Origin of the sequence: Pseudorhodoplanes sinuspersici (assembly GCF_002119765.1) — a bacterium.
GTDB classification, from domain to species: Bacteria; Pseudomonadota; Alphaproteobacteria; order Rhizobiales; family Xanthobacteraceae; genus Pseudorhodoplanes; species Pseudorhodoplanes sinuspersici.
Window position 1 is genome coordinate 5,663,087 of the sequence record NZ_CP021112.1, and the last position, 57,671, is coordinate 5,720,757.

Annotated in this window: 51 protein-coding genes (3 of these 51 only partly in view); 15 read left to right on the forward strand and 36 right to left on the reverse strand. The window is 59.7% G+C overall.

Going from position 1 to position 57,671, the window contains the following annotated elements:
* Position 1, reverse strand: partial view of a UDP-N-acetyl-D-mannosamine dehydrogenase gene (gene wecC, locus CAK95_RS27480; protein WP_086090856.1) — a 1-nt sliver only. Its footprint begins 1,256 nt before the window's first position; only 1 of the gene's 1,257 nt is visible here; its start codon straddles the left edge of the window (only 1 of its three bases is visible, at position 1); its stop codon lies beyond the left edge, outside the window.
* On the reverse strand, positions 1–1,145 hold the 5' portion of the coding sequence (gene wecB, locus CAK95_RS27485) for a non-hydrolyzing UDP-N-acetylglucosamine 2-epimerase (RefSeq protein ID WP_086090857.1). It extends 10 nt beyond the left edge of the window; only the first 1,145 of its 1,155 coding nucleotides appear in the window; it begins with the start codon at positions 1,143–1,145; its stop codon lies beyond the left edge, outside the window. Before wecB ends, wecC begins: the two co-directional genes overlap by 11 nt.
* Positions 1,142–1,921, reverse strand: coding sequence for a WecB/TagA/CpsF family glycosyltransferase (locus CAK95_RS27490; protein WP_086090858.1), 780 nt, complete (start codon positions 1,919–1,921; stop codon positions 1,142–1,144). Before CAK95_RS27490 ends, wecB begins: the two co-directional genes overlap by 4 nt.
* A 113-nt stretch (positions 1,922–2,034) precedes the next feature.
* Positions 2,035–2,577 carry an acyltransferase gene (locus CAK95_RS30255; RefSeq protein WP_280949838.1) on the reverse strand — a complete coding sequence of 181 codons (543 nt, stop codon included), beginning with the start codon at positions 2,575–2,577 and terminating at the stop codon, positions 2,035–2,037.
* Between the two features lie 13 nt (positions 2,578–2,590).
* Entirely contained in the window at positions 2,591–4,147 is a 1,557-nt protein-coding gene (locus tag CAK95_RS27500) for an undecaprenyl-phosphate glucose phosphotransferase (RefSeq protein WP_157699769.1), read from the reverse strand.
* On the reverse strand, positions 4,140–6,455 hold the full coding sequence (locus tag CAK95_RS27505) for a GumC family protein (protein WP_086090861.1): 2,316 nt from the start codon (positions 6,453–6,455) through the stop codon (positions 4,140–4,142). Before CAK95_RS27505 ends, CAK95_RS27500 begins: the two co-directional genes overlap by 8 nt.
* Positions 6,436–7,692 (reverse strand): outer membrane beta-barrel protein, encoded by a 1,257-nt coding sequence (locus CAK95_RS27510; RefSeq protein ID WP_086090862.1) that lies wholly within the window; start codon positions 7,690–7,692, stop codon positions 6,436–6,438. Before CAK95_RS27510 ends, CAK95_RS27505 begins: the two co-directional genes overlap by 20 nt.
* Before the next feature lie 316 nt (positions 7,693–8,008).
* Positions 8,009–8,491 carry a polysaccharide biosynthesis/export family protein gene (locus CAK95_RS27515; RefSeq protein ID WP_183044191.1) on the reverse strand — a complete coding sequence of 161 codons (483 nt, stop codon included), beginning with the start codon at positions 8,489–8,491 and terminating at the stop codon, positions 8,009–8,011.
* 760 nt (positions 8,492–9,251) lie between these two features.
* Positions 9,252–11,609, reverse strand: coding sequence for a xanthine dehydrogenase family protein molybdopterin-binding subunit (locus CAK95_RS27520; protein WP_086090864.1), 2,358 nt, complete (start codon positions 11,607–11,609; stop codon positions 9,252–9,254).
* A complete protein-coding gene (locus CAK95_RS27525) occupies positions 11,606–12,100 on the reverse strand; it encodes a (2Fe-2S)-binding protein (protein ID WP_086090865.1) in 495 nt (164 codons plus the stop codon). The genes CAK95_RS27520 and CAK95_RS27525 overlap by 4 nt, the downstream gene beginning before the upstream one ends.
* Positions 12,093–12,959, reverse strand: coding sequence for an FAD binding domain-containing protein (locus tag CAK95_RS27530; RefSeq protein ID WP_086090866.1), 867 nt, complete (start codon positions 12,957–12,959; stop codon positions 12,093–12,095). The genes CAK95_RS27525 and CAK95_RS27530 overlap by 8 nt, the downstream gene beginning before the upstream one ends.
* Before the next feature lie 15 nt (positions 12,960–12,974).
* The gene (locus CAK95_RS27535) at positions 12,975–14,282 is read right to left on the reverse strand and encodes a TRAP transporter large permease (protein WP_086090867.1); all 1,308 of its coding nucleotides are present in this window, start codon (positions 14,280–14,282) and stop codon (positions 12,975–12,977) included.
* Positions 14,279–14,821 (reverse strand): TRAP transporter small permease, encoded by a 543-nt coding sequence (locus tag CAK95_RS27540; protein WP_086090868.1) that lies wholly within the window; start codon positions 14,819–14,821, stop codon positions 14,279–14,281. The genes CAK95_RS27535 and CAK95_RS27540 overlap by 4 nt, the downstream gene beginning before the upstream one ends.
* A gap of 36 nt (positions 14,822–14,857) precedes the next feature.
* A complete protein-coding gene (gene dctP / locus CAK95_RS27545) occupies positions 14,858–15,856 on the reverse strand; it encodes a TRAP transporter substrate-binding protein DctP (protein WP_157699770.1) in 999 nt (332 codons plus the stop codon).
* Between the two features lie 448 nt (positions 15,857–16,304).
* Between dctP and CAK95_RS27550 the strand changes: the two genes are divergently transcribed.
* From CAK95_RS27550 to CAK95_RS27570, 5 genes are all read left to right on the forward strand, one after another.
* Positions 16,305–16,694, forward strand: coding sequence for a VOC family protein (locus CAK95_RS27550; RefSeq protein ID WP_157699771.1), 390 nt, complete (start codon positions 16,305–16,307; stop codon positions 16,692–16,694).
* Positions 16,695–16,703: 9 nt separating this feature from the next.
* A complete protein-coding gene (locus tag CAK95_RS27555) occupies positions 16,704–17,864 on the forward strand; it encodes an enolase C-terminal domain-like protein (RefSeq protein WP_086090871.1) in 1,161 nt (386 codons plus the stop codon).
* A 119-nt stretch (positions 17,865–17,983) separates the two neighbouring features.
* A complete protein-coding gene (locus CAK95_RS27560; protein ID WP_086090872.1) occupies positions 17,984–19,333 on the forward strand; it encodes an aromatic ring-hydroxylating oxygenase subunit alpha in 1,350 nt (449 codons plus the stop codon).
* A complete protein-coding gene (locus tag CAK95_RS27565; RefSeq protein WP_086090873.1) occupies positions 19,333–19,818 on the forward strand; it encodes an aromatic-ring-hydroxylating dioxygenase subunit beta in 486 nt (161 codons plus the stop codon). The genes CAK95_RS27560 and CAK95_RS27565 overlap by 1 nt, the downstream gene beginning before the upstream one ends.
* Before the next feature lie 31 nt (positions 19,819–19,849).
* A complete protein-coding gene (locus CAK95_RS27570; protein WP_086090874.1) occupies positions 19,850–20,434 on the forward strand; it encodes a TetR/AcrR family transcriptional regulator in 585 nt (194 codons plus the stop codon).
* On the opposite strand, the gene CAK95_RS27575 is transcribed toward CAK95_RS27570, so the two are convergent.
* The 8 genes from CAK95_RS27575 to CAK95_RS27610 form a co-directional block, all read right to left on the reverse strand.
* Complete coding sequence (locus CAK95_RS27575) at positions 20,431–20,880, reverse strand: PTS sugar transporter subunit IIA (RefSeq protein ID WP_086090875.1); 450 nt, start codon at positions 20,878–20,880, stop codon at positions 20,431–20,433. The genes CAK95_RS27570 and CAK95_RS27575 overlap by 4 nt on opposite strands.
* A 7-nt stretch (positions 20,881–20,887) precedes the next feature.
* Complete coding sequence (locus tag CAK95_RS27580; protein WP_086090876.1) at positions 20,888–21,577, reverse strand: response regulator; 690 nt, start codon at positions 21,575–21,577, stop codon at positions 20,888–20,890.
* Positions 21,574–24,294, reverse strand: coding sequence for a sensor histidine kinase (locus CAK95_RS27585; protein ID WP_086090877.1), 2,721 nt, complete (start codon positions 24,292–24,294; stop codon positions 21,574–21,576). The genes CAK95_RS27580 and CAK95_RS27585 overlap by 4 nt, the downstream gene beginning before the upstream one ends.
* Before the next feature lie 35 nt (positions 24,295–24,329).
* On the reverse strand, positions 24,330–24,932 hold the full coding sequence (locus tag CAK95_RS27590) for a K(+)-transporting ATPase subunit C (protein WP_086090878.1): 603 nt from the start codon (positions 24,930–24,932) through the stop codon (positions 24,330–24,332).
* Between the two features lie 27 nt (positions 24,933–24,959).
* On the reverse strand, positions 24,960–27,065 hold the full coding sequence (kdpB, locus tag CAK95_RS27595; protein WP_086090879.1) for a potassium-transporting ATPase subunit KdpB: 2,106 nt from the start codon (positions 27,063–27,065) through the stop codon (positions 24,960–24,962).
* Between the two features lie 24 nt (positions 27,066–27,089).
* Positions 27,090–28,793: a potassium-transporting ATPase subunit KdpA gene (gene kdpA / locus CAK95_RS27600; protein WP_086090880.1), complete on the reverse strand. Its 1,704-nt coding sequence runs from the start codon at positions 28,791–28,793 to the stop codon at positions 27,090–27,092.
* A 116-nt stretch (positions 28,794–28,909) separates the two neighbouring features.
* Entirely contained in the window at positions 28,910–28,999 is a 90-nt protein-coding gene (locus tag CAK95_RS27605) for a K(+)-transporting ATPase subunit F (protein WP_120265377.1), read from the reverse strand.
* 918 nt (positions 29,000–29,917) lie between these two features.
* Positions 29,918–30,871 (reverse strand): Bug family tripartite tricarboxylate transporter substrate binding protein, encoded by a 954-nt coding sequence (locus CAK95_RS27610; protein WP_157699772.1) that lies wholly within the window; start codon positions 30,869–30,871, stop codon positions 29,918–29,920.
* 259 nt (positions 30,872–31,130) lie between these two features.
* Between CAK95_RS27610 and CAK95_RS27615 the strand changes: the two genes are divergently transcribed.
* Complete coding sequence (locus CAK95_RS27615; RefSeq protein WP_086090883.1) at positions 31,131–32,318, forward strand: FAD-dependent monooxygenase; 1,188 nt, start codon at positions 31,131–31,133, stop codon at positions 32,316–32,318.
* Positions 32,319–32,393: 75 nt separating this feature from the next.
* Here the strand turns inward: CAK95_RS27615 and CAK95_RS27620 are convergent, their stop codons facing one another.
* Positions 32,394–33,149, reverse strand: a complete 756-nt coding sequence (locus CAK95_RS27620; protein WP_086090884.1) for an SDR family NAD(P)-dependent oxidoreductase — start codon at positions 33,147–33,149, stop codon at positions 32,394–32,396.
* 132 nt (positions 33,150–33,281) lie between these two features.
* Between CAK95_RS27620 and CAK95_RS27625 the strand changes: the two genes are divergently transcribed.
* Positions 33,282–34,169, forward strand: a complete 888-nt coding sequence (locus tag CAK95_RS27625) for an AraC family transcriptional regulator (RefSeq protein WP_086090885.1) — start codon at positions 33,282–33,284, stop codon at positions 34,167–34,169.
* Between the two features lie 139 nt (positions 34,170–34,308).
* Positions 34,309–34,695, forward strand: a complete 387-nt coding sequence (locus CAK95_RS27630; protein ID WP_086090886.1) for an ester cyclase — start codon at positions 34,309–34,311, stop codon at positions 34,693–34,695.
* A gap of 78 nt (positions 34,696–34,773) precedes the next feature.
* On the opposite strand, the gene CAK95_RS27635 is transcribed toward CAK95_RS27630, so the two are convergent.
* The 4 genes from CAK95_RS27635 to CAK95_RS27650 form a co-directional block, all read right to left on the reverse strand.
* Complete coding sequence (locus tag CAK95_RS27635) at positions 34,774–36,036, reverse strand: amidohydrolase family protein (protein WP_086091697.1); 1,263 nt, start codon at positions 36,034–36,036, stop codon at positions 34,774–34,776.
* Between the two features lie 25 nt (positions 36,037–36,061).
* Positions 36,062–38,548 carry a branched-chain amino acid ABC transporter ATP-binding protein/permease gene (locus tag CAK95_RS27640; RefSeq protein WP_086090887.1) on the reverse strand — a complete coding sequence of 829 codons (2,487 nt, stop codon included), beginning with the start codon at positions 38,546–38,548 and terminating at the stop codon, positions 36,062–36,064.
* A 4-nt stretch (positions 38,549–38,552) separates the two neighbouring features.
* Positions 38,553–39,425, reverse strand: a complete 873-nt coding sequence (locus CAK95_RS27645) for a branched-chain amino acid ABC transporter permease (RefSeq protein WP_425349654.1) — start codon at positions 39,423–39,425, stop codon at positions 38,553–38,555.
* 110 nt (positions 39,426–39,535) lie between these two features.
* A complete protein-coding gene (locus tag CAK95_RS27650; protein ID WP_086090888.1) occupies positions 39,536–40,720 on the reverse strand; it encodes an ABC transporter substrate-binding protein in 1,185 nt (394 codons plus the stop codon).
* Positions 40,721–40,992: 272 nt separating this feature from the next.
* Between CAK95_RS27650 and CAK95_RS27655 the strand changes: the two genes are divergently transcribed.
* On the forward strand, positions 40,993–41,424 hold the full coding sequence (locus CAK95_RS27655; RefSeq protein ID WP_086090889.1) for a nuclear transport factor 2-like protein: 432 nt from the start codon (positions 40,993–40,995) through the stop codon (positions 41,422–41,424).
* Positions 41,425–41,426: 2 nt separating this feature from the next.
* Here the strand turns inward: CAK95_RS27655 and CAK95_RS27660 are convergent, their stop codons facing one another.
* From CAK95_RS27660 to CAK95_RS27675, 4 genes are all read right to left on the reverse strand, one after another.
* Positions 41,427–42,173 (reverse strand): GntR family transcriptional regulator, encoded by a 747-nt coding sequence (locus CAK95_RS27660; protein ID WP_425349717.1) that lies wholly within the window; start codon positions 42,171–42,173, stop codon positions 41,427–41,429.
* A gap of 82 nt (positions 42,174–42,255) precedes the next feature.
* Positions 42,256–45,474 carry an efflux RND transporter permease subunit gene (locus CAK95_RS27665; RefSeq protein WP_086090891.1) on the reverse strand — a complete coding sequence of 1,073 codons (3,219 nt, stop codon included), beginning with the start codon at positions 45,472–45,474 and terminating at the stop codon, positions 42,256–42,258.
* 45 nt (positions 45,475–45,519) lie between these two features.
* The gene (locus CAK95_RS27670; protein ID WP_086090892.1) at positions 45,520–46,713 is read right to left on the reverse strand and encodes an efflux RND transporter periplasmic adaptor subunit; all 1,194 of its coding nucleotides are present in this window, start codon (positions 46,711–46,713) and stop codon (positions 45,520–45,522) included.
* An 18-nt stretch (positions 46,714–46,731) separates the two neighbouring features.
* Positions 46,732–47,571: an alpha/beta hydrolase gene (locus tag CAK95_RS27675; protein ID WP_245303545.1), complete on the reverse strand. Its 840-nt coding sequence runs from the start codon at positions 47,569–47,571 to the stop codon at positions 46,732–46,734.
* A gap of 156 nt (positions 47,572–47,727) precedes the next feature.
* Between CAK95_RS27675 and CAK95_RS27680 the strand changes: the two genes are divergently transcribed.
* Positions 47,728–48,672 carry a LysR family transcriptional regulator gene (locus tag CAK95_RS27680; RefSeq protein ID WP_183044192.1) on the forward strand — a complete coding sequence of 315 codons (945 nt, stop codon included), beginning with the start codon at positions 47,728–47,730 and terminating at the stop codon, positions 48,670–48,672.
* A 30-nt stretch (positions 48,673–48,702) separates the two neighbouring features.
* Here the strand turns inward: CAK95_RS27680 and CAK95_RS27685 are convergent, their stop codons facing one another.
* The 4 genes from CAK95_RS27685 to CAK95_RS27700 all read right to left on the reverse strand — a co-directional run bounded on the left by CAK95_RS27685 (position 48,703) and on the right by CAK95_RS27700 (position 52,740).
* On the reverse strand, positions 48,703–49,905 hold the full coding sequence (locus CAK95_RS27685; protein WP_086090895.1) for an FAD-dependent oxidoreductase: 1,203 nt from the start codon (positions 49,903–49,905) through the stop codon (positions 48,703–48,705).
* An 11-nt stretch (positions 49,906–49,916) separates the two neighbouring features.
* Entirely contained in the window at positions 49,917–50,891 is a 975-nt protein-coding gene (locus tag CAK95_RS27690) for a Bug family tripartite tricarboxylate transporter substrate binding protein (protein WP_157699773.1), read from the reverse strand.
* 69 nt (positions 50,892–50,960) lie between these two features.
* Positions 50,961–52,157 carry an amidohydrolase family protein gene (locus tag CAK95_RS27695; RefSeq protein ID WP_086090897.1) on the reverse strand — a complete coding sequence of 399 codons (1,197 nt, stop codon included), beginning with the start codon at positions 52,155–52,157 and terminating at the stop codon, positions 50,961–50,963.
* A 7-nt stretch (positions 52,158–52,164) separates the two neighbouring features.
* On the reverse strand, positions 52,165–52,740 hold the full coding sequence (locus CAK95_RS27700) for an amino acid synthesis family protein (RefSeq protein WP_086090898.1): 576 nt from the start codon (positions 52,738–52,740) through the stop codon (positions 52,165–52,167).
* Between the two features lie 93 nt (positions 52,741–52,833).
* Here CAK95_RS27700 and CAK95_RS27705 point away from each other — a divergent pair, with 93 nt between their 5' ends.
* Together CAK95_RS27705 and CAK95_RS27710 are read left to right on the forward strand one after the other, a co-directional pair.
* On the forward strand, positions 52,834–53,502 hold the full coding sequence (locus tag CAK95_RS27705) for a DUF4286 family protein (RefSeq protein ID WP_147413582.1): 669 nt from the start codon (positions 52,834–52,836) through the stop codon (positions 53,500–53,502).
* Positions 53,503–53,506: 4 nt separating this feature from the next.
* Complete coding sequence (locus tag CAK95_RS27710; RefSeq protein WP_086090900.1) at positions 53,507–54,163, forward strand: GntR family transcriptional regulator; 657 nt, start codon at positions 53,507–53,509, stop codon at positions 54,161–54,163.
* 15 nt (positions 54,164–54,178) lie between these two features.
* On the opposite strand, the gene CAK95_RS27715 is transcribed toward CAK95_RS27710, so the two are convergent.
* A complete protein-coding gene (locus CAK95_RS27715; RefSeq protein WP_086090901.1) occupies positions 54,179–54,592 on the reverse strand; it encodes a DUF3830 family protein in 414 nt (137 codons plus the stop codon).
* A 456-nt stretch (positions 54,593–55,048) separates the two neighbouring features.
* Here CAK95_RS27715 and atzD point away from each other — a divergent pair, with 456 nt between their 5' ends.
* The 3 genes from atzD to CAK95_RS27730 form a co-directional block, all read left to right on the forward strand.
* A complete protein-coding gene (atzD, locus tag CAK95_RS27720; protein WP_086091699.1) occupies positions 55,049–56,137 on the forward strand; it encodes a cyanuric acid amidohydrolase in 1,089 nt (362 codons plus the stop codon).
* A 103-nt stretch (positions 56,138–56,240) separates the two neighbouring features.
* Positions 56,241–57,062, forward strand: a complete 822-nt coding sequence (locus CAK95_RS27725) for a DUF3891 family protein (protein WP_147413584.1) — start codon at positions 56,241–56,243, stop codon at positions 57,060–57,062.
* 243 nt (positions 57,063–57,305) lie between these two features.
* Positions 57,306–57,671: the 5' portion of an alpha/beta fold hydrolase gene (locus CAK95_RS27730; protein ID WP_086090903.1), read on the forward strand. Its footprint extends 495 nt past the window's final position; the window shows 366 of its 861 coding nt (coding positions 1–366); it begins with the start codon at positions 57,306–57,308; the stop codon falls past the right edge of the window.

Here is a 57,671-nt window from a genome sequence, read left to right on the forward strand (position 1 = left end):
TATTTCAGCTCCTTGCGATTCGCGGGCAGGACCTCGTTGGAAAGAACGTCGATGATGCGCTCGCTCGCACGACCATCGCCGAATGGATTATGAGCGCGGCTCATCCGCAGATAATGCTGCCGATCCTGCAACAGCCGGAGCGCTTCTCCGGCGATCAATGATGGATCGGTCCCGACAAGCAGAGCCGTTCCGGCCTCCACACCTTCGGGACGCTCTGTCGTATCGCGCATGACCAGCACCGGCTTGCCTAACGCCGGCGCTTCCTCCTGAACGCCGCCAGAATCCGTCAGCACCAGATGACACCGAGACAACAGACGGACAAACGGAACGTAATCCTGCGGTGGCAAGAGCCGGATACGCGGGTGGTTGCCAAGCATTGCCCGCATCGGCCCCATCACATTCGGATTGGGATGCACCGGGAAGACGGCGACAACATCTTCACGCTCCACGATTTTCAGCAGCGCAGCAGCGATCCGCTCCATGCCGCCATCGAAATTTTCTCGACGATGCGCCGTAACCAGGATGAGGTGCCGCTTGTCGTCTTCGTCAGGCAATTGGTCGTCGACGTAACTTGGGAGGGCCGGCTGTTCCTCAATCCGCTGCTTTGTCTGCAGAAGCGCATCGATCACTGTGTTGCCCGTGACGAATATCCGATCGCGGGGGACATTCTCGCGTATCAGGGACTCCGCGGCTCGTTCGGTCGGCGCGAAATGCAGCGATGCGATCGAACCGACCACTTTGCGGTTCACCTCCTCCGGCCAGGGCGAATAGATGTCGCCGGACCTCAATCCCGCCTCGACGTGATCAACCGGGATCTTGCGATAGAATGCAGACAAAGCAGCGGCCATCGCTGTCGTCGTGTCGCCCTGCACCATGACGCGATCAGGGGCGACATCGGACAGGACCTCGTCGAAGCCGCGAATGATCCGCGAGGTCATTTCCGGCAGAGACTGGTTCGGCCGCATGATGTCGAGGTCGAGGTCGGGCTCGATGTCCGCGATATCGAGCACCTGATCGAGCATCTCCCGATGCTGTGCCGTCACACAGACCGTGACGTTGAAATCCCGTTCACGCTTGAGAGCATGGATCACCGGGAATAGTTTGATGGCTTCGGGCCGCGTCCCGAAGGTCACAAGAATATTCATGCCTTGCCCTCACGTTGTTCGCTCATTCCGGCGCGCCGGCCCAATGCCCGCGCGATAACTTCTTTCCCGAGCAGCCCGGCGAATTGCGCGTTGGTGCTTGCGTATCGCCACCACATTCGCCGGGGCTCCTGATAGGTCCGGTACAGCCATTCAAGACCGGTCTTCTGAAAGATTTCCGGCGCTCGCTTCACGTGTCCCGCAAGGACATCGATGCCGCCGCCGACGCCCATGATGAAAGGCACTTGCAGGACATCGCGATACTTGTGCAGGAACCTTTCCTTCTGCGGCGTCGGCATGCCGATAAAAAGGCAATGAGGCGACGCGAACCGGATGTCCTCGACAACGCTCTCTTCCTCTTCCGGCGTGAAATAGCCATCGCGATATCCGGCGAAAGACAGACCGGGCCAGCGATAGAGAGAGTTGACGATTGCGCGTTCGAGAACTTTTTTTCGCGCACCCAGCAGATAGGGCCGGAAATCATGTGCGGCGCAGACTTCCAATAGCCGTTCCATGAGATCGACGCCCGGCACGCGGTGCGGAACAGATATTCCCAACGCACGCGCACCCCAGACGATGCCCATGCCGTCGATACCGATGATGTGGCTCTCCACCACGTCCCGACGCAACTCGGGATCGTGCCGTGCACGTACAAGCTTTGCGACGTTCACAGCCACATGCTGTGTCGGTTTGCGCATCAGCATGGCGTCCACAGCCGTCGATACGGTCTCATCGAACGTCAGCAGATCGATAGGGATCCCCAAAAAATCTGCTCTCATCGGTTTGCCTCCTGCATTCAACCTTCCTTTCGGCATAGCTCCGCCATCGTCACAAACGCCTGTCTGCGACTGTCACGCCCCGCCTGTTCAGATCCCAGAAGTGATGTTGCGATCTACGGATCGCGTATGTTGTTCCGGGACATCGTCTCCCAATCCCAAAGACACCCGAACCGATACGTCTTGATCCCCGTTCGTACGACGCGAGCTGGATTTCCTGCGACGATTGTCCCGGCAGGGACATCTCGCGTTACAACGCTGCCCGCACCGACGATCGATCCATCGCCAACCGTCACACCTGGCATCAGGATGCTGTGCGCACCGATAAAGCACCGCTTCCCAATTCGGGTGTCGGCATAAAGGCCTCTCGTCATGTCATGCGTGAGAATGACCGCACCAAAAGCGACGTAGCTTTCCGGTCCGATATGCACGCCGGATGGATGAGTCCGATCGAATTCAACGCGCAAGGAGAAGTGCGCGGTCGGATCGATATTCATCCGCCAGATTTTTACGAGATAGCGCCGCCTCGTCTCTATGAGCCGGCGGCGGATGGCGAGCCAGACGGCACGCAGTATGCCGCGCTTCGGTTCGCGCGCGGCAACCGGCACGTAGACGGACCAATCCTTCTCTTCGGTGCCTGGAGGGCTTCTGTCCTGCAAGATATGAGCCTGTTCAGTACGCATTGCGATATGATCTCGGCGAGAGAATGGTGGTCAGCATGATCTTGATATCGAACATGACCGACCAGTGATCGATATAGAAGAGATCGTATTCGACACGCCGGATCATCTTGTCGACGGTGTCGGTTTCGCCGCGCAGACCGTTCACTTGCGCCCAACCGGTGATACCCGGTTTGACCTTGTGCCGGCTCGCATAAAGTCTGATCCGCTCCTCATACTCGTTGTCATGCGCGACGGCATGCGGCCGGGGGCCCACCAATGACATGTCGCCGGCCAAGACATTCAGCAATTGAGGAACTTCATCGAGGTTGGTACGCCGGAGAAAACGACCGACAGATGTCACCCTGCTGTCGTTGCGCTCCGCCTGGCGGATAACGTCGCCGTCGTCCATCGTGGTCATGGTCCGGAATTTGAAAACGCGAAACTCGCGCTGGTTGAATCCGTTTCGGCGCTGCCGGAATAGAACGGGCCCGTCCGAATCCAATTTGATACAGACCCCGATCAGCAACAAAATTGGCGCCGCCAATACGAGCAAGGTGCCGGCCATAGCGATATCGAACGCCCGCTTAAGGCAGCGGTCTTTCAACGTCAGCGGAGCACGGGCAAGCCGCAGGGTATGTACGCGTCCGACCCGATTGAGGACGAGATCACGAATCCAGACCCAGCTCTGATCCGGCGCGAGATGAACTGTGGCGGGGATCGTCGACAGACCCTCCACGAACTCGCGAATATGCGCATGATCCTGCCAGGGCAGCGCGATGACAATGTCTTCGACCGGCATATGCCGTGCGATGGCTTTGACCCGCTGCAGCGCAACGCGCTTGCCATGCGCATCATTTGGGTCCAGCGCGATGATATCGACGACCTCCGTCCCTGCACTGTCGCGATTCAAGGATGCCTGAACATCATTCAGGATTTCCTTGCGGCCGATCATGATCACCTTGCGGCCACGAATGATGCCGCGCTGCAAGCCGCTCTCGACAAATCGCGACAGCAACAGACGAAGGACGACGGCCGCAGCAATGCCGACCGCATATTGCGAAACAATAGCGCCACGGGAATAGAAGTCGGTCGCCTGGATCATAAAGAGAGCGACGACAAAGACAGAAAAGGCGATGTTCCATCGCCCGAATACCAGCCGCAACTGCTCCTTCGCATTCCTCAAACTCTTGGTTGAATAGTCCCGGGCGAGTCCGCATTGCACAACGAACAAAGCGACCATCCCGATCGTTGCCGAAAAATAGAATGCAGGCGACGGCAATGCATCGAAAACGAAATAGTGGTAAATGGCGCCAGCTTCGAAAGTGATTGCCGTCAGAACGATAAAATCCACGATGGCTGCGATAATGGGAATTGTCCGCGCATTGAGCGCGAAAAATCGATCCCATGCGAGATACGGGGCCTTCGAGTCGCTCGTTGCCGCAGCTCTCCAGAAGTCACGCGCCGAAAGACGTCGCGACCAGTCAAGCGACCCTGGAAAGTCAACAACCTCGCAATCGTCTGGACAAGCAACGGCCTTGCTCGCCTGGATAGTCGGCCGACTATTCATGCGTTTGACGCTCCATCTGGCTGTTAACTTCGGCAAAGGTCCGTTTTGGATCGCCGTAATAGCGCTCGAAATCGTCGACAACGCCATTCAGAACCACGCCCGCGACTTTCTCGGTGAGATCGGGATTCTCACGAAACACCGTAGTGACCGCATCCCGGCTAGTCCGCTCAGACGCCACGACCATTACTACCGCATCGGCTCGATCGAGCAGGATCCGTGCATCGGCGACGGGCAACAGTGGCGACGCATCAATCACAACGAGATCGAACACATCGCGCGCATGATCGATGAGCTGGGTCATGCGGTATGACGACAGCAGAGCAATAGATTTCGCACCGGGAACGCCTTGCCGACCGGCAATGGCATAGAGATTTGTCGGCGCATCCTGCTTGACGACCGATGCCAGATCGGCGTGGCCTGACAGAAAATCATTCAGTCCGCCTTCCCCTGGCAGATGCATTGCCTTGGCCAGCGCCGGACGGCGCAGATCGCCATCGACCAGCAAGACTTCCTCGCCGGTTTGCGCGGCTGTTCTCGCAAGATTCAACGCGACCGTTGACTTTCCTTCGCCGGGGAGAGCGGAGGTGATCAGCACAACACCCATGCGACGTTGAAGCCCCTGCTGCTTGAGGCTGAGATAGAGCGTCCGCACACTTTCGGAGAAGGATGAGTCTGGCTGATTCAATGCAAAGTCTGCGAGCAAGCGATCGAATACCTCCTCGCCATTATTCGGGACACTGCGCACACCGATTTCTGGCTGACGCGGCTTCCGTCCAGGGAGCATTAAATTCCGTGAACCGGGCCGGAGCTCAACCAAAGGAATGGATGCCAGAGATTGAAGCCCGATTTCACGTTCCAGATCGGCCGAGCGGCGGAAGCCGCGTCCGAAGGCATCGCGCCCCAGGGCCAACGCCATTCCAAGTCCGAGACTACCGAACAATCCCAGTCCGATAATCAGGCCCTTGCGGGGATATGACGTGCTGGATGGCACGCGGGCCGGCGATACGACGCGGGAATCCGCAATCTGCAGGCTGAGCTCTGACGTTTGCTTCGCACGAGCCAGAAAGGACTGAAACAGATCGCGATTGGCCTGCACCTCGCGCTCCAGTTCACGCAACCGCACGCCGGCCTGATTATATTGCGCGGCCTTGTCCTTTAGCTCTTCAAGACTGATTTCAAGCGACTCCTGACGGGCCTTCGCCATTTCGAACTCTGTCTTGGCGCTGGTGACGATGCGGTTGATCTCGGCGGTGATCTGCCGCTCAAGGTCGGCGACCTGGGCTCGCCCCGTGGAAACAATGGGATGTTGCGGACCATAGCGCGCTTCACGCTCGGCCTGCTGCCGCGCCGCGTCGGCATATTGCCCGCGCAAGTTTGAAACGACGGACGATTGCAACACGTCAGGCGACGCGGCAGCCGATCGCAGCCGCTCCGGCGTTACCTGTTTCAGTTGTTCGTACTTGGACTGCGCCGAGGCGGCCTTGGCTCTTGCATCGATCAGTTGGTCATTCAACTGACTGAGCTGCCGGTTGGACAGGTTCTCACCGGCCCCTCCGTCGAACAAACCGGCCTCAGCCTTATACGTCTCGAGCGCCTTTTCCGATGCGGATACCCGCACCCGCATTTCATCGACGCGCTCGTTCAACCAGCGGCTGGCGGTCGAGGTCGCCTCCGATTTCGCGGCAATCTGCTCGGCAAGATAAAGCTCGACGAAAGCGTTGGCGATCTCGGCGGATTTCTGAGCATCGCGCGACCATGCGTTCAGCTCGATGACATATGTCAGCCCCCGCCGTTTGGCGCTTGTTGCCTTCTGCAGCTTGTCGACAACGCCGGAAAGCGGATCGCCCGATGATTCACCGCTCGATAGCAGGCGAATGGGCAGCAAGATAACGGACTTGATGGCCGATAGAATTCCCCCGGACGAGCCGAACTCGTCGTCATCCTTTAGATTGAGCTTCTCCGCGACCTTCCGCACCAGTGCGTCCGACTGAATCAGCTCCACTTCGCTTTCGATTGCACCGTTATCCGTGCCTGGCCGGCCAACGACCTCGGCGTCCTGCAAAATCTTGGTCTGGCGGGGATCGACCAGAACAGCGGATGTCGCCTGGTATTGTGGCGTGATGCTGAATACCGCGGCGGTCGCTATCGCAGTACCGGACAGGGCAACTGCCACAATCATCCGGGCATTGCGTTTCAGGCAACGCAGAATATCGACGATTGCGTCGGTCTCCGCCTCGCGACGACCGCGCGGATCGGCGTGCGCGCCGGGCACCAGTGGATTTCGCAGTTCAATACTGCGCTGTAACATTGAACATCACCACATGTTTGTCGAATGAATAGGTCGGGATTGTCGACTCGCGGCTGACGAAGTCGTAGCGACCGCCGATGCTCAGATGCCTGTTCAGTGTGTAGTCGATGCCGGCCGACCAGCGTGTGACGTCATCCTTGCGCGGCGAGTCCTGGAAATCCTCCTGCTTGAAGGAGCCTCCCGCCTTGACGATCACATTGCGCAGCAGCTCGTATTCGATTTGACCGCCGAACAGCGTGTCGAGCCGCGGCCCGAAGCCCGGCGTGATCGTCTCGGCCACGGCACGCTCGGCATTCGCCCGTACCGTAATCAGCGCCGTCGCCAGCCAGAGCAGTTCACCCTTGAGCGACAGGCCGTCCACCGGCAGGATCAAGGGGTTCTCGTAAGTCTGCGACATGTATCCGGCTTCCACGCTGCCGGAGATGAGCGGCGTCAGCGCGAATTCGACGCCGCCGCGCGCCTCGTATCCGTCTGAATTTCTGTTCTGGGTACCTGTGGCCGCATATTCACGCCAATTCCCTCTCAAGCGTGCAAACGCGCGATACCCGGGCGAGAATTCGTAGAACGGCTTGATGTAAGTTGAGACGATTGTCCCGTCGCGCTGCGTCTGATCGAGCACGGCGCCGCCGAAGGTATCGACATCTTCATATGTCAGATTGCGAACGCCGGCGTTCAACGCCACACCAAAGCGGCCCCAGGTCTTTGTGAGCGTCGCCTCGCCGCGCAGATCATTGTAAGGAACCGGCTTCGCAGCATTCTGCGGCTGCGACGAATCTCCGCGCTCCTCATGCCGGCGGGCGGCCTCAAAGGCGGTATCGAATTGCAGATCGGGTGCGATGTCCCAGTTGGTAGTAATACGCCCCCGCGCATCGACACGGTTTTCACTGTCGAATTTCCGAAAGCGGTAAATGTCGGCGCCGAGGTCAATCTGATACGAAAAGCGTGACGGATTGAGCTCCGCTCCTGGCGTTCCCCTGCCGTACTTGACCGTTAGTTGTGGCGACAGCACAAAGTAGATGTCGGACTGCGCATTTGTTGGCGTGGCGAAAACGTTTGAATCAAAGCGCATCCCGGCAAGGAGGCGCGGATAAAAGAACACGCCGCCGACGCGGTAACCAATGGGCTCATAGCCGGGGTGAACCCGCTCTCCCACCGGAATCCGCGACATCTCATAGTCCGGCAATGCCTCATCGGCAAAACCGGCCGTGCTGGTTACTGCAGTCCCGAAAAGCAACATCCACCCGATCCGCAAGCAGGAAACTCCACCTCAGCATCCATCCCGCGCCGCATGTGATTGCGACGAGGTTCACTCTCAGCCTTGCGCTTTCCCCGGTCGTGATGCCGCTATTGCGTTCTTTTGTCTTTTTATCCGCCCGCGATGTTTCGCAGGCAGCCGCCATCGTTCGCGGCCCTGCCGCGTTCTACATTTCATTTTTCATCGGATTCCGCTCGCGGTTCAGAGCTTTGCGAACCGATTGCGGATTTCGAAGCGGCAGATCAGCGCGCTTCGTCTGTGGCTTTACGCTTGCTACTCATGGAAGTCCCCAGGTTGTTCAAAAGTAGCGTTCAGGAACACGAATATTGTCGCCCGGCATCACAGGCACCGGGCGCTCATCAGGATTGATGCTGCTCTCCCCGCCAGCTTCGGCACGCCGCACATAAAGAAGTCGTGTGTTGGCACGATATGTATAACCCCCAGCCATCGCCACTGCGTCTTGCATCGAAAGACCCGGTCGATATGCAAACTGTCCCGCATTACGCACTTCGCCGATCACGTTGAACGGACGGTAGTTCACAACCTCCACCGACACTTTTGGATTCTTCACGAAACGTCCCCGCAGCGTCTTTGTCAGTTCGGCCTTGAACTCAGGCACGGATTTTCCAGAAGCGGAAACCTCTCCCGCCAGTGGAAACGCGACATTGCCGGATTCGTTCACTGGGAACTCACCCGTGAGATCAGCTTCGTTGAACACTGTGACTTTTACCCTGTCCCCGGGAGACAGCCGGTAATCGGATGACAGACTGGCGCTCGCCATCGCATCGGCTCCGACGATGCTACCTCTCGGGCCATCGCATCCAGCCAAAACTAGACTCGCCAATCCGATTACGCTCAAAAACTGTCCTCGCTTCATTGTCGCATTCAATGTTGTCGCCGAAACTCTCTGCGAAAGCGGACGGGGATGATGATTGTCGGACTTGCGTACGATGGTGATGATTCCAAATAGATGTGCGCGTTCTTGTTCGCGGCTGCAGCGAACTTTCGATTCTAATTTGTCGAAGGTTTGACGCGACCGTGCTTTTTATCCGGCACGAAGGAACTTTCTGCGCGCGATAAGTAACACTCTACTAAAGCGATGCGCTTATGCGTTGCTCAGTAACTTGTCTCGCGCATTCGTCGAATTTTTTGACGTACAGATGTCAATCGCAACGCAGAACGAAATTCATTCGAAATGCACGCGAGGTAACACTGCACGATCACAACAGCAGTGTTTTACCATGCTGCGATCATTGCGACTGTGATCGCATCATCCGGATCGTGATCGCGCACATCGACATCCGTCGGCTTGTTTACGCATGACGAAGGTAATATCGCAGTTGAAACTTCCAGATGGTGTTACCAACATCAACCGCGACGATTTGAATTCAGAAAAGCGCAGTCGACCATGATGAACAGCTATGCTCGATCAGAGGCTGGCGTGATGTTTCGCGTCCAGCGGTACTCTGTCAGGGGAGATGGAAGGACCACTTGTTACATCAAAGCGATGGCTGGCCTTGCCACCGAAGCGATACGTCCACCTAGGATTTCGCCTGATCAATACAATCCAGCACATGTTCGGGCGTGATCGGCTGCTGCGTTACAACGGCGCCGAATGGCGACAGCGCATCATTCACGGCGGTCCAGATTGCAGCAGCGGCCGCAACGGCCCCTGCTTCCCCCACCCCGCGCGCCCCGAGCGTTGTCGCGCTGATCGGCGTCTCGACATGGGCGACGTGAATGTCCGGCATCTCGCTCGCCATGGGGACGAGATAGTCGGCAAGGGTTCCATTCTCGAGCTGCGCGTCTTCATTATAGATGCATTGCTCGTAAAGCGCGGCGCCGATGCCCTGTACGACGCCGCCGCGAATCTGTTCGTCGACCAGAAGCGGATTGATCACCGTGCCGCAATCGTCAACCACCCAGAATCCGAGAATCCTGATCGCGCCGAGCCCCGCATCCACTTCAACATGCGCAGCCTGGATGCCGTTTGACACAAAATAAGGAAGATCGCGCGGTGCGTATGTCTCAGCGAATTCCAGCGGCGGTAAATCGTCGAGCGGAAGCGTGTGTGACTGATAATGCGCCCTCGCCGCGACATCGGCGATCGAGAGTTGCGGCATACCAGCGGCGTTGACGATCTTGCCGGCCTCGATCCGCAATTCGTGCGGCTGCGCTTGCAAGATGGAGCCTGCAATCGCGAGAATGCTGCCCCTCAGCTTCCTTGCGGCACGCAGTGCCGCCTCGCCGCCAAGCGCCGTTCCGCGCGATGCCCAGGCACCGCCACCAAACGGCGCGGACGTCGTATCGCCACAGACAATCTCGACAGCACCGATATCGACGCCCAGCGTCTCCCCGACAATCTGCCGTAACGCCGTCATCGTGCCCTGGCCCTGATCGGTAATGCTGGTGGCACAGCGGATACCGCCAGACGCTTCCAGCGACAGTCGGCAGCTTTCATGGGCCGATACGCGCACCTGCTGCGATCCGTAGAGCGCTGGCCCAACGCCGGTCTGTTCGATAAAGGCCGCGAGGCCGATGCCGCGATAGATCCCCTGTTGTCTTAACTCCGCCTGATCGCGGCGCAGCGCCTCATAATCCATCAACTCCAGCAGCTTGTCGTGGCATCGATCAAGCGACAATTGGCTCAACACAGTTCCGGCGGCACTGCGTGTGTTCTTCTCGTCGGAAGCTGCGTAGTTGCGACGGCGGATATCGGCTGGGTCGATATCGAGCTTGCGCGCGGCAAGATCGAGCAACTGCTCCGTGACCGTTGTGGCAATCGGCTGCCCGACCGCTCGTAACACCCCACTCGGCACCTTGTTCTGAAAATAGCTCCGCAATGTCCCGTTGAAAATTGGCAGCCGGTAAGCCGCTGCCGACATATGCACGGCCTGCAATCCTTCACCCAGACTGCCGCGCGGATAGGATGAATAAGCGCCCATGCCGGATAAAACCGCGACATCCATGGCGAGGAGATGGCCGTCGCCATCCACCGCGAGCCGGCTTTTCACCCGCGCTTCGCGTGCATGCACATCGCTGACGAAGGATTCCAGCCGGTCGGCGACAAACTTCACCGGTCGTCCGAGCAAAATCGCAATCGCCGCGACAGCCATCTCATCCGGATAAGCCGAAAGCTTCATGCCGAAGGCGCCGCCGACATCGGGCGTAATGACATGAACGTCGCTAAATGACAGACCGAACTGCGCCGCGAAGATTTCGCGCATCTGGTTCGGCACCTGGTGCGAGTGCTGCACCGTCAGCTTGCGTGTTCGCGCATCGAAATCGGCAATGATCGCCCGCGGCTCCAGCGTCACGCCTGTCTGCCGGCCGAAGCTGAATTCGTGCTCGACGACGACGTGAGCCTGTTCAAACGCCGTACCCGGATCGCCGGCCTTGAAGACATGGTCGAGACCGAGATTGCCAGCCAGTTGCGTACTGACTTTCGCGGCGTCTGTTGCCGCCGCGGCATCGATCGAGCCGATGGCCGGAAGCTCTGCCCACGCAACACCGATCAATTCAATTGCGTCTTCAGCCTGCGCCCGGCTCTCCGCGACCACAGCCACGACGGCCTCGCCTTGCCAGGTCGCTTCGCCGCGCGCGAGCGGAAATTGCTCCGGCGATATGTGTGATGGCAGCATCGCCAGCTTGGTCTGCCAGGGCGTGCAAATGGCCGCAAGATCGTCCGCCGTCACGACAGCAATGACACCCGGGCTCGCCTTCGCGACCGATACGTCGATTGACGCGATCCGCGCATGGGCATGCGGACTGCGCAGAAACGCCACTTGGCCGACACCGCCAATGGCAATATCGTCCGTATAGCGACCGTTGCCCGCAACGAACCTCCGCGCTTCAGGACGCGGCAAGCGCGCGCCGATCATGCCACGCGTTTCTGTCATGACGCGGCCTCGACGCGCCGCGCCATCACCGCTTCGATGGCATCGACAATGGCATGGTAACCGGTGCAACGGCAGAAATTTCCCGACAGCGCCTCGCGAATATTCTCGCGTGACAAGCTCGGCCCATTCAACATCTCGGCTGCCGTCGCGAGAATGCCGGGCGTGCAATACCCGCATTGCAACGCATTGCGGGCGACGAACTCCTGTTGCAGGTCGGCAATGATGCCGCTTTGCGTCAATCCCTCGATGGTCTCGACATGGGTGCCGTCGGCCTGGACGGCCAGCATCAGACAGCTCCTGACCGATCTGCCGTCGATCGTCACATTGCAGGCGCCGCAGACGCCGTGTTCACAACCGATATGCGTCCCGGTCTTACCCATCACCTCGCGGATGAAATCGCCGAGATGCATGCGCGCGGAGACCGCCGCGGAAACAGTCTCGCCATTCAAGATGAAAGCAATCTCGTGCAATTCGCCGGCAGGGTCAGACATGCAGTGCCTCACGAAACGCGATGAAGCCACGTCGCATTAACTCAGCCGCCTGCCGCCTTTTGGTTTCGGGTCGTCCCTGATGATTGTCGATCGGGTCCATGTCGTCCGCAATCGCTTGGACCATATCGCGCAGGGTATCGTCGGACGTATCTGCGGCAATTGTCATCCCGGCTGCCGTTTCGCTGAGCAGCGGCGATGGCTCAGAGCCGAAAATCACCACTTCGATGGCATCGATGCGGCCTTCCACCTTTCGAGCCTTCACCCCGATGCCAACGACGGCAAAGTCGCCATGTCGCCGGCTCAGCTCATTGAAATGAAATATCTCTGCCGCTTCGGCGCGTGGAAAGCTGACGCCGGTGATGATCTCGTTGTCGTTCCGTGATGTTGTATAAAGCCCTTCGAAAAAATCACGGGCCGCGACGTCCCTCTTCCCACCCCTGCTTTCGAGATGGATCATGGCGTTCAGCAGCACTGCGACAGCCGGAGCCTCAGCCGACGGATCGGCCAGCGCGAGACTGCCGCATGTTGTGCCGCGATTGCGCACGGCCATGTGTGCCACATGCGTCATCGCCGATGCCAGCAGAGGCACTTTGCCCGCGATCAGAGGAGATGCCAGCACTTGATAATGCCGCGCCAATGCGCCGAGACGGATCGCCTGCTCCGTTTCAACTACTCCCTCAAGCGATGCGATCCGATTGATATCGACCAGCATGGCCGGCGACGACAACCGCATCGCCAGGGTCGGCATCAGGCTTTGACCGCCAGCCAGCACTTGCGCATCACCGATGTTGTCATCGAGCAGCGCCAAGGCTTCGTCGAGGCTTTCAGGACGGCGATAGAGGAAATTCGGGGCCTTCATAGCGATGATCGTACGCTAATCGGGAACAAAGGTGGTCACGATCTGCGGGAAGATAAAGATCAGCACCATCATCAGCACCGTCAGCCACACATAGGGAATGGCGGCACGATAGATCGTGCCGATGGTGATGTGCGGCGGCGCCACCCCCTTGAGCACGAACAGCAACAGCCCGAATGGCGGCGTCAGCAGCCCGATCTGCATGCACAGCAGATAGAGAATGCCGAACCACACGAGATCGACGCCCATCGTCCGCAGCAGCGGCATATAGAACGGCAGCGTGATCATCATGATGCTGGTCTGGTCGATGAAGAAGCCCAGTAGCACCAGGATCGCCAGCATGCCGATCATGACGACATTCGGCGTCAGTCCCGCCCCTTCGATCAACGCGACCAGGCCGGCGGTGGCGCCGGAAAAGCTGAGCAACTGGGCGAACGTCGTCGCGCCGACGATAATGAACAGCAGCGCTCCGGAAATGGAGAGCGTCCCGATAAAGGACTTCCAGAGATTTTGCGGCGTCAGGCTGCGATAGCAGAGCGCGAGAATAATGGTAGCGAACGCGCCCAGCGCACTCGATTCTGTTGGCGTCGCCCAGCCTTCGGTCATGCTGAAAACAACGATGCCAAAGATCAGAATCAGCGGCGCGACGGTAACAATGAGATTAAGCCAGGGCCGCTCGATTTTAATGCCTTCATCGTCTGATACCGGCGCGAGTGACGGATTGAGCCAGCACCGCAGCATCACATAGGCGATAAAGAAAACGGCCAGGATCAATCCCGGCACGATGCCGCCGACCAGAAGGCCGGTGATGGAAATGCCGGCGAGACTGCCGAGCAGCACCGCCAAACCGGATGGCGGAATCAGGATATCGACGCCACCGATCGCCAGCGTCGGGCCCATCGCTGTTTTCGGGTCATAGCCCCGCGCCAGCATCTGCGGCAGCAGCAGCGAGCCGAGCATTGCCGTGGTTGCGATGGTCGATCCGGAGATCGCTGAAAAGATCGTGCCCGCCACCAGCGTCACCACTGCCAGACGGCCGGGCACGCGGCGAATGACGGCGTCGACCGCATCCACCGACTTCATCGCAAGCCCTGTGTGAAACAGCACCTCGCCCATCAGGACGAAGAGCGGGATCGGCACCAGCGAAAATTGCGCAACGGAAATCTGCTCGTTGCGCACCATCTGCTCAAGCCCCGGAATGCCTCCGAAAATCAGATACGAGCCGGCGATATTAATGATGAAGAACACGAAGGCGACCGGAAGCGCCGCCAGCAGCAGCAGCACCTTGGCGGTGAACATGGCCGCCAGTATCGAGACCCAGCTCATGGCAGCTCATCCGGCCGGATGCCCGGCACCTGTTCGTGCGGCAGCGGTACGTCGCTGTCCGGAAGCCTCATCAATGTGACCAACATCTCCAGAGCCTGCAGGAACATTGCCAGAGACGACAGCGGAATGATCCAGTCCAGCCACCATTGCGGAAAGATCAGATCCTTGAAGATCAGTGTGCCTTCGTGAAAGCTGCGGACCATCAGGATCGTCGCAATGACGCCGGTAATGAGCGAAATCACCATGATGGCGATCATCACGCCGCACTCGATGTATCGGGCATTGGCGGGATCGATCCGCGCGATGACCAGATCGACCCGGATATGCTCGTTGGTTTTCAGGAGATAAGGCGCAACGAAGAAGGTCGAGATGAACAGCGCATACTCCGTCAGCTCGATCAGACCAATGATCGAAGGAAACCCGAATATCCGCAGGATGACTTCGGCGCAGATGCCGAGCATCATCGCCGCGACCAGCAAGACCGCCAGCACACAAAGCGCGCGCACCAAGAGGCTGTTCAGCCAGAAAATGGCGCGCATGCTAGAGCTTCGTCTCGATTGTGAGGTCGCGCACTGTTACTTCTTGATCAACAGCGATTGCAGCTTGGCGATCGAGTCAGGGCTGAGCTTCTTCAGGTCGTCCCAGTAGAGTTGAACCGCAACCTTCTTGAATTCCGGTCCAAAATTGACCGTCTTGATGCCTTGCTTCTCCTGCGCATCCAGCGTCGCCTTGGTGTTTTCAGCGGTGTAGGTCAGTGTATCCGCCTCGAACCAGGCCACGGCATCGTCGATTACCTTGCGCTGGGCCGGCGACAGCTTGTCGTAGGATGCCTTGTTCATCAGGATATTGACGACGACGTTGTAGAAGCCGGGATCGACACGCACCTTGGTCAGCTTGTCCCAGCCAAAATCGTTGATGCCCCACAGCGGCCACCCGTAGCCCTGCACGACGCCGCGTTCGAGCGCCGTGAACACTTCCGGCGCAGCGATGTTCACGCTGGCAATGTTATATTGTTTGAAGATCGCATTGTAGTTCGGCTGCCCGCGCAGGCGCAGGCCTTTCAGATCGTCGGGTTTGGCAACCGTGGCGTCCTTGGTCAGATAAAGATGAAACGGCACACCCATGCCGTAAGTCGTGAGATAAACCGCATTCATGCGGTCATTGGCGATCTTGTTGAGCATGGCATAAGCACCGGACGCCCGCTGCTCGGCGACAGTCATATCGGAGAGGATCTGCGCATCGCCCTCCACCATGTTGCTCTTGTAATAAGCGGGCGGGATCGAAGCGATGTCGAGCACGCCGGACTTCACGGCATCGGCCTGGTTGTTGGCCGGCACGGCTTCCGGACCGCCGACAATGCGGATCTGCAATACGCCCTTGCCGGTTTCGTTCACGCGATCGACGAAGCGCTTGAAAGGAATGCCATAGGTTGTTGTCGGCGGCACGAAAACGGCTGCCTTCAATGTCACTTCCTGCGCCTGAATCGGCATAGGCGCGGCGAAAAGCAGAGCGGCACTTGCAAGACCTGCACTCAGCCAACGTGTCTCGACGCGGAAACCGCCCATCGCACGCATGATCATCCTCCCAGATTAGGATCATTACATAACCGAAACTTGTTCGCTTATGTGAATAGGGTCAAGCCAGATAATGATGCGTACACTGATTTCATTCTGTGCAATGCGAAGAAAAGACCGGAGGACCACAGGCCATCACGTTTCGACCAATCACCAAAGTCAGCCCGCTCTTCGAGAATTGAAATTTTCCTTATAGAACAGAGCCTTGTGAGAGCTGAAACATTCACCCCAAACGGATCGGGCGCGCTCGTCACCGCGAACGCGATCGCATCTCACGACCCAACATCGCTTATCTTTGTTGCAACGCAGCGCATTTCGCATCCAAAACCGAAGCATATTCATCTTGATCGGCTAGATGTATTTGCAGTTTAGCGGTAGCGGCCGGAATACGTTTCAATTAGTCTCCGGCATCAACAATCGTCGTTCTCGCAACGCGGAGGAGGCCATCATGGGCAAAATTCGTCATATCGCCATTCAAGTTCCCGATCTCGAAAAGGCCGCCGCATTCTACGAAGGCGTGTTCGAACTCAAACGAGTCAGCCAGGTCGAGAGCCCGATCGGCAATGCCGTTTCGCTGTCGGATGGGATTATGAATCTGACCTTGCTGCATTTCCCGGAAGGCACCAAAGGCGCCAAAGGCGGACCGGATTGGGCGGGCCTGCATCACATCGGCTTTGTCGTCGATGACGAATCGAAGACCGCCGACAAGATCAAGGAATTCGGCGGCGAATTCTTTATGCAACTGCCGAGTTTCCCCGGCGTCGACGCCGAGAAGAAGTTCAAGGACAATAACGGCATCGTATTCGATGTCGCCGAGCATGATTGGCGGCAGGCTTGACACTGAACGATGCGCATTGTTGCGGTCAAGGAGCGGACGATCCGGCTGACGGCAGCGAGCCGCAACTCCAGTATCAGCTTCGACGGCATGACGGCGAGTGCCCTCGCCGTTCATACGGATGCATACAGGGATAGCAAACCGCTGGTCGGTTATGCCTTCGATTCCATTGGCCGCTACGCGCATGGCGGCCTGTTGCGGGAACGGTTCATCCCGCGCCTCCTTGACGCCGATGCCGGCGATTATTGCGACGACAGCGGGAGCATCGATCCGGCCAAAGCCTGGTCGGTGATGATGCGCAACGAAAAGGCCGGCGGGCACGGCGAAAGACCCGGCGCAGTGGGCCTTTTGGACGCTGCCTTGTGGGACATCGCGGCCAAGCAGGCCGGCCTGCCGCTATGGGCCCATCTCGCCTCCGTTGATAACCAACCGGCAAATAACACGATCGATATCTACGCCAGCGGTGGCCATTATCGGGCTGAAAAAGATATCGAGATGCTGCGCGACGATATCCGCCGTTCGATCGGGCGTGGGCATACGCGTTTCAAGATCAAGATCGGCGGAGTCACCCCGGATGAAGACCTGCGGCGAATCGAAGCCGTGTTGTCCCTGCTCGAACCCGGCATGACTTTGGCCGTCGATGGTAACGGGACATTCTCCCTCGATACCGCCGTGACGTATGCCGAGAAACTGTCTGACTATCCGATTGCCTGGCTGGAAGAGCCGGTCCATCCACTGGATTACGACCTTCACCGGCAGCTCGCCGGGAGTTGCGCCATTCCGCTCGCCACCGGCGAAAACATCTTTTCGGCAGACGACACACGCAATCTTCTGCGTCACGGCGGCCTGCGCCCGGAACGCGACATTCTGCAATTCGACGTCTCGCTCAGCTATGGCATCGTCGAATACCGAAAAATTCTGGAGATGATGGCTGCCCATAGCTGGCAACGGAAGAATTGCGCGCCCCATGCCGGCCATCTGCTCGCATTCAACGTTGTGGCCGGTCTCGGCCTTGGCCTTGGTGAAACGGCGATGGATGAAAGCGGTCTGTTCGGCCGGCTGACAGCCGCTCTACCGGTGACAAACGGCCGGGCCACGCTGCCCGATGCTCCCGGTACCGGACTGGAAACATCCCCTGTCTTCCGTGAGATCTTCTCCGAATTGCTGCGATGACCAATATTTCAACAGTATTCGGTAGCCGAATTTCAAAATCGATTATAATTCGGCTTTGACGCTAACTGAAACCGTTATAATAAGAGGTCGTCGGCCGATGTCAGCGATAGGACCGTGACATGAGCAACGCGATCAGCGCACCACAGCCCATCGAGATGCCAATCGGCGCGGATGATATCCGCGCTTTGATCCGGCCGGACCATGTGCATCGGCGCGCTTATGCCGATCCACAGATCTTCGCGATGGAACAAGAGCGCATTTTCGGCCGCCTCTGGATTTATGTGGCGCATGAAAGCCAGCTCAAGCAGCCTGGTGACTTCATCCGCACGCGCCTCTCGAAATACGAAGTGCTGGTAACCCGCCATAACGATGGACAGATCTACGTCCTGCATAACCGCTGCCCGCATCGCGGCGCGCGGCTATGCATGGTCGATGGCGGCACGAGCCGTACTTTTAGCTGTCCTTATCACGCCTGGGTTTTCCGTCCGGACGGATCGCTCTCCTCCGTTCCTCACCCCAAGAGCTATCCGGCAAATTTCAGCATCACCGATCCGCAGAACCATATGCAGCGGATCGCCAATGTGCAGAGCTATCGCGGCTTCGTCTTCGCCAACCTGTCCGACAATCCGCCGCCGTTGCTTGAACACCTCGGCCCGATGACGGACGTCATCGACAATCTCGTCGATCGCGCTCCTGATGGAGAGGTCGAAATCGCGGATTCGAGCTTCTCGCTGGAATATAGCGGCAATTGGAAGCTGCATCTGGAAAACGCCGCCGACATCTTCCATCCGACTTTTGTGCACTCGTCTTCAGTCATTCCGGCACGCAAGGCGCCAGCCAATGCGTCGATCCTCGATCAGGATCAGACCCGGGAAATGCTGCTCGCCAACGGCTTCGGCTTCAAGGAATGGGAAGGCATCCAGCTCAGCGGCCTGGATAGTGGCCACACCTATATGACGAGCTTCTACAATCAGGGTGTGCTCGCCAACCAGAACGAGGACCCGGTATCGGCGAAATATCGCGCCCTGCTGGCGGAGAAGATCGGCGTCGAACGGGCCAACAGCGTGCTCGGCATGACCCGCTTCAACAACATCATCTATCCAAACCTCATCATCAACGCGCAATACCAGCAAATGCGCGTGACCATACCGCTATCGGTGGACCGCACACTCGTGCGCATCCATTGCTTCCGCCTGAAAGGCGCGCCGGACGAAATGTTCCATCGCGCCGTCCGCTTCCTCACCACCATCGGCTCACCGGCCTCGATGATCTTCTCCGACGACGTGGAGATGCTGGAGCGCTGCCAGCGGGGTCTTGCGACCGAGACGGGCCCGTGGATCGATTTCTCGCGCGGCCTCGACAACGACCAGACCGATGCCGATGGCAGCGTATCCGGTGCCGCCAGCGAAATGCCGATGCGCGTGCAGTTCAAGGCCTGGCTCAAACACATGACGGCCGAGGCTGCCTGATGCTTCCCTACGAGACCCTTCGCGAGATCGAGCTTTTCATTCTGAAGGAAGCCAGGCTTCTGGACGAGGGCCAGTTCGAGGCTTGGCTCGATCTTTATGCGCCGCAGGGCATCTACTGGATGCCGAGCAAGCCGGGACAGACCGACCCCTTGAATGTCGCCTCGATCATCTACGAAGATCATGCGATCCTCGCGATCCGCGTGCAGCGGCTCCTGGAAGCGCGGGCGCTGGTACTGACCCCTATGCCACGGACGGTGCATCTGGTCAGCAATATTGAAGTCCTCAAAGGCGATGCGACATCGACGGATTTCGAGGTGGGAGCCGCCTTCCTTTGCACAGAATTGCAAGGCGAACGTCAGCGCATTTACGCCGGGCGACAAATCCACCATATTGCGCGTGAGGACGACTCATTTCGCATCCGCCGGAAGCATGTTGCATTGACCAATTGCGACGGCGTCCATGCGCCAATGACAATCCCGATTTAAGGCAGACAAATCGTGCAGGGCGGCAAGAGGCGTGGTTCAGGTCAAGAAGGAAACGGTCCGCAACGCCATTCTTGATTCGGCACGCGATCTGTTTTCCGAACGCGGTTACCACCGGACGACCCTGCAGGACATCGCTCAGCTCGCCGGTACCGGCGTCAGCAGCCTTTATTCGTATTTTCCGTCCAAGCTGCACCTGCTTTATGCGGTCATCGAGCCGTGGGAAAAGGAATGCTTCGAGCAGCTGGAAGCCCGCGTGCGGACGATCAAGAAACCGCGCGAAAAATTGCGAGTGATCCTGCTCGGGATCTGGCGCGACATTCCGATGGACAATATCGGCCTCGCCAACAGCCACATCGAAGCGCTGGCCTCGGCCGATCCGGCCGAGAAAAAGCCTTCGCCGCTTCTGGCCTGGACCGAGGCCCGCCTGATGACGATGATCGAAGGCGCCCTGCCGAAGGATCAAGGAGGGCGTGGCCGTTATGACCTTCTGCCGCATCTCTTCATGATGGCCTATGACGGCTTCGTCATTAATCGCCGCCTCAACGATCTGCGCGACATCGAGAAACTGGTCGATGCGATGTGCGATATTCTGATGGGGCCGGAGAATGAATCCTAGCTTTGGCTGGACGCAATCTCGGACAACTCCGATGACGTCGTCGCTTCCCGCATTTTCCGGACGACAGGTGCCGACCTCAGCGTCCTCGAAACCGCCGCCAGGACACCCAGCTGATCGCCTTCGGGCGTCTTCGGCAAGAGCAACATGAAGACGATATCGACCGGCTTGCCATCCATCGAATCGAAATCGATCGATCGATTCAGCTTCATCAGCACCCCGTAAGGTTTTTGTACAAAGTCGACCCGCGCGTGCGGAATCGCCACGCCGCCACCGGTGCCGGTCGACCCGAGATCTTCTCTGGCGCGCAACGCTGTCTGGATAGGATTCGCCGGAATGCCGAGCGCGGCCGACGCGCGCTCCGCGAGTTGCCGTAACGCCTGATTCTTGTCTGCGCATACCGCATCGACAATGACATCGGTCGGCGAAAGAAAGTCAGCTATTTTCATTCTCGCCTCAATCTGGAGCCCGCAACCGATAGCCGACCCCGGTTTCCGTCAGGATGTATTGAGGCCGCTCGGGATCGATCTCCACCTTCTGCCTGAGCTGACGTACATAGACCCGCAGATATTGCGCATCCGTCAGATCGTCCCATAACTCGTTCAACAGAAACTTGTGCGTCAGCACCTTTCCCGCGTGCTGAACCAGGATGCGCAAAAGATCATATTCCTTCGGTGACAGTTTCACATCCTGATCGCCGAGCTTCACGATCCGCCGCACGAGATCAACCGAGAGCTCTCCGACACGAAAGACCGGACGCTCGCCCTGCACCTGCAATTGATGACGGAGCGCGGCCCGCATGCGCGCCAGCAATTCCTCCATCCCGAATGGCTTGGTGATATAATCGTCGGCGCCAAGATCGAGCGCCCGAACCTTGCCGGCTTCATCGCCGCGGCTCGACAAGACAACGATCGGTACCGCCTCGGCCCGGGAGCGAAGATTGGCCAGCAGTTGGTGGCCGTCAATATCCGGCAATCCAAGATCGAGGATGATCAGGTCAGGATGTTCGCCGAGCATTTCGAGGGCACTTTTCCCATTCGACGCCTCCAACACCTGGTAGCCCTGCGTGCTCAGACCCATGCGCAAGAGTTTACGGATCGGCGGCTCGTCATCGATCACAAGCACTTTGAGGGGAGCTGCAGTCATGCGGCAGAACTGATCTGTTGCGGTGCCGGGATCGGCAGCCTGATCGTGAATATCGCGCCCGATCGGTCGGTTCGGTTGGCTGCGGTGATCGTACCCTTCATCGCCTCCACAAACCCGCGCGAAATGGCGAGCCCCAATCCCGTACCCGCGCGGACATGATCGCCCTTCTGCGCGCGATAAAATTTGTCGAAGATCTGCTCGAGGTCCGCGGGGGCAATGCCGGGTCCCTCGTCGAGGATCTGCAGATAGATGGATTGGCTATCGCACCAGCTTTGAACGCGAACGGTCGTACCGGGATCGGCATATTTCGCGGCATTATCGAGAAGATTGAACAGCACCTGCTCGAACAACACCGCATCGACCTCGATCATTGGCATGTCCGGCGCAAGATCGAGTTCGACGCGTAGGCCGGACAGGATCTTGCTGGCCCTTTGCAACGCAGATCCCACGATCTCGCCAAGATCGTGCCGTGCCGAATTTGGGACGACCGCACCCGATTCAAGCTTCGTCATATCGAGCAGATTGGCAATGAAGCGGTTGAGGCGTTCGGATTCGTCGATAATTGTCGTCAGGAGGTCGGCCTTTTCGGCCTCGCCAAGCTTGCCCGATAGGTCGCGAAGTGTCCCGGCCGACCCGATCACGGCCGCCAGCGGCGTCTTCAAATCGTGTGAGATTGACGTCAGCAAGGCCGAGCGGAGCCGGTCCGCTTCTATCGTCCGCTTCGCGCGGTCCATATCCTCGACGAGATAGACGCGCTCGATGGCCAGCGCGCCCTGATCGATCAGCGCATCCAGCAGCCGTCGCTCGTCGGTCGTCAGCATCGGGCCGGGCTTGTCGCTGTCGATACCAACGACACCGATCGCGCCGCGGCCGGTCCGCATCGGCAAAAACAGGCGCTTGGCGCCCGGCAAGGTGTCCGATCCCCGCCCCGCCGTCCGGTTATTTTCCCATGCCCATTTGGCAGCGGCAATGTCCGCATCGTCCAGCGTGTCTTCGGGCGGATATCCTGCCTTCACGGCAATCGAACCATTCTGCGGCAACAGCAGCACAACGCGCACCCGCAGCATCAGGGCCGTTTGATAAGCCGTGGCCCAAAGCACGTCATCGAGCGTACCGACGCCGGCCAGCTTTCGGCTAAAGGTATAGAGAGATTCTGTGGTGCGGGCCCGGCTCATCGCCGCCACTGCCTGCGTGCGCACGCGTGCCGCGACATTCGAGACAATGCTCGCCATCAGAATGAAAAAGACAAATGCTCCCACGTTCGTCGGATCGGCAATCGTGAACGTGTAAGTCGGTGGCATGAAAAAGAAATTGTAGAAGAGAGAACAGACCACGCTGGCGAAAAGCGACGGCCACAGTCCATATCGCACCGCCACGCCCACCACAGCCGTCAGAAAAACGAGATCGACGTTCTCGATACCGAACCATGGCTGGATGAGTTTCCCAATACTCAATGCCACGCCACTGGCGATAAACGCCACGACATAGGCGCGCAGGTCGAACGATGTGATGGTCTGCGCCGGCCGCACATCCTTGGCGGGTATTGTCTCGCTTGCAATGTCTTCGCCGGCAATGACATGGACGCTGATATTTCCGGATCGACGCGCAAGATCATGGACGACAGAGCCATGAACGATCTCGAACCACCGGGACCGGCTAGACTTGCCGATGATGATCTGGGTGACATTGTTCTCTTGCGCATACCGGACGATATCATCGGCAATACGCCGGTCGCCGCCCGGAATCGTCACGGCGTCGCCGCCGAGCGCTTCGGCAAGCCGAAGTGTGTCGGCAATCCGGTCGCGCTCGACTTCCGTGAGTTGCAGGCTCCGGCGGCTCTCGATGTAAAGCGCCGTCCAGGATGCATGCAGGCGCTCGGCCAACCGCTTGGCGTAACGGACAAGCCCCGCCGCACGCGGATCCTCGCTGACACAGACGAGCACCCTTTCGCCAGCGGCCCAGGGGCCCTGGATCGCGTGCTGCTGCATCTGATCGAAGAGCTGATCGTCGACCCGTTCCGCCGTGCGGCGCAACGCAAGCTCGCGCAACGCTGTCAGATTGGTCGGCGAGAAAAAATGCTTCAGCGCACGCTCGGCCTGTTTGGGAACGTAGACTTTCCCTTCCTTGAGCCGCTGGATCAAATCGTCGGGCGTGACATCGACGAGCTTCACCGCGTCGGCGCGATCGAAAATGGAATCGGGAATGGTTTCGCGGACGCGCACGCCGGTAATTTGCGCAATGACGTCGTTCAGGCTCTCGATGTGCTGGATGTTGACCGTACTATAGACGTCGATGCCGTTGTTCAGCAATTCCTCGACGTCGAGATAGCGCTTGGGATGGCGGCTGCCGGCCGCATTGGTATGTGCGAGTTCATCGACGAGGACGATCTGCGGCTTGCGAACAATAATCGCGTCGAGGTCCATTTCCTCGAGCCATTTCCCTTTGTATTCGATCTGCCGGCGCGGAATCGTTTCAAGCCCTTCCAGCAGTGCCTCGGTTTCCTTACGGCCGTGCGTTTCCACAACGCCGACGACGATATCGTATCCGTCCTGCCGCCTGGTGCGGGCCTGTAACAGCATTTCATAGGTCTTGCCGACGCCAGGAGCGGCGCCGACAAAGATCTTCAGTTTACCGACGCCGGTCTCCTCGCGGCGCGCCGCGGCGAGCAGCGCATCGGGCGATGGGCGATGATCAGAATCGCGTCTCTGATCGGGCATCCCTCATTCCAGTCTCGATAGGAATTGCAAAAGCCTTATCGCACGGCCCGGTCCAGGGCCAGATTGAGCGCAAGAACATTGACGCGCGGTTCACCCAGGATTCCGAGCAAACGGCCCTGGATATTGTCATTAACCAATTGCCGCAGAGCCGCTTCGGGCATGTTGCGGGCTTTGGCCACACGCTGAACCTGGAACAGGGCCGCCTCCGGTGAGATATGGGGATCGAGCCCGCTGGCCGACGCCGTGACCAGATCGATCGGGGGGACAGTTCCGGCGCCCTCCTCCTTCAGCTTTTCCACATCGCCCCGGATGCGGTCAGCCAGAGCCTGGCTTGTCGGCCCAAGGTTCGAGCCCATCGAGTTGGCCGCATTATAGGGCGCTGGCACGGACTTCGACGAGTCGTCCGGGTCAGGTCCCGTCGTGGCAGAGGGGCGGCCATGAAAATAGCGATCGCTCTTAAACTCCTGACCGATCAAGGCCGAACCGATCACCGTGCCATCACGCTCGATCATGCTGCCACTGGATTGGGACGGAAAGATTGCGCCGGCAATCCCCGTCATGGCCAACGGATACGCAAGACCGGTAATCAGGGTCAGCCCAAGAAGAAGCACGATCGCAGGACGAATTTCTTTCAACATGATCTCGTTCTCCTTACGCCCATCCCATTATGCCCATCCCATGGCCGTCACGGCCATATCGATCAGCTTGATGCCGGCAAAGGGGATGATGATGCCGCCAAGCCCGTAAACAAGCAGGTTCCGCCGCAACAGCGCCCCGGCGCCGATGGCGCGATAAGCCACGCCCTTCAGCGCCAGAGGAATAAGCGCGATGATGACCAGAGCGTTGAAGATGATCGCGGACAAAATCGCGCTCTGCGGCGTCGTCAGATTCATGATGTTGAGCGCTTGCAATTGCGGATAGAAGGTGAGGAAGATCGCTGGAATGATCGCGAAATACTTCGCCACATCGTTCGCGATCGAGAATGTTGTCAGCGCACCGCGGGTCATCAGCAGTTGCTTGCCGATCTCGACGATCTCAATCAGCTTGGTCGGATTCGAATCCAGGTCGACCATGTTGCCCGCTTCGCGCGCGGCTTGCGTGCCGGTATTCATCGCGACGCCGACATCGGCCTGAGCCAGCGCCGGCGCATCGTTGGTGCCGTCACCGCACATGGCGACGAGTTTGCCCTTGGCCTGCTCATCGCGGATCAGTCGCAACTTGTCTTCAGGTGTCGCCTGCGCAAGAAAATCGTCGACGCCCGCTTCCGCGGCGATCGCGGCCGCCGTCATCGGATTGTCGCCGGTGATCATGATGGTGCGGATGCCCATCCGGCGAAGCTCGGCAAATCGCTCGCGGATACCGCCCTTCACGATATCCTTGAGATGCACAAGACCGAGCAGCTTGCCGTCCTTGGCAACGGCGAGCGGCGTGCCGCCGGCTTTGGCGATGCTGTCCGAAATCGCCTGCGCCTCGCGGATCGTGTCGGGACTAACCGGCGGCTGGACCCTACGGCCCCCACCGGAACTTGCGGCCGGCGAATTCAGGAATTTCAGGATCGAATCCACCGCACCCTTGCGAACCCAGGAGCCATCCACCTCGACGCCGCTCATGCGGCTATGCGCGGTGAAGGGAATGAAGTTGGCCTTCATGTCTGCCAGCTCGCGGCCGCGGATGCCGTATTTCTCCTTGGCCAACACAACAATCGAGCGGCCTTCCGGCGTTTCATCTGCCAGCGATGCAAGCTGCGCGGCGTCGGCCAGGTCGCGCTCTGTCACGCCCGGCAGCGGCTTGAACGCGGTGGCCTGCCGGTTGCCGAGCGTAATGGTGCCGGTTTTGTCGAGCAGCAGCGTATCGACGTCGCCGGCGGCCTCCACCGCACGGCCCGACACGGCCAGCACATTGAACCGGACAAGCCGATCCATGCCGGCAATGCCGATGGATGAGAGCAACGCGCCAATGGTTGTCGGGATCAGCGTCACGAACAACGCAACAAGGATGATCACCGAAATCGCGCCGTTGGCATAAGCGGCGTAGCTCGGAATGGTGGCCGTGGCGAAGACGAAAATGAGAGTGAGACCGATCAGCAGAATATTGAGTGCGATCTCGTTCGGTGTCTTTTGGCGTTCCGCACCTTCGACCAGCCGGATCATCCGGTCAAGAAAGGTCGAGCCTGGCGCTGCCGTGATCCGCAGGCGGATCCAGTCGGACAGCACCTGCGTGCCGCCGGTGACGGCCGAACGGTCACCGCCGGACTCACGGATCACGGGAGCGGATTCGCCGGTGATCGCCGCTTCGTTCACGGAGGCCACACCTTCGATCACTTCGCCGTCCGACGGAATGGTGTGGCCGGCTTCGACCAGCACGATATCGCCGACCTTCAGGCTGGTGCCCGGAACGATCTTGTAGCTCTTGATGTCGGAGCTGGTCAGCAACTTGGCCTGCGATTCTGTCCGCGTCCGACGCAACGATGCCGCCTGCGCCTTGCCGCGGCCTTCGGCGATCGCTTCGGCGAAATTCGCAAACAGGACCGTGAACCAGAGCCACAATGTGATCTGGAAGCCGAAGCCAATATTCCCTGCCCCCGTCACGACATCGCGGATCAAGAGAATGGTGGTCAGGATCGTCACGATCTCAAGAACGAACATCACCGGATTCTTGATCAGCGTCCTCGGATCGAGCTTGACGAAAGCCGAGCCAAGCGCCGGAATGACGATCTTGGAGTCAAGCATCGCCGTCACCGGCGCACGCTTGGAATTTTTTATCATTTCCATCGATTAAGCTCCGAAAATCCCTGATCAGAACAAGGTGCCGTTGATCATCGCGAGATGCTCGACGATCGGACCAAGTGCGAGTGCAGGGAAGAATGTGAGGCCGCCGACAACCAGGATGACGCTGGTGAGAAGGCCCACGAAAAGCGGTCCATGCGTCGGAAACGTCCCGGCCGAAGCCGGCACTGTTTTCTTGGCTGCCAGCGAACCTGCAATCGCAAGCGCCGGCACGATGACCAGGAAACGGCCGATGAGCATCGCAAGGCCGATCGTGATGTTGTACCAGAGCGTATTGCCACTCAGGCCGCCGAAAGCCGAGCCGTTATTCGCCGTTCCAGACGTGTAGGCGTACATGATCTCCGAAAACCCGTGTGGTCCGGGATTGGAGATCGACGACACCGCAAAAGGCAGAACGCTGGCGGCGGCCGTGAATCCGAGGATCGACAGCGGCAGACACAGGATGGCCAGCATCGCCATCTTGACTTCCCTCGCCTCGATCTTCTTGCCGACATATTCCGGTGTCCGGCCAACCATGAGACCGGCGATGAACATCGCGATCACCACGAAGATCAGCATGCCGTAGAGGCCGGCGCCGACGCTACCGATGATAATTTCACCGAGTTGCATATTGATGATCGGGATCATCCCGCCCAGTGCGGTGAAGGAATCGTGCATCGCGTTGACCGCGCCGCAGGACGCCGCCGTCGTGATCACCGCAAACAGCGCGGACAGGGCAATACCGAAACGGACCTCCTTGCCTTCCATATTGCCGCCGGTGAGACCGAGCGCATTGAGTGCCGTCGTGCCGGATGCTTCCGCCCAATAGGTGACGGCAACACCGACGAGGAACAGCACACCCATGACGGCGAAGATCGCCCATCCCTGCCGCTCGTTACCGACCATGCGGCCGAAGACATTGGTCAGGGCAGCGCCCAGCGCAAAGATCGAGACGATCTGGATCAGGTTGGACAAGGCACCCGGATTTTCGAACGGATGCGCCGAATTGGCATTGAAGAAACCGCCACCATTCGTTCCCAGCATTTTGATCGCGAGCTGGGACGCGGTCGGACCAAGCGCGATCGTCTGCTTACCGCCTTCCAGTGTGGTCGCATCAACGTAACCGGACAAGGTCTGCGGCACGCCCAGCGCGACATAGATCAGCGTCAGCACCACGCAGGCCGGCAGCAGGATATAAAGCGTGCAACGGGTAAGATCGACCCAGAAATTGCCGATCGATTGAGCCGACGCGCGCGCGAACCCGCGGATGACCGCGATCGAAATCGCGATACCGACGGCCGCCGACAGAAAATTCTGAACGGTCAGGCCTGCCATCTGCGTGAAATAGGATAGCGTGCTCTCGCCGCCGTAGTTCTGCCAGTTCGTGTTCGTGGCAAAACTTACTGCTGTATTAAAGGACAGATCGGCCGGCACGGCCGCCATGTCCTGAGGATTGAACGGGAAAAATGGCTGAAGCCGCAAAATGGCGTAGAGCAACACGAAACCTGCGATATGGAATATCAGCATCGCGACGGCGTAAGTCAGCCAGCTCTGTTCGCGTTTCTCGTCGATACCTCCGAGCGCATAAAGCCCGACCTCGACCGGACGAAGAACTGGCGACAGCAATGTCCGCTCGCCATTGAAGACGCGCGTCATATACCAGCCGATCGGCTTGACCAGCGCGACGATGATCGCGCAGAAAATCAGGATCTGTATCCAACCGTTGACGGTCATGTGTGAATGCCTTTTCAGAGCGTTTTCGAGCGAAGTCGGTACCGGTTCGCGTGAAGAAAACGCGTCAAACAAAAACGAGAGTCTCGGGCTTTGATTCCATCAAAGCCGGAAAGGCTCTAGAACCGCTCTGGCCGAAGCAAAGCGTAAGTGAGGTAAACCAGAAGAATTGCGGTCACGAGGCCGGCCAGTGAATAGTCGAGGATCATTGCCGCCTCCTCAGAGTCTTGCGCACGCATAGGCGTAGCCCAGCGTCAGCACGAAAAACACAAGGCCTATGGCCAGCATGACCAGGTCCGTCATTTCGGAACTCCTCAGCGGCAATTCAGTCGTGGCGAAGTGCGCTTTCGACCGAATCCGGAAAGCTACCGATCCATTAGATGTCGGCTGAACGTATTTTTTCGAGGAGGGAGCGGGCGCAATTTTATAGGAATCTCATAAATACGCTCGACAAAGTTGGGAATTGACGGCCTTTCCGGACCCCGCCGGCCATGCCTTTTCATATATGCGGCACTTATGACATCGCGGGCACATCCCTCTCGAAATCCTACGGCTTTCCGAAGACATTTGACGGCGCGGCGAGTCATCTGATCGCTGAGGGCGCGTTCCGATTTCGATCGGAAGATCAAGTCAGGCGCCTTCGTCGATGCGATCTTGATGCTCATCGAACTGGAAAATGCCAGCATGGTCGCTTCGCAGAGTCGCCATTGACGATGGCGTCTGGTTCTGCTCGCTCTCGCGGCAGCCTCCTCTACCGATCGAGATTGACGAGTCTGCGCGGATGCCAAGCATCCGACACGTCTCGAACTGTCCGGTTATGCGCCATCGCGCTGTCGTTGATGCCTTCATCGCAGGCCGATTGACGGGCTGACCGCTGCGCCCGGCTCTCTCCGCCGCTGCTCGCCCGCAACTGAAAAAAGGCCCGGCGCGCCAGTGGCGGCCGGGCTCCAAGTCGAGGGAGGTGCTGATGCACGCCTCCCGCTATGACGGTCGGACCTTACTATTTCTCGACGATCGCCGCCGACATTCGAGACAAGTTGGTTCTTAATTGCATTGGCCGGCCGATATGTCCTGTCTTGCTTGGCCACGCGCGATGTCGCGACCGGCGATCATGGCGACTTCACAAATCATTGCAGTTTTACATTCGCGGCCTTGATCACCTTATGCCAGCGCTCGACCTCGTCCCGGAGATACTTGGCTGTGGCCTCGGTCGAGCCGCCAACGACCTCTGCCGAGAGCTTCTTCAGCCGGTCCTGCAATTGCGGATCACGCAAAGCCTCGTTGATGTCGGCATTGATCTTTTCGGTGATCGCTTTCGGTGTCTTCGGTGGCGCCACCACCGCATACCAGGCAACTGATTCAAATCCCGGCAAAGTTTCTGCAACAGTTGGCATATTGGGTAACGACGCCATGCGCTTCGGCGAGGCCACCGCCAAAAGGCGCAGCTTGCCGCTATCGACCAGCGGCAACGACACGCCGAGATTATCGCACATGAAATCGACATTACCCGACAACAGGTCCTGCAATGCCGGCGCCGTTCCACGATAGGGAATGTGCTGAACCTTCACCTGTCCCATCATTTGCAGCATCTCGGAGGTGAGATGCGATGTCGTGCCGTTGCCTTGCGTCGCCGATGTCACCTTGCCCGGATTGGCTTTCAGATAGCTGAGGAATTCCGGCAGGGTCTTGGCGCTGACCCTGCTCGGATTGACGATCACGCCATTCGGCACCTGCGCCAGGATGGCGATCGGCTCGAACTTCATCGGGTCGAACGGAAGGTTCGGATAAAGATTAAGATTGATGACCAGCGGCGGCGGCGGCGCGGACAACAGCGTGTAGCCATCCGGTTCGGCACGATAGGCCTGATCCGTGCCGATATTCCCCGCAGCACCGGTCGGATTTTCGATCACCACCGGTTGCCCCCATTTGCGCGACAGCCATTCGGCGACAAGACGCGGCACAGCATCGGCGGTGCCGCCGGCCGGGAACGGCACGATGATTTTCACAGGCCGGTTCGGATAATCCTGGGCCCAACTGGCGGGAGCGCCAAGCAGCATGGCCGCGGCAAAGACAAGAGCCATGACACAGCGAGCATGCCGGCGGGCGCAACCTATCGCATCAGTCTGAAGCACCTGAAATCCTCCCAAGAACATTTCTTCCCATTATTTTTTCTTCTAGTTTTTGGCGCCCGCACGCCGTGAGGTCCGGGTGCCGCGTAAACTACCTGACAGCAGAATAGCTTGAAATCAATGAGCTTCTGAAGCATTTTTGATGTCGCAGGTGTCCGCTCTCCGAACGTTCGGCGTGACGTGACACCCTCAAAGAAAAGGGCAGGAAACGATGGCGAGCGCGCAACCCAATATTGTGATTGTCGGCGGTGGAATTGGCGGGCTGTTCGCTGCAAATGCCTTGATTGCCCACGGGCTGCAGGTCTTCGTCTATGAGCAGGCACCGCAGCTCGGCGAGGTTGGTGCGGGCGTTTACATCACCCCCAACAGCGCACGGCAGCTTGAGCGTGTGGGGCTCGGCCCCTCGCTTGAGAAATGGGGCGCCCGTGTCGGTGCGGGTTCGCAATATTTTCGTGACGACGGCACGATGATTGCGCCAGTTCAGGTCACGGATTCGGCAGGCTGGAATGCGACATTCGGCATGCATCGCGCCGATCTCGTCGAGATGCTGGCCGAGACATTGCCTGCTGGCGTTGTCCATACCGGCCATCGCTGCATCGGTTTCGAACGGACGAGCGACAAGGCAAAGGTCTCATTCGCCAATGGTGCCGTTGCGGAAGCCGATATCGTGATCGCCGCCGACGGCATTCACTCCGAATTGCGGCCGTTCGTTTTCCCGCCGTCCAATCCTGTCTTCTCCAACACCGTTGCCTATCGTGGTCTTGTTGCGCATGAACGCGTACCGCACTGGCCGACCAATTCCTGGCTGATGTGGCTCGGCAAGGGCAAACACTTCCTCGTCTTCCCGGTGCGCGCAGGTCAGCTCATCAACTATGTCGGCTTTGTTCCGGCCGATGAGCAGATGAAAGAATCCTGGTCGGCGCAGGGCGACCCCGATGCGCTGCGTCGCGAATTCGCCGGCTGGGATCCGCGCATTCAAGGGCTCCTGAAGGAGGTTGAGACCACGTTCAAATGGGCGCTCTACGATCGCGAGCCGCTGCCGACATGGACCAAGGGACGGCTCACGCTGCTTGGCGATGCGGCGCATCCGATGCTTCCCCATCTCGGTCAGGGCGCCAATCAATCGATCGAGGATGGCATGGCGCTGGCGACGATCCTGGCCAATACTGACGCAGGGCATGCGCCTGCCGCTCTGCAAGCTTACGAAAACCTCCGTCGCGATCGTGTTGCCAGTGTTCAGCGCGGTGCCCGCGAAAATGGCTTGCGTTACGACACCTTCCACGGCGACGTCGCCAGGCGCGACGCCGAGATCACCGCGCATGCCTCGTTCCGCAAGCGGCTTTACGATCACGACGTCGTGCCGGAAGCCAAGGCTGCAGCGATGAAGCTGGCCTCCTGATCGGGCCATCGACTGTGGAGACGGACAGCGCCGCTCATCATCGTGACATGATGATAGCGGCGCGATCCATTCCGATCAGATGCCTTGGCCGCCGGACACTTCAATCCGCTGTGCATTGATCCAACGGTTGTCTTCGGACAACAGGCTCGCGATCATTGGCCCAATATCGTCCGGCACGCCAACGCGGCCAAGCGCCGTCATCTCTGCGAAGAACTTGTTGAAGTCCGGCGTGTCACGAACAGCACCGCCGAAGAAGTCGGTCTCGATCGCTCCGGGCGCCACCGTGTTGACCGCGATCCTGCGACTGCCGAATTCCTTCGCCATGTAGACGGTAAGCACTTCCACCGCGCCCTTCATGGCCGAATAAGCGGACCAGCCGGGGGCGGAGACTCTGGTGAGGCCGGATGACAGGTTCACGATGCGGCCGCCGTCCGCAATCAGCGGCAGCAGTGCCTGGGTGAGGAAGAACACACCCTTGAAGTGGACATTGACCAGCCTGTCGAACTGCTCTTCGGTCGTGTCGCTGATCAGGGCGTAATCGCCATGGCCGGCATTATTCACGAGGTGATCGAACGTCTCGCGTTGCCAGGTCTCGCGGAGCGTCGTCCGCAAGCGTTCCGTGAATGATGCGAAAGTTGCGACCTTCCCGGTGTCGAGCTGGAGCGCGACCGCCTTCCGACCAATTGCCTGAATCTCTGCAACAACGGCCTGCGCATCTTCTACCCGGCTCTGGTAGGTGAGGACGACGTCGCCGCCGCGGCGGGCGACGCTCAACGCGGTGTTGCGGCCAAGGCCGCGGCTAGCACCGGTAATCAAAGTGATTTTGGCCATCTCTGTCTCCCGTAATGTGGCTGCCTCGATATGCAGCCCAGGAGCCCGGCGGTGTTGCCGGAACCTCGACGTTTTTTGCCTAATCCTACAAAATGACGTGCGATGCAGCCTGCGATGGGCTAGGCTCATCGTATGACCACGCTCCTCAATGCGGTTCGCCGTTACACGGACGCCTATGCCGACCCGGCCGGCATCGCCCGGACGCCCATACCCGGCCTGACCGCCATTCGCGCCACCGCGCCCACCGGACTCGACTATGCGATCGCAAGGCCGCTCGTCGCTCTCGTGGTGCAGGGTACCAAGCATGTCACCATGGGGGAGCAGGCTTTCACCTTCAGCGCCGGAGACTCGCTGCTGATCACCGCCGATGTGCCGACCGTGAGCCAGATCACGCGCGCGAGCAGCGCAGCACCTTATTTCTCGCTCGTCCTGGACTTGGACCCGTCGGTGATCGCAGAACTGACCGCAGAGATGAAGGCAGCGCCGGTTCTCGACGACGGGCCCGTGCGCGTCGAGCCGACAGATGCCGAAGTCACCGATGCAGCGCTGCGGCTGATGCGTCTGCTCGATCGGCCCGCATCTGTGCCGGTGCTGCAAGCGCAGCTTGTGCGCGAAATGCATTACTGGCTGTTGGCAGGTCGACACGGTGCCGCAATCCGACGTCTTGGCTATCCGGACAGTCATGCACAGCGTGTGGCGCGCGCGGTCGCAGTCCTTCGAACCGAATTCGCTCAAGCCTTGCCGGTCGAGCGGCTGGCCGCTGTCGCCGGCATGAGTCCGTCGTCATTCCATCAGCACTTCCGCGCGGTGACGTCGCTCTCGCCACTGCAGTTCCAGAAACAGTTGCGCCTCATCGAAGCACGCCGGCTGATGACGTCGGAAGGCGCTTCGGCGAGCAGCGCCGCGTTCGCAGTTGGCTACGAGAGTGTTTCGCAATTCACGCGCGAATATGGCCGGATGTTTGGCGTATCGCCGGTCAAAGACACGAAGGCTGCAAAATCTTGGGCCGACGCGGTGTAGCGCATATCAAGCGGCGTCGGGACAATCCTGAATGACAGGACGGGACCGCGTTGTCTTTCCGAGATTCGATTCCAATTGCAGAATTCAAGCGTCGCCCTACTTTGCAGGGGAAACCTCGAGAAACATTGGTACACCTGCCATGACGAGAGTCGACCTCTCCGATATCTACCGAGACTACATAGCCTGCCTGAACAAACAGGACTGGACGAATTTGTGGCAGTTCGTTCATGACGACGTTCATTACAATGGCGAACGCATCGGGTTGCCAGGCTATCGCGAAATGCTGGAAAAAGATTTTCGCGCGATTCCGGATCTTTACTTCAATATCCGTCTGCTGATTTCCGAACCGCCTCGTGTCGCAAGCCGCCTGATGTTCGACTGCACGCCGAGAGGCATCCTGTTTGGTCTTCCTGTCAACGGCAAGAGAGTGTCGTTTAGCGAAAACGTCTTCTATGAGTTTCGAGATACACGGATCGCAGCAGTATGGTCGGTCATCGACAAGGCCGCGATCGAAACTCAGCTTTAGCGCAAGCCTAGAAATGGATACCGGTTCGCGCGTCAAACAATAGGCTAGCGTCCCGGCTTTATCAAAGCCGGACAGGCTCTAAGCCGCTTCGGGTGACACAGCCACCCCAGCAAGTTCGGGACGCAGCAATCTTGCTGCGTCCCGTTTCACGGTCATGCGGCCGCGCTTGAACACCATCAAGGGCTGCACAATTTCCGCAACAGCCGATGCGCCCTCCTCGCAATCGAGCACAACAAGATCGGCCGCCTTGCCGATGGCGATGCCGTAGTCGCGCAGGTTCATCAGTGTCGCCGGCCGCTCGGTGACGAGCGAGAGACACAGCTCCATGTCGATCGGTCGGCCGATCTGCGCGACATTGGCATAGAGATTGGCCATGCGGATCAGCGAGCAATCGCCGAACGGCGTGAACGGGTTCAGCACATTGTTGGTCGCCAGCGATCCATTGACGCCGCGTTCGATCAGGCGGTGAACCGGCGTCACGCCGCGCGGCACGCTGTGCTCATGCTCGCGGCCCATCAGAAAGAGATCGGTCGCCGGCAATGCGGTCAGTGCCACGCCGGAGCGCGCCAGCAGATCGGCAATCTCGTTAAGCTGTGCGGCGCCGAGCGCCGACAGTTTCGTGACATGGCCGATGGCAACGCGCCCTCCCCAACCATGAGCCTGCGTTTGCCGGCACACTTCATGCAACGACATCGCACTCGGATCGAGATCGAAATCGAGATGAAAGTCGATGTCGATATCGAAGCGCTTGGCGACGGCGAAGATGCGAGCAATCTGTCCGTCGGGATCGCTGTCGGTATAAGGGCATCCGCCGATCACATCGGCGCCCTGCCCGCAGGCCTCGACCAGCAGTTCCTCAGCGCCGGGATCGTTCAGCAGCCCTTCCTGCGGGAACACGCAGATCTGCAGATCGATGGCAAAGGCATAGTCGGCTTTCAGCCGCTTGATGGCGCGGAAGCTGGTCAGGCCAATGCGCGGGTCGACTTCCACATGCGTGCGCATATGCGTCGTGCCTTGCAGGATCGCTTTTTCCAGCGTGCGCTTCGCACGGGCATAAACATCGTCTTCGGTGAAGGTTTTCTTGGCCGCCGCCGTCTCGGCAATCGCTTCGGTGAGCGTGCCCTCTCTGCAATTGCAGCGGCCGAGAATGCAGGACTTGTCGAGATGGACGTGCGTGTCGACAAAGCCCGGCACCGCGAGGCGCCCGCCCGCATCCGTACTTGGTGCATCGCAAATCAGCTTTCGCTCAATCGCCGCGATGCGGCCATCGCGCCAGCCGATGTCGCATGGCTCGCTGTCGCTCATGATACGCGCATTGCGCAGGATATGATCGAAGTTCATGTCCGGTCTTTTCTTGTTATTCGGCTTATTGAGCGGCTTCGACGCGCCCGAGATAGGCGGCTTCAAGCGCCGGATCGCTGGCGAGCGCCGCAGCGGTATCGGCGTGGACGATCTTGCCCGATTCAAGGACATAGCCGCGATCGACAACCGTCAGCGCCAGCGCGGCCATTTGATCCACGAGAAGGATCGTCACGCCCTCATCGCGCAATTCGGCGAGCACATCGAACAATTCATTGATCATCGCCGGCGCAAGCCCGAGCGAAGGTTCATCCAGCAGCAGCACGCGCGGATTGGCCATCAGGCCTCGGGCGATGGCGAGCATCTGCTGCTCGCCGCCGGAGAGCAGACCTGCTCTGCTGGTGATGCGATCGCGCAAGCGCGGGAAGCGCTTGAGCAAGGCTTCGATCTCGTTATCGAGATCGGCGTCCTTGCGCGAGAAGGCGCCAAGCACGAGGTTGTCGCGCACATCGATTTCGCCGAAAACCTGGCGGCCCTCCGGCACGAGCGCGAGGCCAGCCCGCGCAATCCTGTAGGCTTCGAGTGCCTGGACCGCCTTGTCGTCAAGCACGATGTTGCCGTCCACCGGCCGCAGCAATCCGGACAAGGCGCGCATGATGGTCGACTTGCCGGCGCCGTTGGCACCCAGCAGCGCCACCATCTCGCCGGGTCGCACGTCGAAGGTGACATCGTCGAGCACCGGCGCCGCGCCATAGCCGGCGGTCAGTTTGACGACGGAGAGGATAGCATTCGCCTCCGGCTCGAATTCTGCTTTGCGCGGCCGCTCGCGCATGTCGCCGCCGCCGAGATACGCCTTCAGAACACGCGGATTGTGCCGCACTTCCGCCGCCGTTCCTCTCGCAATAACGGTCCCGGCATCCAGCACGACGACATGATCGGAGATGCTCATGACCATCGTCATGTCATGTTCTACGAGGATGACGGCGATGCCGAAATTCGCAATCTGGCGCAAAAGCTTCGTCAGACTGTCCTTGTCGGCCCGCATCAATCCCGCAGCGGGTTCATCCAGCAGCAGCACGTCCGGCCGGCATGCGAGCGCGCGGGCGATCTCGACCAGCCTGCGATCGACATGCGGCAGATCGCCGGCCGGCGTCGCCAGCGGCCCGAAATAGCCCACGAAAGCGAGCAAAGCCTCCGCCGCTTTATGCTCTTCGTTCTTGTCGCCTGACACGCCGAATTGTCCCCGGCGCAACGCGATCAGAACATTGTCCAGAACGCTCAATGAACCGAACAGCTTGGTCGTCTGATAAGTGCGGGCAATCCCCGCTCGTGCGACTTTCCAGGCTGGCGCGCCTGCCAGTTCTTTGTCCCCGAGCCGCACCGAACCGGTATCGGCACGATAAAAGCCGCCGACAATATTGAGAACCGTGGTTTTACCCGCTCCGTTCGGACCGATGATGCTGGTCACCTTGCCGGGACTGGCTTCGAAACTGACATCAGAAGCGGCCCGAATGCCACCGAATGCAATGCCGACATCGCGGACCACAAGCGCATGTGGCGTTGTCGGTTTGAGGAATGCCGCAAGATCGAAATGACCCGCCACGGCCGAACGCGGATCGATCCGGCGCCAGAGCTTGGCGACGGTGCCGATCACACCATCCGGCGCCAGCCACAGCACGACCAGCAGAAGACTGCCGAAGAACAGCAGCCGGTATTCGGCAAGACCTGCCAGCATTTCCGGCAAAACGACGCTGACGATCGCGCCGACCACCGGCCCCAGCGTCCAGCCGGCACCGCCGACGATCACCGCGAGAAGGAACAGGATGGACTGCGAAAACGGAAAGTTGCTCGGTGCGACGAACATCAGCAGCGGCGCAAACATCGCACCCGCAAGTCCGGTCAGAACGGCCGATAAAGCAAAAGCCGTCGTCTTCACGATCACCGGATTGAGACCAATGGAGCGCGCTGCAACCTCCGCATCGCGCACCGCCACCATGCCCTTGCCCCAGGCACTTGCGGCAAATCGATAAAAGAACAACACCGCAAGCCCGGCGCAGACCACGGCCATCGAGGCAATCTCGCGCTCGCCGAACGCATAGTCGCCGATCGTGGGCGGCACGATTCCCATCAGGCCGTTCTGGCCGCCGGTCAGATCGCGCCACTCGATGGTGCCGTGCTCGACGATGAAGGCGAAGGCAATGGTCACCATGGCCAGATACGGTCCGGTGACACGCAACGCCGGCAGCGCCAGAAGACCGCCGACAATGCCAGCGATCAGCCCCGCAACGGGAAAAGCAATCCAGAAGCTCACGCCTTTCAGGGTAAGGATTGCGGCGGTATAGGCGCCGATCGAATAGAAACCAACATGGCCGAGCGAGACCTGCCCGGTCAGACCGAGGAGAATATTCAGACCAACGCCGACGATGGTGGTCAGTGCGACCAGCGCAAGAATGAAATGCGTATAGCCTTCGCCATAAGCTCCCACGGCAAGACCGGCGGCGGTGATCAGGAGAATGGCGATCGGCGTCGCGATCTGACGAAGGATGTCCTGCATCGCGTCAGACCTTGTTCACGGCGGCGCGGCCGAGCAGACCATTCGGCATGACCGCGAGCGCAATGATGATCACCGAGAACACCACGATCTGCGTGTAGGTCGAACCGAGATAAGCGGTCACCAGCGCCTCGATCAGACCATAGGCAAGACCGGCCAGAACAACGCCCCAGGCCGAGGTCATGCCGCCGAGAATGGCCACCGCGAAGGCCTTGATGCCGAACAGAACGCCCATTTCAGAGTGAACGCTGAACAGCGGCGCAATCAGAAGCCCGGCCACGCCAGCCAGCATTGTCGAAATCGCGAAGGAGGCGGCCACGATCATTCGCACGTTGATACCCATCAGCCGCGCGGCGTCGGGGTTCTGCACCACGGCCAGCAGAGCCTTGCCGTAACGGGTGCGATGCGCGAGCAGATGGAACGCGAGCGCAGCGCCGACGCCGACCACGGGGATAACAAGCTGCAGCGGATAAACACCGGCGCCGAAAATCTCGACCGGTTTTTGCGCCAGGAACGACGGAAAACTCCGCGGCTCCTTGCCGAACGTGAACAGGACGACGTTATCGAGCACGATGCCGCCGGCGACTGTGGCCATCAGCCAGGCATTCGAGCCACGCTCTGCGAAAGGCCGGACGAGCGTTCGTTCAACCAACAGCCCAAACAACCCGCAAAGCAACAGCGAAGCGACCACCGCAAGCGGGATCGGCCAGCCCAGCGTGACGCCGAATGTATAGCCCAGTACGGCGCCCAGCATCATCGCCGAGCCCTGCGAAAAATTCACAGTGTGCGAGACGACATAGGTGACGTGAAAGCCGAGAGCGATCAGTCCGTACATGGAGCCGAGGCCGATGCCCGAAATGATCGCGGACGTGATCAGCATGCTTTGTTGGTCCCCTGGCTCTTAACGCCGCTCGTCCCCGCGACAGCGGGGACCCAGCACAAACTGGATTCCCGCATGTGCGGGAATGAGCGGAGAGAAGTGTCGTCGCCTCAGTTCGTCAGCGGAAGGATTTCGCCTTCCCTGAAGTGGGTGAAGAGGTAATCGTCCGGCCCAAGCGCGTCGTGCTGGGTCGGGCTGAACGGCTTGTTGTAGGTCTTGATCAGACCTTCATACTTGTCGATGCCATAGAAGCCTTCACGAATCTTGGGGCCTTCGGTCGAACCTGCCTTTGCGATTGCCAGCGCCGTGAGATGCATCGCGTCATAGGCATTGGCGATGCCGACAGCCGGCGTCACATCAGCGAGCGATTTGATCTCCGGATATTTCTTCTTCAGCGAGGCCAGAACAGTTTCGCCCTTCGGCGCGAGCTTGCCGGAGAAGCTGTAGGTCTGGATGAAATGGACCTTTGCGGCGCTCGGGCCTGCAAGTTCCGAGAAACGGCCACCCGCCGGTCCCCAATGCGAGACGATCGGCACATCCCAACCCATGCGATCGAGCGACTTCACCACCTGTGCAGAAGGGGCGACGTTGGCGACGAGATACAGAACATCGGCGCCGGCCTGCTTCAGACGCGTTAGTTGTGGCACCACATCGACGTCATTGGTCTCGAATTTCTCGACCGCCGCATATTCCATCTTCTTGTCGGCGAGCGCGGCCTTCAGGCCCTTCTCGTTCGATTCGCCCCAGGGATTGTTGATCAGGATCATCCCGGGCTTTTTCGCCGCGTATTTTTTGACCGAATAATCGACCAGCGCCTTGTCGACGATTTCATCCACGGCGGAGACACGGAATGCGTAGTTTTCCGCCGCACCATTCTTGGTGATTGGCGTCCCGGCCGCCCACACGCCCATGAACGGGATCTTCGCCTGATTCACGAATGGCACGATGGCGAGGGAGACCGGCGTATCGAGGCCGCCGAACAAGGCGACCACTTTCTCCCGTTGCGCCAGTTCGCGCGCGGCCACAACACCCTTGGCCGGATTGCTTTCGTCATCGCGCACGACGAGTTCGAGCTTCTTGCCGAGCACACCGCCCTTGGCGTTGATCTCATCGATCGCGACGCTGAGGCCGCGCACGATGGCTTCACCGGATTTGGCGGACTGGCCCGACATCGCGGCGACAAGTCCGACTTTCATCGTATCTTGCGCAGCGGCAGGCGATATGGCGAAGACGCTGACGGCAGCGCCCGCAAGGAGCAATCGACGGGTCAGACAATGCGGCAAACGAGATATCATAGCGAACCTCCCGGATCGGGTGACAACTCCACTCCTTGACGCAAGTCGCATGCCAAACCGCATGCACTGAAATTCCAGAAGAATCCGCAATTTTCGTCACCCAATCGCACATCTTCTGGGCAGAACGGCGCGGATCAAGGCAAAATCGTATGCGATATTGCATGCAATTTATAGTGCTATTGTATCCGATTTCTGGCAGGATTTGTGCATGAGCCGGAAAGAAAGATTGAGGCTGCCGTGGCCCCGTCACGGCCAGGATGAAAGGATGCGACATGTCACCCGCCACCGCTCAAGTGATTGCAGCCACTGACGAAACCGCGGAAGCCGCCGATATCGTGGAGCGGTTTCTTGTTGCGTCGATGGTGCCGGACCCGCAGACCGCCGCACTCTACATTGCCGACGATCTTGCCATCACCTTCACCGGCGGCCGCAAATATGGGCATCCGCGCGAGACCGCGGCGTTCAATGCCGGCCGCTACAAATGGGTGAAGAAGAATATGCAGCGGACCGATGTCGTGCCCGGCCACGGCGAGACCATCGTGTACAATCTCGGAACGCTTTATGGCGAATGGCCGGATGGCACTCCGTTCGAAGGCAACCGCTATGTCGATCGCTTCGTCGTGCGCGGCGGCAAGATCGTGCAGATGGATGTCTGGAACGACAGTGCCGAACGGATTCTGACGATGCGGGGTATCGAGGCTTAGATTTACCGCCTCGCGCCGTTCTTGCCGCGCGCGCTTTCGTCGTCGGTGTAGCCGGCAAGAATATCCTTGATATCACGGCCCTTGTTCGGCCGCGCCACAATCAAGGCGCGCCCGGCCACCGCCTCAAGGTGCTGATCCATCATGGCGATCGCCCGATCGGCATCGCCCTTGGCCAGCGCATCGATAATCTGACGATGCTCGCTCACCGCGCATTCGGATGAATGCGGACGGCTGTAAAGCGCCAGGATCAATCCGCAGCGCGACGACACTTCGCTGACATAGCGCTCGAGCACTTCGCTGCCGGTCATTTCGGCCAGAACGATATGAAATTCGGTCGCCAGCCGGATCGACATCGGCTCGTCCCGGCCGCGGGCCTTTTCTTCTTCGGCGACATGGGTCTTGAGCTGATCGATCTGCTGCCGGGTCAGGCGGCCGGCCAGCCGTGACATGACCAGGCGCTCCATGGCGATGCGGACATCGAAGATATCGCGCGCCTGATCCCAGCTCGGGGTAGCAACAGCCGCCCCCTTGTTGCGGCGAAGTTCGACCAGACCTTCCGACGCAAGCTGGCCGAGCGCATGCCGTACGATGGTGCGGCTGGCGCCAAACCGTTCACCGATGGCGTCTTCCGGCAGTTTCGCACCGGGCTCCAGCGCCTGCTCGATGATGGCCCGACGCAGCGCGCGGTAGATCGTGCCGACCCGGTCCGTCGTTACACCGCGCTTCGGTTTGCTGCTCTTCGCCACGATCTAGCTATCGCGAATATTGGCTCTGCCCCTGCATGCCACGGCTTACAGGGCGTCGCAATCAATCTCCGCGTCTCGTCGGCGCCTATTCGGCAGGCGTGGTTGCAACTGACCCGTGCGCATGTCCATGAGCGGGCGCCTCATGATGCAACGCCTTGCCGTGCGACGGCAGCGGCTTGTTCCCCGACGCTGCCCGCAGCAGCACATAGAAGACCGGCGTCAGGAACAGACCGAAGGCGGTGACGCCGATCATGCCTGCGAACACAGCAACGCCCATCGCCTGACGCATTTCCGCGCCGGCGCCCGTTGCCAGCACAAGCGGCAGCACACCCATGACGAAGGCCAGCGAGGTCATCAGGATCGGCCGCAACCGTAACCGGCTGGCCTCAACGGCGGCCTGAAACGGCGTCCGTCCCGCAAATTCGAGCTCGCGCGCGAATTCCACGATCAGGATCGAGTTCTTGGCCGACAAGCCGACCAGCACGATCAAGCCGATCTGGGTGAAGATGTTGTTGTCACCACCCGAGAGCCACACACCTGTCATCGCCGCCAGCAATCCCATCGGCACGATCATGATGATCGACAGCGGCAGCGCGAGCGACTCGTACAACGCGGCGAGCACGAGAAAGACGAGGAAGACCGCCAGCGGGAAAACCCAGAGCGCCGAGTTGCCGGCCAGGATTTCCTGATAAGTCAGTTCAGTCCACTCGAAGTCGAATCCTTTCGGCAGTGTCTCAGCCGCGATCTTGGCCACAGCCGCTTGCGCCTGGCCCGTCGAGAAGCCTGGCGCTGCACCGCCATTGATGTCGGCGGTGAGGAAGCCGTTGTACCGCATCGCACGCTCCGGCCCGGCGCTCGATTTCACACGCAACACCGCAGCCAGCGGCACCATTTCGCCGGACGCCGACCGAACCTTGAGCTGGCCGATATCATCAGCGCGTGCGCGGAACTGCGCATCGGCTTGCACCCGCACCGAGTAAGTACGGCCGAACCGGTTGAAGTCGTTCACGTAAAGCGAACCGAGATAGATCTGCATCGTCTCGAAGATATCGGTGACGGCAACGCCAAGCTGCCGCGCCTTGACGCGATCGATATCGGCATAAAGCTGCGGCACGTTGACCTGATAGCCTGAGAACATGCCGGCCAGTTCCGGCGCCTTCATCGCACGCGCAAGAAAAGCCTTCGTTGCTTCATCGAGAGCGTCGTAGCCAAGCCCCGCGCGGTCTTCAATTTGCAGCTTGAAGCCGCCAATGGTGCCGAGACCCGCGACCGGCGGCGGCGGGAACATGGCGATGAACGCTTCCTGAATCGCGCTGTATTTCTGGTTGAGCTGCAGCGCAATCGCGTTGCCACTCAGTTCGCGCGACCGCCGTTCCTCGAATGGTTTCAGGACCGCAAAGACGATGCCGGCATTGGACGAGTTGGTGAACCCATTGATTGACAGCCCTGGAAAGGCGACGGCGCTTTCCACGCCGGGAGTTTGCAGGGCGATATCGCTCATCCGGCGGATGACTTCTTCGGTCCGGTCAAGCGTCGCGCCGTCCGGCAATTGCGCAAAGCCGACAAGATATTGCTTGTCCTGGCCCGGCACGAAACCGCCGGGCACGGCGCGGAACAGCACCACCGTCAGGCCGATCAGGACGAGATACACGCCCATCATGATCGCTTTGCGCGACAACATACGACGCACACCGCCGCCATAGGCTTCGGAACCGCGACGGAAGACGGTATTGAAGCCGCGGAACAGCCAGCCGAACGCAAAGTCCATCACACGCGTCAGCCGGTCCTTCGGCGCATCATGCGCCTTCAGCAGCAAGGCCGAGAGCGCCGGCGACAAGGTCAGCGAGTTGATGGCCGAAATCACGGTCGAGATCGCGATGGTCAGCGCGAACTGCTTGTAGAACTGGCCCGTCAAGCCACTGATGAAGGCGAGCGGCACGAACACCGCGCACAGCACAAGCGCGATGGCGATGATCGGCCCCGACACTTCGCTCATGGCGCGATAGGTCGCCTCGCGGGGGGACAACCCCTCCTCGATGTTGCGTTCGACATTCTCGACCACGACGATCGCATCATCGACGACGATACCGATCGCCAGCACGAGGCCGAACAGCGACAGGGCGTTGATCGAAAACCCGAACACATACATCACGGCGAAAGTGCCGATGATCGAGACCGGCACAGCCAGCAGCGGGATGATCGAAGCGCGCCAGGTCTGCAGGAACAGGATCACGACGAGCACGACCAGCGCGATCGCTTCAAGCAGCGTATGGATCACCGCTTCAATCGACGCGCGCACGAATTGCGTCGGATCATAGACGATGGAGTAATCCACGCCTTCCGGCATATTCTTCTTCATGTCGGCCATGGCGGCGCGGACATTGTCCGAGATCGCAATGGCATTCGAAGACGGCGCCTGAAAAATACCGATCGCCACCGCGGACTTGTTATCCAGCAGCGACCGCAGCGCATATTCCGACGCACCAAGCTCGATACGGGCAATGTCGCGCAGGCGCGTCACGTCACCGTTTGCGCCGCTCTTGACGACGATATCGCCGAATTCTTCCTCGCTTTGCAGGCGTCCCTGCGCATTGATGGAGAGCTGCAGGTCAAGCCCCGGCAAGCTCGGTGACGCGCCGACCACACCCGCAGCAGCCTGAACATTCTGGGCACGAATTTCGCGCACCACGTCGCCAGCGGAAAGACCGCGCTCCGCGATCTTCTGCGGATCGAGCCAGACCCGCATCGAATAGTCGCCCGCCCCCCACATCAGCACCTGACCGACACCGTCGATCCGGGCCAGACGATCCTTCACGTTCAGGATCGCGTAGTTGCGCAGATAGGTCATGTCGTAGCGGTCGTTCGGAGACAGCAAGTGAACGACCATCGTCAGGTCCGGCGAACTCTTCACCGTGGTGACGCCGAGACGCCGCACCTCTTCCGGCAACCGCGGCTCGGCCTGAGACACGCGGTTCTGGACAAGCTGCTGCGCCTTGTCGGGATCGGTGCCAAGCTTGAAGGTGACGGTCAGCATCATCAGACCGTCGGTCGTCGCCTGACTGCTCATGTAAAGCATGCCTTCGACGCCGTTGATCTGTTCCTCGATCGGCGTCGCCACCGTTTCGGCGATGACCTTCGGATTGGCGCCCGGATATTGCGCGCGCACAACGACCGATGGTGGCGCGACTTCCGGGTATTCCGAAATCGGAATGACGCGCAGCGCCAGCAAGCCGGCAAGGAAAATCAGCACCGACAAGACGCCGGCAAAAATCGGCCGGTCGATGAAAAATCTGGACAGGTTCATGTCACCCCTCCCCCCAACAACGTGGCGGGTCAAGTCAAAGCAAAATCAGTTGGACGTAGAGCGCACGTCCATCGACACAATCTGCGGCTCGACGACGGCACCCGGACGCACGCGCTGCAATCCATTGACGACAATGCGCTCGCCGGATTTCAGCCCTTGTGTGACAACGCGCAATCCCTGCACCGACGGGCCAAGAACCACTTCGCGATAGGTCGCCTTGTTGTCGGCGTCGACAACGAGAACGTATTTCTTGTCCTGGTCCGTGCCGATCGCGCGCTCGCTGACCGCCAGCGCCGGCTCGGCCTTTGCCTGTCCCATGCGAAGACGTGCGAACTGACCGGGGATCAAACGGCCGTCAGCATTGTCGAACACCGCACGAACGCGCACCGTGCCGGTGCCGGCATCGAACTGATTGTCGATCAACTGCATCTTGCCCTTGAAAGAGGTCCCATTGCTGGTGATCGTGCTCATCTCCACGGGGATGCGTTCGATCTGATCATAGTTGTATCCGTTGTCGCCGAGCGATTGCAGCGCGCGAGACACGATCTGCTCGTCGGCGTTGAAGCTCGCATAGATCGGATTGACGGACACCAGCGTCGTCAGCACGGGTGCACCGGGGCCCGCGGCAACGAGATTTCCGACGGTGATTTCCAGCTTCCCGACGCGGCCCGCAACCGGCGCCCGCACCTGCGTATAATCGAGATTGAGCTTAGCCGATTGCAGCGCCGCCTGCGCTGCGCGCAGGTTAGCCTCGGCCTCACGGTACGCATTCTGCCGCTGATCGAGATCGCGCACCGAAATGATGCGCGTATCGGAAAGCTGCCGGCCACGATCCATTTCGGCTTTGGTCAACGCGACACGCGCCTCCGCCGCCACCACCTGCGCTTCGGCGCGTTCGACCTCCGCGGCATACGGCGCCGGATCGATGGTGATCAGCAGATCGTTCTGTTTGACCAATGCACCTTCACGGAAGTGCACGGACTGCACGGCGCCGGCCACGCGCGAACGCACTTCCACGCGTTCGATCGCCTCGAGACGACCAGAGAATTCGTCCCAGACCGAAACATCGCGCTGTTGAACCACGGAAACAGACACCGGAAGGGCTGCGGCCTGCTTTGCCGGCGCTTCATCGCTGGATGCGTTGCCGGAAAAAGACAAAATCGCTCCTGTCGTTCCGGCGAGCGCAAGAACAGCGACACTGCCAAGCAACAGCTTTCGGCGAATCGTTGAAGTCGTCATCGTCAAACTCCTGGCCGTTCAGGCCTGAACGTGATGTTGCTGAAAGGAAAGCGGTGACGGACACGTCACCGTGTCCGCAAAGAATTCCGAGAAGCTTTGGCGCAAGGCGCCGGCCCAGGGTGCGTCATCGGCGCCGTCATGAAGCGCACAAGGCCAGCCCGTCGGGGCGGATAGAAGATGCTGACGGACCGGGACACCCGATTCCCGCAGGCGGCGCGCATAGTTCAATGTCTCATCGCGAAGAAGGTCATCTTCCGCGGACACAAGCAAGGCGGGGGCAACACCTGCGAGGCGAGATGAGACGATCGGCGATGCGTAAGGATGCGCGGCCTTTGCCGGCGACCCGAGATATTTGTGCCAGCCATCGGCCCATTGGCAGTCGGCCGGCCCCGCTTTGGCTTCGCGCACCGAGCAGGTTGCAAGGCATGCATCCAGCATCGGCGACAGCAGGATCTGACCGGCGAGCGTTGGCGATCGCTGGTCGCGCGCCATAAGCGCAAGCGCCGCGGCCAGATTGCCGCCGGCCTCTTCACCGGCCACATAAAGATGAGGTTTCTTTCCGGCCCAGGCGGCACGCCCACGGCCGATATGCGTCAGCACATCGAAAGCCGCATCCAACGCCTGTGGGAACGGATGCTCCGGCGCCAGCGGATAATCGACCGATGCGACCACGGCGCCAGCTTCCGCCAGCAACTGCGCAACGGTGCGCCCCGAATCCAGCGAACCGGCAACAAAAGCGCCGCTATGCAGATGCACAACCACCGGGGCGGTGTGCGATAAGACCGCGCCGCCTCTATAGACTCGGACCTTGACCGGCGCGCCAACAGAGCCCTGAACCGTTTCATCGGCCCAAGTCACTCTATTCTCCGCGGTTTTGGTCTGTTGGTCCGGTGTCATCTGGCGTCTTGGGCCAAAGCCCTTCATATTGCGACGCAGCACAGTTAGTTTACCCAACCACAGGAATAAATAACCGTATATTGGCTTCACTGTTTCCATATGTGAACAATAGGTCAGATGCCTGCGCCAAACCACACCTCTGGACCCCGATACGACCAGCTTCTGGCCATGCGCGCCTTCGCCAGAGTTGTGGAAGCTGGCACCTTCACCCGCGCCTCACTCTCGCTGGAGATGCCCAAAGCGACCCTGACCAAGCTGATCCAGACCCTCGAGGCGCACCTGCGGACCCGGCTTTTGAACCGCACCACCCGCAGGGTCACGGTGACGCCGGACGGCGCCGCCTATTACGAGCGCGTCGTCCAGCTTCTCGCCGATCTCGACGAACTCGATGGCAGCATGGCGCTGTCACAGAAGTCTCCGAAGGGACGGCTGCGCATCGACATCAGCGGCTCTCTCGCAAACCTGGTGATCATCCCCGCCCTTCCGGATTTCCACGCCCGCTATCCCGATATCCAGATCGATATCGGCGTGACCGACCGCCCGGTAAACCTCGTCGCGGAAAATGTCGATTGCGTCGTGCGCGGCGGCGAGATCACCGATCAATCGCTGATCGCGCGGCGGATCGCGGAGTTGTCATTCGTGACGTGCGCGGCGCCGTCCTATCTGGCACGCCACGGCGAGCCACAGCATCCAAGAGACATCGAGCAGAACCACACCATTGTCGGTTACTTCAGCGAGTCAGGCCGTCGCTGGCCGCCGAATTTCATCATCGATGGCGAGCCGACCGATATCCATGCGAGATACATCGCCGCTTTCAACGATGGCAGTGCCTATGTCGCCGCCGGTGTTGCGGGTCTTGGAATCATGCAGGTGCCGCTCTTTATGGTGCAGCAGCATTTCGACAACGGCAGCTTGCGCAGGATCCTGTCGGACTGGCAGACGGAGCCCATGCCGCTGCATGTCGTCTATCCGCCGAACCGGCATCTGAGCACGAAGCTCAGAACATTCGTGGACTGGATCGCCGAAGTCTTCGGCAAAAACGATCTGATCCGAAACGGGTGATGTGCAGCCGCCGTCACCGCTACGGACAATTCAGGGACGTCTGACGCTTTCCAGCAGCGAGGTCTTCAGAAGGAATGCCCGATGCGCAACGGGATCGGCCGCGGTCTGACGCAAAAATTCGAAATTCTTCTCGCGCTGTTCCTGGCTCTTCTCCTCAAGCCGCTTCTTGTTCGCGATGGTCTGCTGCTGCACATATTCGATATTCATCGGCCGCCGGCGCTCCTCGTAGCCAAGCAACGTCTCTTCCGACGCTTTGCCTTCCATGACGGCAGCAAGCCGGCCGGCAAGATCCATCGCGTCGTGAATGCCGCAATTGAGACCAAGGCCGCCGATCGGATTGTTCACATGCGCTGAATCGCCGGCCAGAAAGACGCGACCCTTCTGGAACTTGGCCGCGACACGCTGATGCACGTTATAGATATTGCGATGGACGACAATGTAGTCGCTCCCTTTCGGGAAAAACTTCTGCAACCGCCTCTGGACAGCTTCGTCGCTCAGAACCTCTTCATCCGTTTCACCCGGCACCGTCGGCATCACTACACGCCACAACCCGCTGCCATCCTCGCCGGCGACCTTGAACAGGTTGCACCACTCGTCGGGGTCGGAGAAATAAGCGCGATAGCCCGCCCCCCGCTCCTTCTCGAAATCGACCGGCGTCGTCAGAACCAGAAACCGCTCGGGGAACGTATAGCCTTCGAACTCGATATCGAGCGCCTTTCGCACCGTCGACCGGCCGCCATCGGCGCCGACGAGATAACTGCCTGAGACGACCTCCTGCTCGCCGTCCCGATCGATCGTGACCGCGACGCCATCGGCGGTCTGTTCCACCGCGCTCACCCGTGCCGAGAAATGCACTTGCGCATGCGGCATGGCCTTGAGGCGGTCGATCGCCATCAAAGCCACTTTGTGCTGCTCGCATTGAACGACGAAGGGATGCGGCGTGTCGTCTTTCAGGATCGCATGGTCGAACTCCGCGACGACCGTGCCGCTTGGCCTGTCCCAGAACTGAAAGGTGCGCGCGACAAGCCCGCGCGTCACCACGTCGTCCAGCAATCCCAGCGATGCCAGCATTTCCAGCGTCGCCGGATGCAGCGTCGACGCCCGCGGCGCGGAATTGACCTGATCGCCGGCTTCATAAACCCGCACGGGAATGCCCTTTTGCGCAAGCGCAAGAGCCGTGACGACGCCGACGGGACCGCCGCCGGCGATAATGACTGATTGCTGTGAGGCCATATCGAACCCGGTTACTGCTGCTTGATACCGGCCGCTTCGAGCGCACTCGCCCAGAGCGCCACATCGCCTTCGAGTTCTTTGGCGAACTGCTCAGGCGTGTTGCCCAAAGGGTCAACGCCGTAACCTGCAAGTTTCTCTGCGAACTTCGGATCCTTCACCGCATCGATGACGACTTTGGCGGCCTTGTCGACCACCTCCTTCGGCGTCCCGGCCGGCGCCATCAGCGCGTTCCAGGTCAGCGATTTGTATTTCGGATAGCCGGATTCCGCGACAGTCGGCACGTTCGGGAGCTGCGGCGCCCGCTTGTCGCCGGACACGGCCAGCAGCTTCAAATTTCCGCCCGCTGCATGCGGCAATGTATCGGACAGGTTCGAGAACATCGCCGGGACGTGGCCGGCAATAACGTCCGAAAGCGCGGGCGCATTGCCTTTATAGGGCACGTGAACCATGTCGATGCCCGCCTCTTTCAGGAACAGGGCCATCGAAAGATGCGCAAGGCTGCCTTGGCCGGCCGATGCATAAGAGACTTTGTCCTTCTGCGCCTTCACGTATTTCACGAATTCGGCAACGTTGTTGACCGGCATGTCCTTGTGGACCACCAGCACGAACGGATTGGTCGCCACATTGCTGATCGTCGCAAAATCCTTCAGCGGGTCGTATTTCACCTTCATCATCTTCGGCACGACGGTGAGAACCGAATGCGCCGTCAGGAATAGCGTGTAGCCGTCGGGTTGCGCGCGCGCGACAAAATCAGCCGCCAATGCGCCACCGGCACCGCCCTTGTTCTCGACCACGAATTGCTGATTGAGACCCTCGGTCAGTTTCTGCGCGACCATACGCGCAATGCCATCCGTGTTACCGCCCGCAGCGAAGGGCACAATCACCGTCACCGGCTTTTGCGGCCAACTCTGCGCAAAAGCAGTCGCGGGCAGCAACGCTGTTGAGAGCGCAGCAATCGAAGCCAAAACAATTCGCCGTGTCGTCATCACTTTCATCCTTTCAGAAAAGGTTTGAACAATCCCGGCACTAAAAAGCAAACAACATACCAACGCGCATCAATGCGCGGCGGCGCTGAAGTCCTGAATGACATTGCTGCGCGCAACACGAACGCGACGAATTCCTTCCGGTGTGTTGCGGCTACGACCGACAAAGCGCGGCACACCATCGGTAATGACTGCGCTCACTGCGGCAACATCACCATTGGCGAGGGCCGAAAGCGCGTCATCCTTCGAGCCGCCGGAACATGCGTCAATGACAACGACATCGGCGTCCTTGCCCGGCGCCATGAAGCCCGAATTCAATCCATAGACTCTTGCATTGTTGCCGGTGGCAGCGGCAATCGCCCATTCCACCGGCAGACCGGCGAGACTGGCCAGATGCGTGATCGTGTACATCATGCCGAGCGGCATGATGCCGCTGCCGGTCGGCGTGTCCGTCGCGATCAGGAAGCGGTCGAATTGATCAGCCTCGCGCACCAGCTTGCTCAGCCACAATGTCGTCCGCAGATTGCCTGCGGTACAAACCTGCAGTGCAACTTTCGATTCATTGACCAGACGCGGAAAGCCCTCATCCGGCATGGCGATCGGTCCGCCGTTGACGTGGAACGACACATCAGGATCGAGCGCCAGAATGTGTTCGGACCAGATGCCCGATGAACCGGGAATGGAGGAACCGCCGGTGTGCACAGTCGTCACCATGCCGCGCGCCTTGGCCCAGGCGATCATCGGCTTGTAGTCATAAGGCGTCGGGAACGCACCAAAGCCTGCCTTGGCGAGCCACACACCTTTCGACTTCAGGTCGTCGAAATCGGCCTCTGTCAGACCTGGCTCGAGAATGATCGAGCCGGCATGAACGCGCATGCCGCCCGGCCGCCAGCCCTGAAAGCTCTTCAGCGCGGCAACGGCCAGCGCTTTCACACCTTCCGGATCCTTGGGGCGCCCCGGCACATGCACTTCGGATGCGGTGATCGACGTCGTCACGCCGCCATGCGTATAGCTTTCAAGAAAGCCGACTGTCTTCTGGCGCGGGGTGTAATCCCCGAAGGTGATGTGGACATGCGAGTCGATCAGCCCGGGGATCGCAACGGCCCCGGCCGCATCGATCACGACATCGCAGGTTTCGAGCGCCTTTGCGTCAGCCGTTCCGACGGCAGTAATCTTGCCGCCATCCATCACAATCGTATCGCCGTTGGCGAAAGGCTGACGCCAGTCGCCGGTGACAATGGTCTTGAGATTGGTGACGGCTGTTTTCATCTCGTGATCAATCCTTGCGGCGCTTCACGGCTTCGTCATAGGTCATGCCGCCGACGCGCGCGTTGATGCGACCGCGATTGGCCAGGCAGAAGATCAGTGCGATTTCATCCGGCATCGGCGCATCCGGCAACATCAGCGTCATGCCGTCATAATGCGACCGGACATAGACATCCTCGATGCAATTCATCGGAATGTCGATCGGCGTGCCCGGCGCAACCACCTTGGTCATCGACGAGATCCACGCATCGGCGCGGCCGATAGCGTCGCGGAACGGATTGGCGAAAACGGTCGTCAGAAGCGCATTGGCATGTTCTTGCTCGCCAGCGGTGCCGACCAGTCCACCCTTGCCATAGCTCTGCACGCCATAGGGCGCCATCGCCGCCATTGCCGGCTTGGCCATCTGCGCACCGAGCGCCGGGCTGGCATTGATCAGAGGCGACAGATCCTCGACATAACGGCCGAGATAGGGGTTTTCGATAATCGCGACGACGGCAACCTTGCGGAGCGGAAGGTCGGCATCGCGGCCGGCCTCGACGAAGCGCTCTTCCACAATCGTCGACGTCCGGCGAATCTTCAACTCCATGACCTTCCTCTCCCCAGCGTTGCGAAAGACAACAGTTTAAGATAGTCTGATTGTCAGACAATCGGCAAGCAAAGATTTGTGACGGAGCTGGAAATGACAATGGGAAAGGCGATCCTGTTTTCGGAAATGACGCCGGACGCCTCTTTCGAGAGCGACTTTCACCATTGGTACGATACCGAGCACATCCCGATCCGCATGAAATGCGATGGGTTCGTCAGTGGTCAACGCTACAGGTCGGATGCCGGTCCAGGCTTCCTGGCCGTTTATGACATGACGGACCTTTCTGCGCTCAAGACGCCCGACTATACCAAGATCAAGACCCAGCCGAGCGAGCAGACGCGCTGGATGCTGGACAATGTCCGTGGCTTTACGCGCTATCTCGGCAATGAAATCCATCGCAACACCAAGGATGCCGGCGCGATCGATGCCCCTATTCTCTACGCCGTCTGGTTCAATGTGCCGCAGGACCGCGCCAGCGAGTTCAACGACTGGTACGAAAGCGAGCACATCCCGCTGCTCATGAAGGCGCAAGACTGGCGCATGGTCCGCCGGTTCCGGATCGTCGATGGCGAGCCCGGGACTTGGAGCCACCTCGCCCTGCACTATCTAGCGAGCATAGCTGCCCTGCAATCGCCGGAACGCGAGGTCGCGCGAAAAACAGCATGGCGCGATAAGCTAGCAGCCGAATCGTGGTTCAAGGGAAATTATTCTATTTTTGAAAGGCACGGCGACCGTCACATTGGAATCAGCGCCGTAATCTGAAGTCATGGATCTCAAGGTTTCGCCAGTCAGCGTTCAGCAACAGGCCGCAAGCAAATTGCGAGCCGCCATTTTGGCGGGCGTGTTTCAGCCAGGAGAACGTCTGGTCGAAGCCGATCTTTGCGAACGTCTCGGCGTCAGCCGGCCGTCCGTCCGGGAAGCCTTGCGGAGTCTCGAAGCCGAGAAGCTTGTCGCGATTGTTCCGAACCGCGGGCCCCTTGTTCCCCTGATCACGTGGGAACAGGCCAGGGAAATTTACCAGGTACGTGTTCTTCTGGAGGCTGAAGCCGCCGCTGCCTGTGCGCAAAGCCTGACTCCCGACAGCATCAGACGGATGCAGGATGCTCTGGCCGACTTCATCAAGGCGGACAAAGAGGACAATGCGGTCGAGCGCGTCAACGCCACCTCGCGCTTTTACGACGAAATATTGAATGGCTGCGGCAACAGCGTCATCAAGGACATTCTCAACGGACTGCTTGCACGAGTAACGTTCCTGCGTTCACGTACGATGTCTGCCCCCGGACGCGCAAAGCACAGCGCGCAGGAGATGGCGGCTATGCTCCAGGCCATCCAGAAACGTGATTCAGATGCGGCACGAAAAGCCGCTGCGCAGCATGTCGAGCGTGCAAGTCGTGCAGCCCAGGCGATATTTGAAAAACAATAGAAGGGGATGCGAAGGTCAGGCGGCTTGGAAATCAATGTCGAGCGCTCCGTGCCACAGCACATGCTCGCCAAGTTTCCGCAACTGGTCGCGCCCCTCTTCAATCGTCATGAAATGGTTGCCGGCAAGCTGTCCCACCTTGCTGCTGAAACTCAAGGCCCCGTAAGCGATCAGAATCTCGGTTTCGCTGATCCCACCCGGATGCACGATGATATCGCCCGGCGCCGGATGGCTGGTCGCATTCTCGTAGGTCAGCCCGAGATCGAGCCCTCCGAGTGGAATCCAGACGCCTTCACCGCTCCAGCGCACATGAATGATCTTCTGACGATACGGCAGCAGCGAGCGGAATATCGCGCAGGTCTTCGGCGCAGCTTCCAGTTCGAGTTTCGCCTTGAAACTGAAATCGCCGGCTTTGATGGCAACGTGCGTCACAGATTGTGTCCCCTACAGCGCGTTCAAATAAGCAGCCCGAGGTCTGTTTAACGGCTCGTCGCCTGCAACAGCAAGCTCTCGTTTCAATGCCATGCGAGCTTTGGATATGCCGCGTGATCGACGATGCCCGCGCCGGGACCAGATTGCCGCGGAGACGCTGGCGGCGACGTGTCGTGACATCTGAACGTACTGATCATCGCCTCGATGTTGGTGTCGTAGGCCGCTCGATGCGCGAATAACCCGGCTTCTACGAGGATTAAAACAGCCGGAATTCCGGCCAATAGGAATATTTTCACGTGAAACGGGGCCTGAAAAGTTCTTGTTTCATTGACGATTCAGCCATCCCGCCGATCCGGTCCAAAGACCGGGAAGGGCTCGCCGCCCGCCCTTGCGACATCGACAAGGTCATTGCGACGCATTACCACGGCGACACGCCGCTGTTGAACGGAGTTGAACGTGCCGATCGCCAAAGTCCATCGTATTTCCGCATATTCTCCCGACGACGCCTCCGGCATTGCGGACGCGATCGCGCGCGGCGATATCGATCCGCGCGGCGTCATGGCGGTATTCGGCAAGACCGAGGGCAATGGCTGCGTCAACGATTTCAGCCGCGGCTTTGCGACCGCGACGCTGACGCAGTTTTTCAGCCGCTACATGCCCGCCGATGACGCTGCGAAAATCTGCTTCGTGATGTCCGGCGGCACGGAAGGCGCGATGGCGCCGCACTGGACCATCTTCGAACGCGCGGAAGGGGACGGCGCAGCAGGGCCGGCGCTCGCCATCGGCCGCGCGCATACGCCCGCCCTGCCCGCCGAACATCTTGGACACGCCGGCCAGATCGCGATGGTCGCTGATGGCGTCCGCACAGCGATGCAAGATGCCGGAATCACGAATGCGGACGATGTCCATTTCGTGCAGATCAAATGCCCGCTCCTCACCGCACAGCGCATCGGCGAAGCGACATCGCGCGGCGCCACGGTCGCCACCACCAGCACGCTGAAGTCGATGGGCCTGTCACGGGCCGCGAGCGCGCTTGGCGTCGCCGTGGCGCTCGGCGAACTCAAGGCCGATGCGATCACGCCATCCGATATCGGCGACAACTGGTCGTTATACTCGGGCCGCGCAAGCTGTTCTGCAGGGATCGAATTGCTCGGCCATGAGATCGTGGTGCTGGGCCTGTCGAAAGACTGGAGCGGCCCGCTCACCATCGACCACGCCGTCATGGCCGACGCCATCGATATCGAACCCGTGCGCGGTGCGATGCAACGGCTCGGCTTTGCCGCCAACGGACAATTGTCATCGGCGGAACGCGACAAACTTGTCGCCCTTCTGGCGAAGGCGGAGCCAAGTCAGAACGCAATGCTGCGGGGCTTTCGTCACACGATGCTGGACGATTCCGATATCTCGCCGACACGGCATGCGCGTGCCTTTGTCTGCGGTGCGCTCGCCGGTCTTGTCGGCCATGCCGAGATCTATGTCTCGGGCGGCGCCGAGCATCAGGGCCCCGACGGCGGCGGCCCCGTCGCCGTGATTGCGCGGCGCTGAGACTCGCGTCCGTCAAGTCTGTTATCCTGATATCGAACGCACCAATATCGCGCCAGAACGCGCGGTGTATCATTGCGCGTTAAAGGACAGGACCAGTTTCGCCATGATCATTCAGACAGCGCCGGCCGGGCAAAAGCGCCTTGCCATCATGATGAGCCAGCACACAGCGCTCTGTCAGCAATTCGCGCAGGTGTTCGGCAACGCGCAATTCGAGTCTCTCGACCCGCTGGATCTGATGATCTACGTCATTTCCAATCACGATGCCGGCTGGCTGGAATTCGATCGCAATCCGGCCATCGATCCGGCGACCAGCCTGCCCTACAACCTTGTCGAGACACCACCGGAATACATCACCGTCACCAGCCGCCTTTCTCCGGACTTCAATCAGCGTCACCATTCTTATTCCGGATTGATTTCCAGCATGCATAGCTGGGGGCTTTACAATGGCCGTTACGGCCTTTCGAAAATGGTGCTGCTCGACAAGATCGCGGAGCAGGATCGGCCGCTGGCCGACAAGATGCTCAACGGCGAACTCGATCGGCAGGCGCGGCTCAAGAGAGAACTCGAAAGGGATCCAAGCACAGCGGCCTGGCTCGACGGCCGCAAGCTGTTCCAGAACTATAAGCAGCTTCAGTTCATCGACACGCTGGCGCTTTATTTCAACCGCATCCATCCATCGGAGCGGGCCGAGCAGGTGTTTGAAAATGTGCCGATGAGTGCGAATGAGGATGTATCCGTGAGCATTCGTCCGGTGGACGCCGGCATCTATGCGCTCTCGCCCTTCCCATTCGCAACCGACAATTCGGAGTTCGCTTACGCGGGCCGTCGTATCGCGCCTGACCTTGGCAACACTGAAGGCGGCTGGCCGGCAGCACTCAAGCGCACGCCGACGGAATGGGAACGCTTTCGTCTTGTCCCCGCGTGAATGAGCGAAGGCGTCGCACATCAATGTAGCGGCTTGGATCGGAACACCGCTCCTCCGCGTGCGCTGCACAAACTGATCATCGAATAACAAACAAACCTCGGAGGAGAGGACGATCCGCCCTGCCTCCAAGCAAGGCTTGCGGTCCCCGAAAATCCCGTTACGATGTTGTTTGTACACATATGAACTCGTTTGCGCAGCGCGCTGCATAAATGAGTGGCATCGCGTGCGATCGGGGGAGGCAACATGCCGCATCTGACCATGGCCGACGGCGTCAGGCTCTATTACGAAGAGACCGGCCGCGGCACACCGATTGTCTTCGTGCACGAATTTGCGGCGGATTATCGCACCTGGGAGCCGCAGCTCCGCTTCTTTTCCCGCTCGCATCGCTGCATCACGTTCAGCCAGCGTGGCTATCCGCCGTCCGACATCCCCGAAAAGCCGGAGATGTATTCGCAGGACATCGCGCGAAACGACGTTCTGGGCGTGATGGATGCGCTGAAGATCGACAAAGCGCATGTCGTCGGTCATTCCATGGGCGCCTATACCGCGCTGCATGTCGGCCTCAACCAACCGCAACGCTGTCTCTCGGTCACCGCGGCTGGATGCGGA

Coding starts and splice junctions, on each gene's coding strand:
- CAK95_RS27490 (WP_086090858.1), bottom strand. CDS start 1,921: ATGAGAGCAGATTTTTTGGGGATCCCTATCGATCTGCTGACGTTCGAT.
- CAK95_RS27500 (WP_157699769.1), bottom strand. CDS start 4,147: ATGAATAGTCGGCCGACTATCCAGGCGAGCAAGGCCGTTGCTTGTCCA.
- CAK95_RS27505 (WP_086090861.1), bottom strand. CDS start 6,455: ATGTTACAGCGCAGTATTGAACTGCGAAATCCACTGGTGCCCGGCGCG.
- CAK95_RS27510 (WP_086090862.1), bottom strand. CDS start 7,692: ATGTTGCTTTTCGGGACTGCAGTAACCAGCACGGCCGGTTTTGCCGAT.
- CAK95_RS27515 (WP_183044191.1), bottom strand. CDS start 8,491: ATGGCGAGCGCCAGTCTGTCATCCGATTACCGGCTGTCTCCCGGGGAC.
- CAK95_RS27520 (WP_086090864.1), bottom strand. CDS start 11,609: ATGACAGAAACGCGTGGCATGATCGGCGCGCGCTTGCCGCGTCCTGAA.
- CAK95_RS27525 (WP_086090865.1), bottom strand. CDS start 12,100: ATGTCTGACCCTGCCGGCGAATTGCACGAGATTGCTTTCATCTTGAAT.
- CAK95_RS27530 (WP_086090866.1), bottom strand. CDS start 12,959: ATGAAGGCCCCGAATTTCCTCTATCGCCGTCCTGAAAGCCTCGACGAA.
- CAK95_RS27535 (WP_086090867.1), bottom strand. CDS start 14,282: ATGAGCTGGGTCTCGATACTGGCGGCCATGTTCACCGCCAAGGTGCTG.
- CAK95_RS27540 (WP_086090868.1), bottom strand. CDS start 14,821: ATGCGCGCCATTTTCTGGCTGAACAGCCTCTTGGTGCGCGCGCTTTGT.
- dctP (WP_157699770.1), bottom strand. CDS start 15,856: ATGCGTGCGATGGGCGGTTTCCGCGTCGAGACACGTTGGCTGAGTGCA.
- CAK95_RS27550 (WP_157699771.1), top strand. CDS start 16,305: ATGGGCAAAATTCGTCATATCGCCATTCAAGTTCCCGATCTCGAAAAG.
- CAK95_RS27555 (WP_086090871.1), top strand. CDS start 16,704: ATGCGCATTGTTGCGGTCAAGGAGCGGACGATCCGGCTGACGGCAGCG.
- CAK95_RS27560 (WP_086090872.1), top strand. CDS start 17,984: ATGAGCAACGCGATCAGCGCACCACAGCCCATCGAGATGCCAATCGGC.
- CAK95_RS27565 (WP_086090873.1), top strand. CDS start 19,333: ATGCTTCCCTACGAGACCCTTCGCGAGATCGAGCTTTTCATTCTGAAG.
- CAK95_RS27575 (WP_086090875.1), bottom strand. CDS start 20,880: ATGAAAATAGCTGACTTTCTTTCGCCGACCGATGTCATTGTCGATGCG.
- CAK95_RS27580 (WP_086090876.1), bottom strand. CDS start 21,577: ATGACTGCAGCTCCCCTCAAAGTGCTTGTGATCGATGACGAGCCGCCG.
- CAK95_RS27585 (WP_086090877.1), bottom strand. CDS start 24,294: ATGCCCGATCAGAGACGCGATTCTGATCATCGCCCATCGCCCGATGCG.
- CAK95_RS27590 (WP_086090878.1), bottom strand. CDS start 24,932: ATGTTGAAAGAAATTCGTCCTGCGATCGTGCTTCTTCTTGGGCTGACC.
- kdpB (WP_086090879.1), bottom strand. CDS start 27,065: ATGGAAATGATAAAAAATTCCAAGCGTGCGCCGGTGACGGCGATGCTT.
- kdpA (WP_086090880.1), bottom strand. CDS start 28,793: ATGACCGTCAACGGTTGGATACAGATCCTGATTTTCTGCGCGATCATC.
- CAK95_RS27605 (WP_120265377.1), bottom strand. CDS start 28,999: ATGATCCTCGACTATTCACTGGCCGGCCTCGTGACCGCAATTCTTCTG.
- CAK95_RS27610 (WP_157699772.1), bottom strand. CDS start 30,871: ATGGCTCTTGTCTTTGCCGCGGCCATGCTGCTTGGCGCTCCCGCCAGT.
- CAK95_RS27615 (WP_086090883.1), top strand. CDS start 31,131: ATGGCGAGCGCGCAACCCAATATTGTGATTGTCGGCGGTGGAATTGGC.
- CAK95_RS27620 (WP_086090884.1), bottom strand. CDS start 33,149: ATGGCCAAAATCACTTTGATTACCGGTGCTAGCCGCGGCCTTGGCCGC.
- CAK95_RS27625 (WP_086090885.1), top strand. CDS start 33,282: ATGACCACGCTCCTCAATGCGGTTCGCCGTTACACGGACGCCTATGCC.
- CAK95_RS27630 (WP_086090886.1), top strand. CDS start 34,309: ATGACGAGAGTCGACCTCTCCGATATCTACCGAGACTACATAGCCTGC.
- CAK95_RS27635 (WP_086091697.1), bottom strand. CDS start 36,036: ATGAACTTCGATCATATCCTGCGCAATGCGCGTATCATGAGCGACAGC.
- CAK95_RS27640 (WP_086090887.1), bottom strand. CDS start 38,548: ATGCAGGACATCCTTCGTCAGATCGCGACGCCGATCGCCATTCTCCTG.
- CAK95_RS27645 (WP_425349654.1), bottom strand. CDS start 39,425: ATGCTGATCACGTCCGCGATCATTTCGGGCATCGGCCTCGGCTCCATG.
- CAK95_RS27650 (WP_086090888.1), bottom strand. CDS start 40,720: ATGATATCTCGTTTGCCGCATTGTCTGACCCGTCGATTGCTCCTTGCG.
- CAK95_RS27655 (WP_086090889.1), top strand. CDS start 40,993: ATGTCACCCGCCACCGCTCAAGTGATTGCAGCCACTGACGAAACCGCG.
- CAK95_RS27665 (WP_086090891.1), bottom strand. CDS start 45,474: ATGAACCTGTCCAGATTTTTCATCGACCGGCCGATTTTTGCCGGCGTC.
- CAK95_RS27670 (WP_086090892.1), bottom strand. CDS start 46,713: ATGACGACTTCAACGATTCGCCGAAAGCTGTTGCTTGGCAGTGTCGCT.
- CAK95_RS27680 (WP_183044192.1), top strand. CDS start 47,728: ATGCCTGCGCCAAACCACACCTCTGGACCCCGATACGACCAGCTTCTG.
- CAK95_RS27685 (WP_086090895.1), bottom strand. CDS start 49,905: ATGGCCTCACAGCAATCAGTCATTATCGCCGGCGGCGGTCCCGTCGGC.
- CAK95_RS27690 (WP_157699773.1), bottom strand. CDS start 50,891: ATGACGACACGGCGAATTGTTTTGGCTTCGATTGCTGCGCTCTCAACA.
- CAK95_RS27695 (WP_086090897.1), bottom strand. CDS start 52,157: ATGAAAACAGCCGTCACCAATCTCAAGACCATTGTCACCGGCGACTGG.
- CAK95_RS27700 (WP_086090898.1), bottom strand. CDS start 52,740: ATGGAGTTGAAGATTCGCCGGACGTCGACGATTGTGGAAGAGCGCTTC.
- CAK95_RS27705 (WP_147413582.1), top strand. CDS start 52,834: ATGACAATGGGAAAGGCGATCCTGTTTTCGGAAATGACGCCGGACGCC.
- CAK95_RS27710 (WP_086090900.1), top strand. CDS start 53,507: ATGGATCTCAAGGTTTCGCCAGTCAGCGTTCAGCAACAGGCCGCAAGC.
- CAK95_RS27725 (WP_147413584.1), top strand. CDS start 56,241: ATGATCATTCAGACAGCGCCGGCCGGGCAAAAGCGCCTTGCCATCATG.